At 57.6% G+C, this 56,418-nt stretch carries 59 protein-coding genes and 1 tRNA gene (2 of these 60 only partly in view); 42 read left to right on the forward strand and 18 right to left on the reverse strand.

Annotated features, from left to right (window positions below):
* The 6 genes in view from napA to ACR0BI_RS19895 are tightly spaced (at most 27 nt apart) and all read left to right on the forward strand, a layout consistent with a single transcriptional unit that may run on beyond the window.
* On the forward strand, positions 1-1,651 hold the 3' portion of the coding sequence (napA, locus tag ACR0BI_RS19870; RefSeq protein WP_480562915.1) for a nitrate reductase catalytic subunit NapA. The gene continues 842 nt to the left of window position 1, outside the view; the window shows 1,651 of its 2,493 coding nt (coding positions 843-2,493); its start codon lies off the left edge, out of view; the stop codon is at positions 1,649-1,651.
* A gap of 27 nt (positions 1,652-1,678) precedes the next feature.
* The gene (gene napG / locus ACR0BI_RS19875) at positions 1,679-2,497 is read left to right on the forward strand and encodes a ferredoxin-type protein NapG (protein ID WP_480562914.1); all 819 of its coding nucleotides are present in this window, start codon (positions 1,679-1,681) and stop codon (positions 2,495-2,497) included.
* The gene (gene napH / locus ACR0BI_RS19880) at positions 2,494-3,405 is read left to right on the forward strand and encodes a quinol dehydrogenase ferredoxin subunit NapH (protein WP_480562913.1); all 912 of its coding nucleotides are present in this window, start codon (positions 2,494-2,496) and stop codon (positions 3,403-3,405) included. Before napG ends, napH begins: the two co-directional genes overlap by 4 nt.
* A 12-nt stretch (positions 3,406-3,417) precedes the next feature.
* Positions 3,418-3,852, forward strand: a complete 435-nt coding sequence (locus ACR0BI_RS19885; RefSeq protein ID WP_170398181.1) for a nitrate reductase cytochrome c-type subunit — start codon at positions 3,418-3,420, stop codon at positions 3,850-3,852.
* 26 nt (positions 3,853-3,878) lie between these two features.
* Positions 3,879-4,583 carry a NapC/NirT family cytochrome c gene (locus ACR0BI_RS19890; protein WP_170398176.1) on the forward strand — a complete coding sequence of 235 codons (705 nt, stop codon included), beginning with the start codon at positions 3,879-3,881 and terminating at the stop codon, positions 4,581-4,583.
* A 1-nt stretch (position 4,584) separates the two neighbouring features.
* On the forward strand, positions 4,585-4,842 hold the full coding sequence (locus ACR0BI_RS19895; protein ID WP_170408114.1) for a hypothetical protein: 258 nt from the start codon (positions 4,585-4,587) through the stop codon (positions 4,840-4,842).
* A 33-nt stretch (positions 4,843-4,875) separates the two neighbouring features.
* Here the strand turns inward: ACR0BI_RS19895 and ACR0BI_RS19900 are convergent, their stop codons facing one another.
* Positions 4,876-5,577: a Crp/Fnr family transcriptional regulator gene (locus tag ACR0BI_RS19900; protein ID WP_480562912.1), complete on the reverse strand. Its 702-nt coding sequence runs from the start codon at positions 5,575-5,577 to the stop codon at positions 4,876-4,878.
* A 185-nt stretch (positions 5,578-5,762) separates the two neighbouring features.
* Between ACR0BI_RS19900 and hemA the strand changes: the two genes are divergently transcribed.
* Entirely contained in the window at positions 5,763-6,986 is a 1,224-nt protein-coding gene (gene hemA / locus ACR0BI_RS19905; RefSeq protein ID WP_170425552.1) for a 5-aminolevulinate synthase, read from the forward strand.
* Positions 6,987-7,046: 60 nt separating this feature from the next.
* On the opposite strand, the gene ACR0BI_RS19910 is transcribed toward hemA, so the two are convergent.
* The 6 genes from ACR0BI_RS19910 to ACR0BI_RS19935 are packed head-to-tail and all read right to left on the reverse strand — an operon-like array spanning position 7,047 to position 12,465.
* Positions 7,047-7,334: a cytochrome C oxidase subunit IV family protein gene (locus ACR0BI_RS19910; protein ID WP_480459885.1), complete on the reverse strand. Its 288-nt coding sequence runs from the start codon at positions 7,332-7,334 to the stop codon at positions 7,047-7,049.
* Positions 7,335-7,339: 5 nt separating this feature from the next.
* Positions 7,340-7,888 (reverse strand): cytochrome c oxidase subunit 3, encoded by a 549-nt coding sequence (locus ACR0BI_RS19915; RefSeq protein WP_170425549.1) that lies wholly within the window; start codon positions 7,886-7,888, stop codon positions 7,340-7,342.
* Entirely contained in the window at positions 7,885-9,807 is a 1,923-nt protein-coding gene (locus tag ACR0BI_RS19920) for a VWA domain-containing protein (protein ID WP_170636634.1), read from the reverse strand. Before ACR0BI_RS19920 ends, ACR0BI_RS19915 begins: the two co-directional genes overlap by 4 nt.
* Positions 9,808-9,816: 9 nt before the next feature.
* Positions 9,817-10,626: a CbbQ/NirQ/NorQ/GpvN family protein gene (locus tag ACR0BI_RS19925; RefSeq protein WP_170398158.1), complete on the reverse strand. Its 810-nt coding sequence runs from the start codon at positions 10,624-10,626 to the stop codon at positions 9,817-9,819.
* 5 nt (positions 10,627-10,631) lie between these two features.
* A complete protein-coding gene (locus ACR0BI_RS19930) occupies positions 10,632-11,999 on the reverse strand; it encodes a cbb3-type cytochrome c oxidase subunit I (RefSeq protein WP_170398155.1) in 1,368 nt (455 codons plus the stop codon).
* A gap of 16 nt (positions 12,000-12,015) precedes the next feature.
* The gene (locus ACR0BI_RS19935) at positions 12,016-12,465 is read right to left on the reverse strand and encodes a c-type cytochrome (protein WP_170398152.1); all 450 of its coding nucleotides are present in this window, start codon (positions 12,463-12,465) and stop codon (positions 12,016-12,018) included.
* A 272-nt stretch (positions 12,466-12,737) separates the two neighbouring features.
* Here ACR0BI_RS19935 and ACR0BI_RS19940 point away from each other — a divergent pair, with 272 nt between their 5' ends.
* Positions 12,738-13,850 (forward strand): Hint domain-containing protein, encoded by a 1,113-nt coding sequence (locus ACR0BI_RS19940; protein WP_480562911.1) that lies wholly within the window; start codon positions 12,738-12,740, stop codon positions 13,848-13,850.
* 15 nt (positions 13,851-13,865) lie between these two features.
* Here ACR0BI_RS19940 and ACR0BI_RS19945 read toward each other — a convergent pair whose 3' ends face one another.
* Positions 13,866-15,056, reverse strand: coding sequence for an NnrS family protein (locus tag ACR0BI_RS19945; RefSeq protein ID WP_480562910.1), 1,191 nt, complete (start codon positions 15,054-15,056; stop codon positions 13,866-13,868).
* A gap of 242 nt (positions 15,057-15,298) precedes the next feature.
* Here ACR0BI_RS19945 and ACR0BI_RS19950 point away from each other — a divergent pair, with 242 nt between their 5' ends.
* From ACR0BI_RS19950 to ACR0BI_RS20075, 26 genes are all read left to right on the forward strand, one after another.
* Complete coding sequence (locus ACR0BI_RS19950; protein ID WP_170398146.1) at positions 15,299-16,975, forward strand: cytochrome D1 domain-containing protein; 1,677 nt, start codon at positions 15,299-15,301, stop codon at positions 16,973-16,975.
* Between the two features lie 125 nt (positions 16,976-17,100).
* Complete coding sequence (locus ACR0BI_RS19955) at positions 17,101-18,885, forward strand: NapC/NirT family cytochrome c (protein ID WP_480562909.1); 1,785 nt, start codon at positions 17,101-17,103, stop codon at positions 18,883-18,885.
* 54 nt (positions 18,886-18,939) lie between these two features.
* On the forward strand, positions 18,940-19,341 hold the full coding sequence (locus ACR0BI_RS19960; RefSeq protein WP_170408094.1) for a plastocyanin/azurin family copper-binding protein: 402 nt from the start codon (positions 18,940-18,942) through the stop codon (positions 19,339-19,341).
* A 189-nt stretch (positions 19,342-19,530) separates the two neighbouring features.
* Positions 19,531-20,292 carry a uroporphyrinogen-III C-methyltransferase gene (gene cobA, locus ACR0BI_RS19965; RefSeq protein WP_170566650.1) on the forward strand — a complete coding sequence of 254 codons (762 nt, stop codon included), beginning with the start codon at positions 19,531-19,533 and terminating at the stop codon, positions 20,290-20,292.
* A complete protein-coding gene (locus tag ACR0BI_RS19970; protein WP_170566648.1) occupies positions 20,285-20,656 on the forward strand; it encodes a c-type cytochrome in 372 nt (123 codons plus the stop codon). The genes cobA and ACR0BI_RS19970 overlap by 8 nt, the downstream gene beginning before the upstream one ends.
* Positions 20,653-21,798 (forward strand): cytochrome D1 domain-containing protein, encoded by a 1,146-nt coding sequence (locus tag ACR0BI_RS19975; RefSeq protein WP_480562908.1) that lies wholly within the window; start codon positions 20,653-20,655, stop codon positions 21,796-21,798. Before ACR0BI_RS19970 ends, ACR0BI_RS19975 begins: the two co-directional genes overlap by 4 nt.
* Position 21,799: 1 nt before the next feature.
* Positions 21,800-22,789, forward strand: coding sequence for a siroheme decarboxylase subunit beta (gene ahbB, locus ACR0BI_RS19980; RefSeq protein ID WP_170398130.1), 990 nt, complete (start codon positions 21,800-21,802; stop codon positions 22,787-22,789).
* Entirely contained in the window at positions 22,786-23,235 is a 450-nt protein-coding gene (locus ACR0BI_RS19985) for an AsnC family transcriptional regulator (RefSeq protein ID WP_170648296.1), read from the forward strand. Before ahbB (ACR0BI_RS19980) ends, ACR0BI_RS19985 begins: the two co-directional genes overlap by 4 nt.
* Positions 23,232-23,714, forward strand: coding sequence for a siroheme decarboxylase subunit beta (gene ahbB / locus ACR0BI_RS19990; RefSeq protein ID WP_480562907.1), 483 nt, complete (start codon positions 23,232-23,234; stop codon positions 23,712-23,714). Before ACR0BI_RS19985 ends, ahbB (ACR0BI_RS19990) begins: the two co-directional genes overlap by 4 nt.
* Before the next feature lie 3 nt (positions 23,715-23,717).
* Positions 23,718-24,932: a heme d1 biosynthesis radical SAM protein NirJ gene (nirJ, locus tag ACR0BI_RS19995; protein WP_480562906.1), complete on the forward strand. Its 1,215-nt coding sequence runs from the start codon at positions 23,718-23,720 to the stop codon at positions 24,930-24,932.
* A complete protein-coding gene (locus ACR0BI_RS20000) occupies positions 24,907-26,460 on the forward strand; it encodes a cytochrome D1 domain-containing protein (protein WP_480562905.1) in 1,554 nt (517 codons plus the stop codon). The genes nirJ and ACR0BI_RS20000 overlap by 26 nt, the downstream gene beginning before the upstream one ends.
* Entirely contained in the window at positions 26,417-26,680 is a 264-nt protein-coding gene (locus ACR0BI_RS20005; RefSeq protein WP_170398115.1) for a hypothetical protein, read from the forward strand. Before ACR0BI_RS20000 ends, ACR0BI_RS20005 begins: the two co-directional genes overlap by 44 nt.
* Before the next feature lie 102 nt (positions 26,681-26,782).
* On the forward strand, positions 26,783-27,247 hold the full coding sequence (locus tag ACR0BI_RS20010; RefSeq protein ID WP_480562904.1) for a DUF2946 family protein: 465 nt from the start codon (positions 26,783-26,785) through the stop codon (positions 27,245-27,247).
* A 17-nt stretch (positions 27,248-27,264) separates the two neighbouring features.
* Positions 27,265-29,415 carry a 4Fe-4S binding protein gene (locus tag ACR0BI_RS20015; RefSeq protein WP_480562925.1) on the forward strand — a complete coding sequence of 717 codons (2,151 nt, stop codon included), beginning with the start codon at positions 27,265-27,267 and terminating at the stop codon, positions 29,413-29,415.
* A gap of 15 nt (positions 29,416-29,430) precedes the next feature.
* Positions 29,431-31,338 carry a TAT-dependent nitrous-oxide reductase gene (nosZ, locus tag ACR0BI_RS20020; protein ID WP_170398107.1) on the forward strand — a complete coding sequence of 636 codons (1,908 nt, stop codon included), beginning with the start codon at positions 29,431-29,433 and terminating at the stop codon, positions 31,336-31,338.
* A gap of 2 nt (positions 31,339-31,340) precedes the next feature.
* A complete protein-coding gene (locus ACR0BI_RS20025) occupies positions 31,341-32,597 on the forward strand; it encodes a nitrous oxide reductase family maturation protein NosD (RefSeq protein ID WP_480562903.1) in 1,257 nt (418 codons plus the stop codon).
* Complete coding sequence (locus tag ACR0BI_RS20030; protein ID WP_170398101.1) at positions 32,587-33,480, forward strand: ABC transporter ATP-binding protein; 894 nt, start codon at positions 32,587-32,589, stop codon at positions 33,478-33,480. The genes ACR0BI_RS20025 and ACR0BI_RS20030 overlap by 11 nt, the downstream gene beginning before the upstream one ends.
* Entirely contained in the window at positions 33,477-34,298 is an 822-nt protein-coding gene (locus tag ACR0BI_RS20035; protein ID WP_480562902.1) for an ABC transporter permease, read from the forward strand. The genes ACR0BI_RS20030 and ACR0BI_RS20035 overlap by 4 nt, the downstream gene beginning before the upstream one ends.
* Positions 34,295-34,810: a nitrous oxide reductase accessory protein NosL gene (locus ACR0BI_RS20040; protein WP_170595018.1), complete on the forward strand. Its 516-nt coding sequence runs from the start codon at positions 34,295-34,297 to the stop codon at positions 34,808-34,810. Before ACR0BI_RS20035 ends, ACR0BI_RS20040 begins: the two co-directional genes overlap by 4 nt.
* The gene (locus ACR0BI_RS20045) at positions 34,807-35,703 is read left to right on the forward strand and encodes an FAD:protein FMN transferase (protein ID WP_480562901.1); all 897 of its coding nucleotides are present in this window, start codon (positions 34,807-34,809) and stop codon (positions 35,701-35,703) included. The genes ACR0BI_RS20040 and ACR0BI_RS20045 overlap by 4 nt, the downstream gene beginning before the upstream one ends.
* A 184-nt stretch (positions 35,704-35,887) precedes the next feature.
* Positions 35,888-37,099 (forward strand): tyrosine-type recombinase/integrase, encoded by a 1,212-nt coding sequence (locus ACR0BI_RS20050; protein WP_480562900.1) that lies wholly within the window; start codon positions 35,888-35,890, stop codon positions 37,097-37,099.
* Entirely contained in the window at positions 37,092-37,574 is a 483-nt protein-coding gene (locus ACR0BI_RS20055; protein WP_480562899.1) for a hypothetical protein, read from the forward strand. The genes ACR0BI_RS20050 and ACR0BI_RS20055 overlap by 8 nt, the downstream gene beginning before the upstream one ends.
* A gap of 65 nt (positions 37,575-37,639) precedes the next feature.
* A complete protein-coding gene (locus tag ACR0BI_RS20060) occupies positions 37,640-37,813 on the forward strand; it encodes a helix-turn-helix transcriptional regulator (RefSeq protein WP_480562898.1) in 174 nt (57 codons plus the stop codon).
* A 312-nt stretch (positions 37,814-38,125) separates the two neighbouring features.
* Entirely contained in the window at positions 38,126-38,332 is a 207-nt protein-coding gene (locus tag ACR0BI_RS20065) for a transcriptional coactivator p15/PC4 family protein (protein ID WP_480562897.1), read from the forward strand.
* On the forward strand, positions 38,333-38,854 hold the full coding sequence (locus ACR0BI_RS20070; protein ID WP_480562896.1) for a hypothetical protein: 522 nt from the start codon (positions 38,333-38,335) through the stop codon (positions 38,852-38,854). It begins immediately after the preceding gene.
* Positions 38,855-39,004: 150 nt separating this feature from the next.
* A complete protein-coding gene (locus ACR0BI_RS20075; RefSeq protein ID WP_480562895.1) occupies positions 39,005-39,685 on the forward strand; it encodes a hypothetical protein in 681 nt (226 codons plus the stop codon).
* Between the two features lie 594 nt (positions 39,686-40,279).
* Here the strand turns inward: ACR0BI_RS20075 and ACR0BI_RS20080 are convergent.
* The 4 genes from ACR0BI_RS20080 to ACR0BI_RS20095 form a co-directional block, all read right to left on the reverse strand.
* A complete protein-coding gene (locus ACR0BI_RS20080; protein WP_170398067.1) occupies positions 40,280-40,594 on the reverse strand; it encodes a hypothetical protein in 315 nt (104 codons plus the stop codon).
* Positions 40,595-41,447: 853 nt separating this feature from the next.
* Entirely contained in the window at positions 41,448-43,628 is a 2,181-nt protein-coding gene (locus tag ACR0BI_RS20085; protein ID WP_480562894.1) for a xanthine dehydrogenase family protein molybdopterin-binding subunit, read from the reverse strand.
* A 5-nt stretch (positions 43,629-43,633) separates the two neighbouring features.
* On the reverse strand, positions 43,634-44,098 hold the full coding sequence (locus tag ACR0BI_RS20090) for a (2Fe-2S)-binding protein (protein ID WP_480562893.1): 465 nt from the start codon (positions 44,096-44,098) through the stop codon (positions 43,634-43,636).
* 191 nt (positions 44,099-44,289) lie between these two features.
* Entirely contained in the window at positions 44,290-45,111 is an 822-nt protein-coding gene (locus tag ACR0BI_RS20095) for an SDR family oxidoreductase (protein WP_480562892.1), read from the reverse strand.
* Positions 45,112-45,271: 160 nt separating this feature from the next.
* On the opposite strand from ACR0BI_RS20095, the gene ACR0BI_RS20100 reads away from it, so the two are divergent.
* The 3 genes from ACR0BI_RS20100 to ACR0BI_RS20110 all read left to right on the forward strand — a co-directional run bounded on the left by ACR0BI_RS20100 (position 45,272) and on the right by ACR0BI_RS20110 (position 47,348).
* The gene (locus tag ACR0BI_RS20100; protein WP_480562891.1) at positions 45,272-46,165 is read left to right on the forward strand and encodes an AraC family transcriptional regulator; all 894 of its coding nucleotides are present in this window, start codon (positions 45,272-45,274) and stop codon (positions 46,163-46,165) included.
* A gap of 158 nt (positions 46,166-46,323) precedes the next feature.
* Positions 46,324-47,016, forward strand: a complete 693-nt coding sequence (locus ACR0BI_RS20105) for an SOS response-associated peptidase (RefSeq protein ID WP_480562890.1) — start codon at positions 46,324-46,326, stop codon at positions 47,014-47,016.
* Positions 47,016-47,348, forward strand: coding sequence for a hypothetical protein (locus ACR0BI_RS20110; RefSeq protein ID WP_480562889.1), 333 nt, complete (start codon positions 47,016-47,018; stop codon positions 47,346-47,348). Before ACR0BI_RS20105 ends, ACR0BI_RS20110 begins: the two co-directional genes overlap by 1 nt.
* On the opposite strand, the gene ACR0BI_RS20115 is transcribed toward ACR0BI_RS20110, so the two are convergent.
* Positions 47,349-47,663: a hypothetical protein gene (locus ACR0BI_RS20115; protein WP_480562888.1), complete on the reverse strand. Its 315-nt coding sequence runs from the start codon at positions 47,661-47,663 to the stop codon at positions 47,349-47,351.
* A 17-nt stretch (positions 47,664-47,680) separates the two neighbouring features.
* Positions 47,681-48,055, reverse strand: coding sequence for a thermonuclease family protein (locus ACR0BI_RS20120; protein ID WP_480562887.1), 375 nt, complete (start codon positions 48,053-48,055; stop codon positions 47,681-47,683).
* Between the two features lie 159 nt (positions 48,056-48,214).
* Between ACR0BI_RS20120 and ACR0BI_RS20125 the strand changes: the two genes are divergently transcribed.
* Complete coding sequence (locus tag ACR0BI_RS20125; protein WP_480562886.1) at positions 48,215-48,868, forward strand: cysteine peptidase family C39 domain-containing protein; 654 nt, start codon at positions 48,215-48,217, stop codon at positions 48,866-48,868.
* Positions 48,869-48,921: 53 nt separating this feature from the next.
* Here the strand turns inward: ACR0BI_RS20125 and radC are convergent, their stop codons facing one another.
* From radC to ACR0BI_RS20140, 3 genes are all read right to left on the reverse strand, one after another.
* Positions 48,922-49,863, reverse strand: coding sequence for a RadC family protein (gene radC, locus ACR0BI_RS20130; RefSeq protein ID WP_480562885.1), 942 nt, complete (start codon positions 49,861-49,863; stop codon positions 48,922-48,924).
* A 95-nt stretch (positions 49,864-49,958) separates the two neighbouring features.
* On the reverse strand, positions 49,959-50,207 hold the full coding sequence (locus ACR0BI_RS20135; RefSeq protein WP_480562884.1) for a hypothetical protein: 249 nt from the start codon (positions 50,205-50,207) through the stop codon (positions 49,959-49,961).
* Positions 50,208-50,569: 362 nt separating this feature from the next.
* Positions 50,570-50,776: a hypothetical protein gene (locus ACR0BI_RS20140; protein ID WP_480562883.1), complete on the reverse strand. Its 207-nt coding sequence runs from the start codon at positions 50,774-50,776 to the stop codon at positions 50,570-50,572.
* A gap of 295 nt (positions 50,777-51,071) precedes the next feature.
* On the opposite strand from ACR0BI_RS20140, the gene ACR0BI_RS20145 reads away from it, so the two are divergent.
* Positions 51,072-52,097: a Hint domain-containing protein gene (locus ACR0BI_RS20145; RefSeq protein ID WP_480562882.1), complete on the forward strand. Its 1,026-nt coding sequence runs from the start codon at positions 51,072-51,074 to the stop codon at positions 52,095-52,097.
* A gap of 812 nt (positions 52,098-52,909) precedes the next feature.
* On the opposite strand, the gene ACR0BI_RS20150 is transcribed toward ACR0BI_RS20145, so the two are convergent.
* Positions 52,910-52,985: transfer RNA gene (locus ACR0BI_RS20150), tRNA-Thr, on the reverse strand.
* Between the two features lie 127 nt (positions 52,986-53,112).
* Here ACR0BI_RS20150 and ACR0BI_RS20155 point away from each other — a divergent pair.
* The 3 genes in view from ACR0BI_RS20155 to ACR0BI_RS20165 are tightly spaced (at most 12 nt apart) and all read left to right on the forward strand, a layout consistent with a single transcriptional unit that may run on beyond the window.
* Positions 53,113-54,339, forward strand: coding sequence for a YcaO-like family protein (locus ACR0BI_RS20155; protein WP_480879081.1), 1,227 nt, complete (start codon positions 53,113-53,115; stop codon positions 54,337-54,339).
* A complete protein-coding gene (locus ACR0BI_RS20160) occupies positions 54,336-55,673 on the forward strand; it encodes a TfuA-like protein (protein WP_480562880.1) in 1,338 nt (445 codons plus the stop codon). The genes ACR0BI_RS20155 and ACR0BI_RS20160 overlap by 4 nt, the downstream gene beginning before the upstream one ends.
* A gap of 12 nt (positions 55,674-55,685) precedes the next feature.
* Positions 55,686-56,418, forward strand: partial view of a gluzincin family metallopeptidase gene (locus ACR0BI_RS20165; RefSeq protein WP_170397993.1) — the 5' portion only. It continues 578 nt past the right edge of the window; 733 of the gene's 1,311 nt are visible here — the first part of the coding sequence; the start codon lies at positions 55,686-55,688; its stop codon lies beyond the right edge, outside the window.

Raw genomic sequence — 56,418 nt, forward strand, 5'->3', positions numbered from 1 at the left:
CGCGGTGAACAAAGAGTTCGTCAACAAACACGTCAACATCACCAAGACCGCCACCGATATTGGCTATGGACTGCGCGATAACAACCCGCTGCAGGAAGAGGCAGAGAATCCAAACTCTGGCAAGATGGAGCCGATCAGCTTCGAAGAATATGCCGAAGCGGTATCGGAATACACGCTGGAATACACATCGGAACTCTCCGGTGTTCCTGCCGCTCAGCTTGAGCGTCTGGCCCAGCAATATGCCGACCCCAACCGCAAAGTGATGAGTCTGTGGACCATGGGCTTCAACCAGCACACTCGCGGATCGTGGGTGAACTCGCTGATGTACAATGTGCACCTGCTGGTGGGTAAGATTTCCGAACCCGGAAACTCGCCCTTCTCGCTCACCGGTCAACCTTCGGCCTGTGGTACGGCACGTGAGGTCGGAACCTTCGCTCACCGTCTGCCAGCTGATATGGTTGTTGCAAACGACAAACACCGCGAGATTTGCGAGACCGCGTGGAAAATTCCTGCGGGCACCATCCCACCCAAACCCGGGTTCCACGCCGTTTTGCAGCACCGCAAGCTGAAGGACGGCGATCTGAATGCCTATTGGGTGCAGTGCACCAACAACATGCAGGCCGCGCCCAATATCAACGAAGAAGGCTATCCCGGCTATCGCAACCCGGAGAACTTCATTGCCGTCTCCGATCCTTATCCTACTGTAACAGCCCTGTCGGCTGACCTGATCCTGCCTACCGCCATGTGGGTCGAGAAGGAAGGCGCCTATGGCAACGCCGAGCGTCGCACCCAATTCTGGCGGCAACAAGTCAAAGCTCCGGGCGAAGCGAAATCCGATCTGTGGCAGTTGATGGAGTTCTCCAAACGCTTCACCGTTGAAGAGGTTTGGGGCGAGGAACTGCTGGCCACCATGCCAGAACATCGTGGTAAGACCATGTATGACGTGCTGTTCGCCAATGGCACGATCGACAAGTTCCCGCTGTCAGAGACCGCAGAAGGATTCGACAACGACGAGTCCGAGCACTTTGGCTACTACGTGCAAAAGGGCCTGTTCGAGGAATATGCCGAGTTTGGGCGCGGCCACGCGCACGATCTGGCCCCATTCGAAACCTACCACCAGGCGCGTGGCCTGCGCTGGCCAGTCGTGGATGGTAAGGAAACACTGTACCGCTTCCGAGAAGGCTATGATCCGTATGTGCCTGAAGGCGAAGACGTGAAATTCTATGGCCATAAGGACGGCAAGGCCAAGATCATCTTCGCGCCATACGAACCCGCCCCCGAGGTACCGGATGAGGAATTCAACCTGTGGCTCTGCACAGGGCGTGTGCTGGAACATTGGCATTCAGGTTCGATGACCCGCCGCGTGCCCGAACTGCACCGCTCCTATCCCGCCGCCGTTGTCTACATGCACCCGGACGATGCGCGCGACCGCGGTCTGCGCCGCGGGCAGGAGATCGTTCTTTCCACCCGCCGCGGCGAAGTTAACAGCCGGGTCGAAACCCGAGGCCGGAACAAAGTGCCGCGTGGCCTGGTGTTCATGCCATGGTTCGACGAAGGCCAGTTGACAAACAAGCTGACTTTGGACGCGACCTGCCCGCTCTCGAAAGAGACCGACTTCAAGAAATGCGCCTGTAAGGTCGAGCGCGCGTAAAAGGCTGGCAAGGCAAAGGTCGTCCCCATGTCTCGTGTTGGCACACCCCTTTCGCCGCAGCGGCGCCGGTTCCTGCAGGACTCGGCGCGCGCAGCGGGTGGTTGCGTAGCAGCCGGGTCCTTGCTGGCCTGGCTGGCGCGGGACGCACGGGCGTTGCCGGCCGAGGCGTTGCGCCCCCCCGGTGCTTTGCCGGAAAAAGACTTTCTGTCAGCCTGCATCCGCTGTGGTCTGTGCGTGCGAGAGTGTCCCTATGACACGCTGAAACTGGCCGAGCTGGGTGTCGATGCGGTGGCCACCGGCACGCCGTATTTCACCGCCCGTGATATCCCTTGCGAAATGTGTGACGACATCCCCTGTGTCGCTGCCTGCCCGACCGGGGCGCTGGACCCCGGCCTGGACAATATCGACGACGCCAAGATGGGTGTCGCCGTTCTGGTCGATCAAGAAAACTGCCTGAACTTGTTCGGCCTGCGCTGCGATGTCTGTTACCGCGTCTGCCCCGCTATCGACGAGGCCATTACGCTGGAGACCGAACACAACGCCCGCTCGGGCAGTCATGCAATCTTCATTCCAACCGTTCACGCCGATCATTGCACCGGCTGCGGCGTTTGCGAGAAAAGCTGCGTTCTGCCCGAAGCGGCGATCAAGGTGCTGCCCGCCCGATTGGCTCGGGGCAGCAGCGCCGATCACTACCGCAAGGGCTGGGAAGAGAAAGAAGCCAAAGGCGCGCCCGTCGTCGAAGGTATCATCGATTTGCCTGATCGCCTGCCGGGACCGGGCACCGATAACCTTGTCGCACCGGGCGGGTTTGAGCCCAGATTCAAATTGCCGGAGGTCACTCAATGACCGTCCGCACAAACATGCCGCTGGGGCATGAAGCTATCGCCGCCAAAGGTTGGCTGAGTGCCCATAAATACCTGCTGCTGCGCCGCGCCAGCCAAGTGTTCTTCCTGGTACTGTTCCTGTTGGGCCCGTGGTTCGGCATCTGGATCGTGCAGGGCACTCTGGCCGGGTCGCTGACCCTAGGCGTACTGCCCCTGACCGATCCGTTCGTCTTGCTGCAAAGTCTGATCGCAGGGCACTGGCCCGAGCTGACCGCCGCCATTGGTGCCGTCATCGTTCTGGCGACCTACGCGTTGGTCGGAGGCCGCGTCTATTGCTCGTGGGTCTGCCCGATCAACCCTGTAACCGACGGCGCGCACTGGCTGCACCGCAAGCTGGGCCTGCAAAAAGGCTGGCAGCCCAAACGCGGAACGCGGCTGTGGATCATGGCCACCGTGCTGGTCGTGTCCGGCCTGACCGGCGCAATTGCATGGGAACTGGTCAACCCGATCACCATGCTGCATCGCGGACTGATCTTTGGCATGGGCTTCGTCTGGACGATGGTCGCCGCGATCTTCCTGTTTGACTTGCTTGTCTCGCGCCATGGATGGTGCGGCCATGTCTGCCCCGTAGGCGCATTCTACGGACTGGTGGGCAGCAAGGCGATGCTGCGGGTCACCGCCGCCAATCGCAACGCCTGTGACGATTGCATGGACTGCTACGCGGTTTGCCCGGAAAACCATGTGATCTCTCCGGCGCTGAAAGGCAAAGACAACCCGCTGATCCTGTCGCCCGACTGCACCAATTGCGGTCGCTGCATCGATGTCTGCGCTGAAGACGTTTTCAAATTCACCCATCGGTTCGACGCCCTGACCGTCGCGCCACCGGAATCAACCGCCGCGCCCCAGCCGCGCGCCTCAAGACCTTTTTGAAGGAGTGAGAAGATGAAAAAGCCGATCCTAGTGGGCCTTGCCCTGATCCCGCCGCTGCTCCTCGGTGGCCTGGCCCTCGCGCAGTCTGCCGGAGTTAACAGCCTACGCGGTGCCGAAGTCGATGAACCCGCCGTCCTGGATCAGGTGCATCGGACAGTCGAAGGCCGTATGCAGCGTAATTATCGCCAGCAGCCGCCGCTGATCCCACATTCGATCGAACAGTACCAGATCGACCTGCGCACCAATCAGTGCCTCTCCTGCCATGACTGGACCAAGGCTGGTGAACGCAACGCTCCGACGTTGTCGATGACTCACTATCTGGACCGCGAAGGGCGAGAGTTGGATCAGATCGCCGGCACACGGTATTTCTGCAATCAGTGCCACGTACCACAGGCCGATGCGCTGCCTCTGGTCGATAACACTTTTGAACCTTCCTCCGGAAACTGAACACAGGTCGAAAAGGAGAGCGCGACATGTCCGACTCCCAAGAAAAACAAGGACTCATCCGGCGCCTCTGGACCTGGTTCTGGAGCCCGATCGCCGTCCTCAGTGTCGGCTTTACACTACTGGCCGGGTTTCTGGCAGGCATCCTGTTCTGGGGTGGGTTCCACTGGGCACTGGAATTGACCAACACGGAAGAGTTCTGCGTATCCTGCCACACGATGGAAACCAATCTGGGCGAATATCGGGAAACGGTCCATTACAATAACGATTCCGGCGTGCGGGCCATCTGTTCCGATTGCCACGTCCCGGACGAGTGGAACCACAAGATCAAGGCCAAGATCATGGCCGTGAAGGACGTCTACCACGAACTGGCAGGCACCATCAGCACGAAAGAGAAGTATGAGGACCATCGTCTTTCCATGGCGTCGGCCGTATGGAAGAAGATGAAGGAATCCGACAGCCGGGAATGCCGCAACTGCCACAACTTTGACTATATGGACTTCACCCTTCAGGAAACCCGCGCAGCCAGCGAACACCAGCGCGCAATCGACACCGGCATGACCTGCATCGATTGCCACCAGGGCATCGCACACAGTCTCCCACCCAACTATTTGGAAACGTATGAGAAGATTGCGAAAGAGGTAGATGGTGAGGTTCTGCAGGAACACGCTGCAGCATCAGGGGACGACATCCGCGCGTTCCTGAACAAAAGCTCGGAACAAGGTGGGGACTGAGATGTTAGAGATACTTGGAACCATCGGCGGTAACGTACTGGGTCTGCCCGGCATTCTGGGTCTGGCACTGGGAATGATGACGCGCCAATACTGGTTGGGTGCACTGATGGGTGGATTGGTTGGCCTAATCGCGCCTCTGCTCTTTGCCGGTTGGCAGATTTCCCACGTTGGAACGATAGCGCTGCTGATCGCAATTATCGTTGGTCTCTGCGCCGGAAGTCTGGGCACCGCCATTCGCCGCAAGGGCGCAACCGTCTGAAGTGGTTGGTCGGGCCCGGCGGCAATTCCGGGGTCACCGCCCCCAGTTTTCCGCCGGATCGCTTTCCGCATAGTCCCGCAAAAGCGCGATATCCGAGATTTCGGCGTGGTTGCGGTTGATCTTCACACCCACCGCCTTGAGCCGCGAAAACGCCCGGCTCAGGCTTTCCGGCTTCATCCCCAGACGGCCTGCGATGAGCATCTTGTCGTAGGGCAGCAAAACCTCGCATCCGCCTTTGTCGCTGTCGCAGAGATTCAACAAAAACTCGGCCACGCGTTGCGCTCCGGTCTGAGCCTTGAGTTGCTCTAGCTGCGCCACCAACGAGTGAAGATGGGTAAAGGTCGCGGCCAGAATAGAAATACCGATCTCAGGGTCCTCTCTCATCAAAGAGATCAGGATCGGACTGGGGATATGCATGACATCACAGGCCGATACGGCCTCGGCGGATACAGGATAGGGAACGTTACGCAGAGCTACGGCCTCACCAAAGCTGTCACCACGTTTGAAGACGCTCACGACGGCTTCGGCCCCGGTGGGGGTCATGCGGAACAGCTTGACCCAACCCTCAAGCACGACGTGGATGGCCTGCGCTTTTTCCTCCTGCAGGAATATTGTCTCACCACGGTCATACTGGCGCCAGATCGCGTGGCTCAGCAGTGTTTCCACATGCTGTTCCGGTAAACTGCGCAGCAGCAGCGACTGACGTGCGACCGCTTTTTGTGCTTCGTGAGACAAGAGAATACCCCTGTTAATTCCTGCCGGCGCATGGGCGCGGTCGGTCCATCCCTGTTCCACGCTATGCCAGAGCCGGCAGTTGTGCACCATAGTTTTATGTTGTCTAAACTTGACTATTGTCATGTTGCGGCTTGGTTCGCTGCCCTATTCTCGGCTCAAAGCCAGTATTCCGGGGAGCACGTAACATGGACTACGAGCGTTATTTCAGTCAAAGCCTCAGTGACCTTCGGGATGAAGGGAACTATCGTGTTTTCATAGACTTGCAACGTCGCTGTGGTTCTTTCCCGAACGCACGTCAGACGGATGGATCTGTCCAGCGAAATGTGCGGATCTGGTGTTCGAATGACTATCTTGGCATGGGTCAGCACCCATCTGTTATCGATGCAATGCATGACGCATTGGATCGCTGTGGCGCGGGGGCCGGGGGCACGCGAAACATATCAGGCACCACTCACGACCACGTGCTGCTTGAGGCCGAACTGGCCGATCTGCATGGAAAGGAAGCCGCGCTTCTGTTTACTTCCGGGTATGTTTCGAATTGGGCAGCCCTTGGCACTCTCGCCGCGAAAATCCCCGGCCTGATCGTATTCTCTGATGCACTGAACCATGCCTCGATGATCGAAGGCATCCGCCACTCGCGGGCGCAGAAGGTGATCTGGAAACACAACGATTTGGATGACCTTGAAGCCAAACTGGCCGCAGCTGATCCCGATGCGCCGAAGATGATCGCGTTCGAGTCGGTCTATTCGATGGATGGTGACATCGCCCCCATCAAAGAGATTTGCGATCTCGCCGACAAATACGGCGCGATGACCTATCTGGATGAGGTTCATGCCGTTGGCCTCTATGGGCCACGCGGCGGTGGTATCGCTGAACGCGAAGGTCTGATGGATCGCTTGACGGTGATCGAAGGCACGCTTGGTAAAGCGTTCGGTGTGGTGGGCGGGTATATTGCTGCCTCGGCTGCGCTGTGCGATTTCGTGCGCAGCTTCGCCAGCGGGTTTATTTTTACCACCGCCCTGCCACCATCGATCGCGGCCGGGGCCGCGGCCTCGATCCGGCATTTGAAACAATCGAATGCTGAACGCGACCTGCAGAAAGCCCGTGTAGCTCAGGTTCGGGCCCGTTTGGATGCGGAAGGTATTCCTCATATTCCTAACCCCAGCCACATCATCCCGGTGATGGTTGGCGATCCGGTGAAGTGCAAGTTCATCTCGGACACGCTGCTGGAAGAGTTCGGCATCTACATTCAGCCGATCAATTATCCCACCGTACCAAAAGGGACCGAGCGTCTGCGGATCACGCCGTCTCCGGTACATACGGATGAGGATATCGAGCATCTGGTTGGCGCGCTGTCCACACTCTGGCAACGCTGTCAGATTGCGCGCATGCCGATGGCAGCCCAGTAACCAAGAAGCGCCCCCTAGCGTAAAACTTCGCCGTCTCCCCGGAGGCGGCGTTTTTTTGAGTCAGATCAGGTAGAGGGCAAAGACAATGATGGCAAAGCCCGTCAGCACCATGGTGAAACCTCGCAGCCAGGCCGGGCTGTTTACGAGATCAAGATAACAAGCCAGGATAACGCGACATTTCGCCAGTGCGAGGACCAGAATACACCCCGCCAGAACGGCTGGCGGGATGGGCAGCACAGTCAGCAGTGCAGATGCAACGCTGAGCGCCAGAAGGCTGAGCCATGCGCGCGTGAGCGTATTCGGGAGCCTCCGGCGGGAGTATTTGGGAAAAGATGAAGCTGCGGGCATCCGTATTATCCCAACAGGTAGATCACGGGGAAAAGCAGGATCCAGACCAGATCGACCATGTGCCAGAACTGCGCACCTGCCTCAATGTTGCGTGGATCGTCACGCCAGGCGACCAGCAGCAGGATACCGACCCCTGCCAACACATGTGCGGCGTGAAACCCGGTCAGCAGATAATAGAACAGGAAAAATGGGTGGGTCTCATAGGTGATCCCCTGTGCGGCTTTGCCCGCGTATTCCGCACCTTTGATGATCAGGAACACGACACCCAGCACGGCGGCAGTGATCAAGGCCATTCGAGCCACGCCCCGGCGCGCGATTTTTCGCCACTGCAGCGCCTGCGCCGCCAGATAGCCCGAAGTGACCAGCACCACCGTGTTTAGCGCTGCCCCTGTCCGGTAAAGGTGCGATTGAGCCTCGGCAAATCCTGTCGGGTCGGTCAGGCGCACGCCCATAAAGGCAATCAGGCCCGCGCCGAAAACCAGCAATTCCGAGATGATCAGAACCCACATCAGCAGCTCGCCCGGAAGCTCATCGATCAAAGAGGCGTCGCTCATGCTCCAACCAGTTGGCGGTAGATCTGAGGCAGGGCCATGATCAGCCGGTGCGGGTCGGGGATGACGGCGAAGCCGCCTTGACCGAACATGCGCGGGAACCAGCTTTTGCCGGTTTTGTCGATGGTAACGCCAAAGACCGATTGCCCTGCCCTACGCGCCTCGCGCACGGCCATGCAGGTGTCTTCGATACCGTGGCGACCCTCGTAATGGTCCAGGTCGTTGGGTTTGCCGTCAGTGATGATCAATAGCAACCGGCGTTTGCGCGATTGGCTGGCCAGATCGGCGGAACAATGGCGTATTGCGGCGCCGAGGCGGGTATAGTGGCCGGGGCGCAGCGAGGCGATGCGCTGTTCCACCAAACTACCCATCGGCTCATCGAAGCGTTTACAGCGCTGCACATAAACCCGCTGGCGTTTCAGCGAGCTGAAGGCGTGGATGGCGAAATCGTCGCCGCAGGCGTTCAGACCCCAGGCGAGTGCCGCAAGAGCCTCGCGTTCAATGTCGATTACGGCGCGGCCTGTGACGGCGCTTTCGGTCGAGCGGCTGACATCCAGCAGGATAGACACCGCCAAATCGCGCGCCTCGGGGCGCGATTGCATCCAAATACGTTCGGTGCCTTCGCCATTGGCACAACGGTCTACCTGCGCCCGAACGGCTGCCTCGATATCCAATTGATCACCATCCAGATGACCGCGTGTCATCACGCGGCCCGGGCGCAGCGCCTCGAACTGGCGTTTCACGGCGCGGATGCGGCGGGCAGTGGCGGGGTCTTTGCCGAACTCGGCGGCATCTTCGCGAATCTCGGCATCCGAGGTCAGAACGTTGACATGATCGGGCAAGTATTGGCCGGTGCGTACGTCCCATTCGGGATACAGAACCCGTCCCGACAGGCGTTCGCGGTTCACGTCCTCCGGAGCGAGGTCCAGATGAAGTTTCAGTTTGGTCGGCGGCGCCTTCGAGATCTGACCCAAGCCAATCTCTTCCTGATCATCGGCGGCTTTCTTGGCGTTATCCGGATCGTCATCGTCAATGCGCCGGTTGATGTTCAGGAACTCGGCCCAACTGAGGATCGCTTCGAACTTGTGCAGGATGAAACTGTCGCTGCGGTTGGCCTGATCCGATTTGCGGCGGCGGGCACGGTGGGTTTTTTCGCCGGATTCCTCAGGCGGTCCTTCGGTTTCGGGGTTCTCCACTTCGTTATGTTCGGAGAACCCGACCGGGCGCAACTCGGGCCACAGCGGGACAGGCCGGAAATGCTGATAGGCGCGCGGGGCGGTGAGGTCGTCATCCAACGCTAGAAGATGTTCAGCCTTTGGCGACAAAGGCGCGGGGTCACCAAGCATGTGGCGGACCAGTTCTTCAACCGCTGCCTCGACGGGTGGCAGCCCGGAAATGTCGCGTTGATACAGCACGCCCTTGCACAGCTCGGTATAAAGCGGGCGCAGACCAGGGGCGTTGTGCAACGCCGCCTCGACCATCTGTCGGGCGGCGACAAGCGCATGCAGGTCGGCGCGCAACGGGTCGTCTTCGTCGCTACGAGTTCCGGCATGTGCAGCGGCGGCGGCCAGCCAGACATAAAGCGCACCGTTGGCTTCACGCGCGGGAAACACCGCTAGCCGATCCGGCAAACGCAGAACTTCGCCATCGAACGACGCACGCGGCATTAGCTCGGCCTCGGTTGCCAGACGACGACGCCACCCCAGACGGTGGCGCGAAATCTCGGGCGAGACCGGGCGCAATTCTACGCCCGGACTACCCCCAAGTCCTCGAAAGAGGACTGCCAGCCGCCCTGCGACCTCTGAGAGGTCGACCGCGGCTCCATCATGCACTTCAGGTGCATCAAGGCGACTGGCAAGGGTGTGCCACAGTTTCCCGATCGTTTCTTCGGGTTCCCATGGCTCAAAATCGATCCTGACCATCGGCCGGCCTCACCCAAAGACAGCCGTGACAAGATCGAGGAGCCCGCGTTTGATATCCTCATCATCAGTCAGAGGTTCGATCATTGCGGCGAGGATGGCGCGGTCGGTGGACATGCCCTGTGCGATCAGCGTCGCGGCATAAACGACCAGCCGGGTGGACACGCCTTCCTCAAGGTCCTGACCCTTAAGCCCGCGCAACTTACCTGCAAGGCGTACCAGCGGTTTACAGCGTTCAAGCGGCAGACCGCTTTCTTGCGCGACGACTTCGGCCTCCATCTCGGGCGAAGGAAAGTCGAATTCCAGCGAGATGAACCGCTGCCTGGTCGAGGGTTTCAGGGTTTTCAGGATATTCTGGTATCCGGGGTTGTACGAGGCCACCAGCATGAAGCCGGGCGCGGCCTCAAGCTCTTCGCCGGTGCGGTCGATCGGCAGGATGCGCCGGTCATCGGTCAGCGGGTGCAGCACAACGGTGACGTCCTTGCGGGCTTCGACCACCTCATCAAGGTAGCAGATCGCGCCTTCGCGCACCGCACGAGTCAGAGGGCCGTCAACCCAGACGGTTTCGCCGCCCTTCAACAGGTAGCGACCGATCAGGTCGGCGGCGGCGAGGTCATCGTGGCAGGCTACGGTGTAAAGCGGGCGGCCAAGCTTGGCGGCCATGTGGGCCACAAAGCGGGTCTTGCCGCAACCTGTTGGGCCTTTCAGCAAGACCGGCAGGTCGTTGTTGTAGGCGGCGGTGAACACATCGCATTCATCGCTTTGGGCGAGGTAGAAGGGGGCGTTCGCCGCCCCCTCATTCAGTTTCATGGAGCCATCCATATCCATTACTCCGCAGGGGTTTCAGAGGCACCGGGTTCAATCACCTCTTTCCGGGGCACCCAGATCGAGTAGATGAACAGCAGCGCACCAAGGACCACGACCACACCAGAGCCAAGACGCATCCAGTAGAAGATCGCAATCTGGTCCTGCACGTCCATGAAGTAGTCACCGACCACACGTTGCATGTGAGTCTGCACGGTACCACCGAAGGTCAGGACGAAGGTCATGAAGACCATGCCGCTGGTCATAAGCCAGAACGAGCCCATGTTCAGAACCTGATTGTAGGGATCACGGTTCTTCAAGATCGGCATCGCATAGCTGAAGATCGCCAGGTTGAGGCAGACATAAGCACCGTAGAAAGCCAGGTGACCGTGGGCTGCGGTGATCTGCGTGCCATGGGTATAGTAGTTCACCCCGTGCAGCGTGTGCAGGAAGCCCCAGACACCGGCACCGAAGAAGGCAAGCGTTGCACAGCCCAGTGACCACAGCAGAGCAGCCTTGTTAGGGTGGTCACGACGGCCCTTCCAGACCATGACGAAGGCAAAGGCCATCATCGCGAAGAACGGGATCACCTCGAGGCTTGAGAAGATCGAACCGATCCACTGCCAATAGCCGGGTGTACCGATCCAATAGTAGTGGTGACCTGTCCCAAGGATGCCCGAGAACAGCGCGGCGGCGACGATGACATAGAGCCATTTCTCGACCACCTCACGGTCAACGCCCGTTAGCTTCAGCATCAGGTAGGCCAGGATCGAGGCCATGATCAGCTCCCATACGCCTTCGACCCATAGGTGGACGACATACCACCAGTATTGCTTGTCGAGCGACAGGTTGCCCGGGTTGTAGAAAGCAAACAGGAACAGCAGCGCCAGACCCCAGAGGCCCAGAACAAGGATGCTCGATATTGCCGTCTTCTTGCCCTTCAGAACGGTCAGTGACACGTTGTAAAGGAACATCAGCGCGGCCACGACGATGCCCGCCTTGACCCATTTGGGTTGTTCAAGGAACTCGCGCCCCTCTTTGCCCAGCAGCCAGTTGCCTTCGAACAGGTTGAAGACATAGGTCACGACCACGCCCAGCGTGCCAACCACAAGAATGATCAACTGCAGATAGGCCAGCTTGGTCGAATGAATCTCGCGCTCGGTCTCTTCGGGGATCAGGAAGTAGGCCGCACCGAAGAAGCCCAGCAGTAGCCAGACGATCAGAGAGTTGGTGTGCAGCATCCGTACGATATTGAACGGCAGAAGCTCACTCAGGAAGTTCGGGAATACATAGATGAAACCGGCTAGCAGGCCGCCGATTACCTGTACCGCGAACAGGGCCATCGCTACTGCGAAGTAGGCGTAGGCGATTTTTTGGGATTCGTATTTCATTGCTCCGTTCCCTTTCTCAGCCTGCCTCGTTGGGCGGCCAGCCCTGCGCATCGATGTTGTCCGTCCAGATCAAGAAGTTGGTCAGATCGCGGATCTCTTCGTCGCTGAGGTTGAAATTGGGCATCTGCCGACGACCGGGAATGCCGGTCGGCTGCGCCTCCATCCAGCCCTTGAGCGCTTCAAAGGCCGATTCCGGGTCGTCCAGCACACCCCAGCGGGTCATCACATTCCCGACTTCCGGCGCGTAGTAGGCGCCCTCGCCCAGGATCGTGTGACAGTTGATGCAGGCATGTTTTTCCCAGACATGTTTGCCCCGAACCACACTGTCATCAAGCTTCGCCGAATTCTCGGAGTTGACGATGTACCAGTGCGAGTGGGCCGACAGGGCCAGGAAGATGAGGATGAAGAACAGTGACCCGCCATAGAATATGTTGCGAGCCATGCTCTTTGTCATGACTTCTCGCATTGCGCTCTCCTTTGCGCAGATTAGCTAGTCTGATGACAATGGCGGGTGGGTCGCAGGGCTGCCTTAACGAAAGTCAAGCATGCCAAAGTAAGCGCGGAATTGGACACCAGTGATCATAATTGCGCCAGTATCACTAAAATGCCCTCAGATTGCCTTGAAAAATAGTACTTAGAACAGCATGTTTCCGGACGTTCGAACAGTTGAAGCGAGCGTTCTCGATTTATTGGTGAATAGAGGTGCGTAGATGGCACCTGAAGCGTGGTGGTTAAAGAATGGCGAACTACTCATACATCGGGTACGCACCCGGCGTTATTACGGTGAATACAATTGGGCCTGATACGATCACCCTGGACGCAAGCTATGACCCCGCGACGGACCGAAGGGTATTCAATGTTGAGGACGAGGCCGGTGGTTTCATTCGAAATGGGTTTGGCCCGCCAGTTCCCGATACCGGGGATGTTTTTAACGGCGACAGATTCAACAACGAAAATGGCGACGACGATACACAGACCGGAGCGGTAACAAACCTTGATGGTTCGACAACGTTTCTGAGCGGCGACATCTATCTGGAAGAATCCTACATTCTGACGAATCCCGGCGGTGGGACAATCACTGTGTACCTTGTTGAGGTTGAAGGAACCAACGCTGGCTACATAACCTCTGAGCCCCTAGATCCCGGGGTGACGTATTCGATGAGCGTCGTCAACGTTACACCGAGCAACGCACCGGACACGACTGACCCCGGTTCCATCGTTGATGTTCCTTGTTTCTCAGCCGGAACGCTTATCGCGACACCTGATGGTGATGTCGCGATAGAAACGCTTTCCGCTGGTGACATGGTTGTCACCTTGGATCATGGGCCACAACCAATTCGCTGGATCGGCGCGCGCGCTCTGGATAGGTCTGAATTTGCGCTCAATCCCAAGCTGCGCCCGATCCGAATCACAGCGGGCAGCCTGGGAAGCAACCTGCCGCGACGTGATCTGTTGGTCTCACCGCAGCATCGCATGTTGATCCGTTCGAGTATCGCCGTTCGCATGTTCGACAGCGAAGAGGTTCTGGTCTCAGCCCATAAGCTGGTCGGCATACCCGGCATAACCGTCGACGAGACAGCTCAGGGCGTGGTGTATTTCCATATTCTGTTCGACCGGCATGAGATCGTGCTGGCGGAAGGCGCGCCGTCAGAAAGCCTATTCACAGGCAAGCAAGCCTTGAAAGGAATACAGCCCGAGGCGCTGGCCGAAATTGTTGCGCTCTTCCCAGAGTTAGCTTTGCCAGACCATCAACCAATCGCAGCCCGCCAGATTCCAAAACGCGGAAGACAAATCCATACTTTGCTGCAACGACATATTAAGAATGACAGGGCGTTGCTCCGACCTTCTTGATCTAAAAACCGTTGCTCAGGCCGCTAGACGTGGCCCGGTCAACGCGGGCCACATCGCAACCAGATACAAGACGATGGCGCAGATCCACAGCCCATCTGAGGCCAGCATCGCAACCAGATATCCCTGGTCAAACGCCGACCCGACCCAGCGTAAAACTGCGGCTGCCGCCATCAAACCGTAAGCGATCGCCATGGGCGGCGGGGCCACGAGGGCGCGGCCACTATGGCCAAGGGCGGCCCGACTCATCACGGCAAGGGTCATGCCGCCGACGCAGCCAATGCCCAGAACATGCAGCGCCCCGATCTCGCTGCCGAACCCCTGCACTGCCAGCCCCCACAGGATCAGGCCCAGCGCCAGCATGCCCAGCCCCAGATGCAACGCGATCAGGATCGGCTGCCGCAGTGCCCAGCGTGCGCGCCAACGTGCCATGCGCAGGATCTGAGCAACGCCAAGCATCAGCGCGATAGCGCCTGATACAGGTCCGATTCCAAAGACGAGCACGCTCAGCGGCAGTGAAAGTGCAAGCCCCATAGCGGCTTTATCAAACGTTCCTACCGAAATAGGCCAGTTGGATTCGGGCTCTCCCGCGCGTTTCATCGCATTTCGGGTGAAAGCTGGCGTAATGCGCCCGCCAAGTATCGCGATTAGGCTACAGAGCGTCAGCAACCCCGCCCGCAATCCGATGTCCAGCGTATCGCTGGTCACACCGATCCACTCTAAATGGGTTAACAAGTTGGCAATCCAGATCGCACTGAGCAGCAAAAGGAATACCATGTTCTGCGGTTTGGGGCGTCGGATCAGCTGAGTAGCAATCTTTGCCGCCAGAATTGGAACAAAGACCAGATCGAACACAGCGACCAGAACCGGCGGCAGCGCACCGGAGAACCACATCGCTACCCGCCCGGCCAACCAGAGACCTGCGGCCAGCATGATGAACCTGGCGCGCGCCTCTGGGGTCCCGGTCCAGTTGGGAACAGCCGTCAGAAAGAACCCGCCCAGAGCTGCTGTGGCATAGCCAAAGATCATCTCATGCGCGTGCCACATTGGGGGACTCATGGAATAGGTTGGGTCTTCGTATCCGACCAACCCGGTCTGCGTCATCAACCAAAAACCCCACGCGCCTCCCGCGAACAGACCAAAAAGTCCGGCGGACAGGAAAAAGATGCGAAACCCCTCGCCCAATACGCGCGCGATCACTGCCGACATGCCTGTTCTCCTCGGCCTCAATGGCTGTTGGAACAGGTTTAGCAAGGCCGACCAGTGATGGACTTAACCGAAATCAAGCATCCGAAAAACATGTCCCTGAAACTCAGGTTTTCCCTTTGTTTTATGGCTCATTATAGCCCGTCAATTTCCAATTTGCGCGCGCTCCGTTGACTTTCGTCAAGGATGACAAACGCGTGATGTTTCACCCTAGGACCTGCCTCACCAGCAAATGGAGAGTGATCATGTCACTTGGAATCAGCTACAACAGAACTGGCCGCGCCTTAGGGGTCGGTTTGGCAATGTTGCTGGGCAGCGTCGCTGCGCCAGTCTTTGCCGAAGAGCCAACCCTGAGCAAGGAAGCCTTTGAATCATCAAAACAACTTTACTTTGAACGCTGCGCCGGTTGTCACGGTGTGTTGCGCAAAGGGGCAACCGGCAAAAGCCTTGAGCCGCTGGTTGAAACGAAGAATGACGATGGTACCGTAACCGAGTCGGGCACCCTGAAACTGGGGCAGGAGCGGCTGGAAAAAATCATCGCATGGGGCACCGAAGGCGGGATGAACAACTTCTCGGACGTGATGTCCGAAGAAGAAATCCGCGATATGGCGACCTACATCCAGATGGAGCCACCCCAACCGCCAGAAATGTCGCTTGAGCAGATGATGGCGACCCGCAAGGTCTATGTCGAACCCGAAGACTACCCGACCGAACCTCTGCATGGCCGCAACTGGGAAAACTTCTTTGTCGTCATCGAACGTGACGTGGGCAAGGTGGCCGTGATTGATGGTGACACCAAGGAAGTGCTGGCGCATATCCCAACCGGTTATGCGGTGCACGTTCTGAAAGCCTCGGAACACCACAAATTGGAAGAACCGGAAAACCCGGGCCGCTTCTGGTACACCATGGGCCGCGACGGGAAGATGACCAAGATCGACCTGTGGCAGAACCCCGAGAACATGCTGGTTGCCGAGGTTACCATTGGTTATGACGCTCGCGACGTGGCGGTATCGGGTGACGGTAAATACGTCATCGGTGGCGCCTATTGGCCCCCTCATTTCGCCATCGTCGACGCCGAAACCATGGAGCCGAAAAAGGTTGTCTCGACCCGTGGCTACAACGTGGACGGGGATTATGTGGAAGAGGCCCGCGTGGCCGCCATCTACACCACCCCGAACGAGCCCACGTGGATCGTGGCCGTCAAGGAACTCGGTCAGCTGTGGCAGGTGGACTACTCCGATCTGGACAACCTGCGTATCGACAAGATCGACAGCGCAAAGTTCCTGCATGACGGGTTCTTTGATCCGACCGGCCGTTATTTCCAGATCGCCGCAAACGCGTCGAACAAGATGGTCGTGGTCGATACCGAGACTCACAAGCTGGAAGCTATGATCGATACCGCGCCGCTGCCGCACCCCGGCCCGGGCGCCAACTGGGATGACCCGAATTGCGGTCCTGTTGCCGGTACGACCCACTTGGGCGAAGGCACGGTTACCGTTTGGGGCAACGACCCCGAAGGCCGCCCGGACGATGCCTGGAAGGTCTGCTATGAGGTGGAAACCGACGGACCCGGTCTGTTCATCCGGACCCATCCGAACTCGGACTACATCTGGGCCGACCAGACCAAGCACCCCGAGCCTGAGATCCAGCAATCGGTGCAGGTCATCGACAAGGCAACCGGTGAGATCGTGAAAACGATCCAGATCACAGAAGAGGAAGGCAACGTCGCCGTCCACTTCGAGTTCAACCAAGACGGATCCGAGGTCTGGGTGTCCAAGTGGAACCGCTCGACCTCGAAAGAGCCAAATGGCGAGATCGTGATCTTCGACGCCAAGACGCTGGAAGAGATCGGCCGCGTGAAGGGACTGTTTGCACCCACCGGCAAGTTCAACGTCTACAACCGTTCGAACCACGTCACCTGACGGGTTTTGTACTCAGCACCGGAAAGGGCGGGCCCCTCGCCCGCCCTTTCCTCGTTTGACTCATCAGCCAAATCCACAGGCCTGACATCCAGGGCCAGAAAAAGAAGCCAAAACGGAGACCGGATATGACCTCCGAACCGGAAAAGAAAAAACCAATCTGGCGCCGGTATTTCCTGTGGGGAATGCCCGTGGCCGGGATCGCTGCGGCCTTTGCCGCCGGCATCATCTTCTGGGGCGGGTTCAACACCGCTATGGAAGCTACCAACACCAAGGAATTCTGCGTCTCGTGCCACGAGATGCGAGATTTCGTTTACGAAGAATACACCGGCACAATCCACGACGTGAACCGTTCGGGCGTAGGCGCGGTCTGTTCCGACTGTCACGTGCCCAAGGATTGGACTCACAAGATCATCCGTAAGATCAAGGCGTCCAAAGAACTGTATGGCAAGGTGGTCGGCACGATAAACACGCGCGAGAAATTCGAAGCCAAGCGCGTGCATCTGGCTATGAATGAATGGGAGCGGATGAAATCCACGGACTCGCGCGAGTGCCGCAACTGCCATGACTTCGAGTCGATGATGCCCGAGTTCCAGAAACCCCGCGCCCGTCAGCAGCACCTGAACGCGATGACCGTTGGTCAGACCTGTATTGACTGCCACAAGGGGATTGCGCATTCGGACGCCCGCGACCGGGCCGACGAAGAGTATCTGGAAAAGCTTGAAGCGCCGAACCCAGATTTCATTCGCGAAATCCCCGCCGAATATCTGGCCAGTCTCGAGCGGATCGAAGCCAAAGAAGCCGCCGATGCCGAGGCTGAGAAAGCCGCGCGTGTAGCCCAGCAAGAGGCTGTTCAGGCCCAGATCGCAGCAGCGGTTGACGCAGCCGTCGCGGAAGAGCGTGCCAAAGCTTCTGGCGAAGATGCCGCAGCCCCGGCAGGTGGCGGCAGCGATGTTGGCACAAATATCGATTGGGCCGCTGTCCCCGGTGCAGATATGAAACTGTTCTATCCCGGTCAGGCCTCGTTTGAATGGGTTCAGAACGGCAGATCCCACGGCGGAGCACGTCCTTTGACCAAGGGCGGAGACAAGTGCACCACCTGTCACGCTGCCGAACTGGACGCGATCGGCAACAAGATCGTGGCCGGTGGGGATCTGGAACCAACCCCGATCCCGGGCAAACGCGGCGTTATAGACGCCACCGTTCAAGCCGCGCATGATGATGAGACCCTGTATATCCGTCTGCAATGGCCGGATGCGGGCCACAACCCCGCCCCCTTTGTCGATGGCGGCAAGATGGACCCGGACAACCAGATCAAGGTGGCCATGATGATCACCGGCACAGGGATTGAGCTGGGCGATCAGGTCGGCTGCTGGGCCTCGTGCCATGCAGACAACAGCTACATGCCCTTTGACCCGGGTGCCGAGGCGATTGCCGCAAATGGCGATGTCTCGGGTCGGCTGAGCACGCAGGACACTGTGACCAAATACATCAGCGAAAGCCGCACCGAGGTCGAGATCAAAGGCCGCCGCGGTAAGGCGCTGGGTGGCTGGGACAAGCTGCAGGCCGCCGATCAGATCGAGCAGTATCTGGCCGATGGCACCTATCTGGACCTGATGCGCGTCTACGCAGATGGCAGCGCCACCAACGGCTATCTGCTGGAACAGCGCGTGGTCAATGACGGTGAGATCGCCGCCTCTGCCAGCCTTGATGCAGGTATGTGGACCGTGGTCTTCACCCGCCCATTGAACTCGGGCGCAGCTGGTGACGTGCCGCTGGAGGTCGGTCAGACCTATACGGTGGGCTTTGCCATCCACGATGACTTTGCCGCCGCACGGTTTCACCATGTGACGCTGGATACCAGCCTGGCATTGGACGACGACAACGCCTTCATCAACGTCGTCAAACAATAAGGAAGAGGGGCCGGGCGATCCGGCCCCTTCCGCTTAAAAGAGGAGACTTGGACAATGAAACCCCAACACCTTCTCCCTGCGCTGCTGCTTCTGGCCGCGCCTGCATGGGCAGAGGACACCGCCGCGCTGTGTGCCGAAGCCGAAGAGCGCTATGTCGAGCTGTTCGGTCAGCCCTCCTCCGCCGTTGAGGATGCCGATGTGGTGCTGATGTACAAATACACGTTCTGCCCAGCCGAGCTAACCGTGAAACCGGGCACAACCGTGCGCTGGGTGAATGTCGATAAGCGCACCAGTCACTCGGTCCTACTGAAAGACGGCAGCGAGCCCGAAAGCGATCGTTTGTTTCCTGAGGAGACGGTTGACCTGACCTTCCTCACCCCGGGTCCGCAGGACTATCTGTGTGGCCCACATTGGGAGACACAGAACATGATCGGCATGATCACCGTCGAACCCTGAGCCGAGGCAATCATACAGGCAAGCCGAAAGGAGCGCGGGGCAATTCCCGCGCTCCTTAACTTTAGTCAAGGAGGTTCCTTTCCGATTACGCCAGTCTGGCCGCATGACACGCCCGGCTCACCCAGCAACGTCCCCTGATCGCGCAGGAATTCCGGGCTCCGAAGACATTCAGACCAAGCGAGTTTGCACATGAGCGGTAAGGTTTTTCTGATTGGCGCAGGCCCCGGTGACCCCGAACTGATGACCCTGCGCGCGCTGCGGATGCTGCAAGAGGCGGACGTGGTGGTCTATGACCGTCTGGTCTCGGCCGATATCCTCAATCTGCACGCTGATGGCGCACGGCTGATCCCGGTTGGGAAGGCCCCCAAGTGTCATACCGTGCCGCAGGATCGCATCAACGAAATCCTCGTCGAGGAAGCCAGCGCCGGTCACACCGTTGCTCGCCTCAAGGGGGGTGACCCGATGATCTTCGGACGCGGCTCGGAAGAGGCCGCGCACCTGATGGCAAACGGAATCCCAGTCGAATACGCGCCAGGCATTACCGCAGCGCAGGGGGCATCCTGTTCGACAGGCGTGCCGCTGACCCATCGCGGGTTGGCGACATCGGTGCAATATGTCACCGGGCACCGACAGGCCGACAAGGTGCTGGATCTGGATTGGAAACGTCTGGCCGACCCGGACTCGACCTTAGTCGTCTATATGGGCGTCGCCAATATCGGCCAGATCGCCATGGGACTGATGACCGAGAACCTGCCCGGCTCAACTCCGGTTTTGGCGGTTGGCAAAGCGACCACACCTGATGAGCGCCGGATGGTATCCCGGCTGGATCGGCTGGCCGCTGATGTGCGCAAGGCCGGGCTAAAGGCGCCCACGCTGTTCATCATCGGCAAGGTAGTTTCACTTTACGCAGAACGGCCTTTGGCCGACCTTTTGGAGCAGGCGCATGGCTAAGTTCGGTTCCAGAAGGCCGGCACAGCAACCGGCTGTGAGAGGACGCAAAGGATGGGCGGCACGTGCTGTTCTCACTTCCGCAGTGCTTGTTGCCACCACGGCCTTCGCTGCTGACACACTTGACCCCAACGCACTGAAACGCCTTGTCCATCAGGATTGCGGCTCATGCCATGGGTTATCGCTGAAAGGCGGCCTCGGCCCTGATCTGCGGTCCAAAACACTGGAACACTACGATGCCGAGGTACTGACCGGCGTGATCCTCGACGGCATCCCCGACACCGCGATGCCCCCATGGCGGCCCTTGATCAGCGAAGAAGAGGCCGAATGGATCGCCCGCTACCTGCTGGCACAGGAGGCACAATGAAACAGCTCATCCTTACCCTCGCCGCCGCCCTTATGATGACCACCGCCCAGGCTGAACCCACGGCGACCGGCGACCTAGGACTTGTGATCGAACGCGCCAAGGGTTCGGTTCTTCTGGTGGACCAATCCGACCGCGCAGCGCTGGCGCGGATCGAAGGTCTGGGCGATCTGTCCCATGCCTCGCTGGTCTATTCACCCGATGAGCGCTTTGCCTATGTATTTGGACGAGACGGCGGCCTGACTAAGGTGGATATCGTCACCCGCCAGATCGTGAACCGGGTCGTGCAGGCGGGCAACGCCATTGGCGGTGCCATTTCGGATGACGGCGAGCTGGTCGCTGTATCGAATTATGAACCTGGCGGTGTACGCGTCTTCGATGCGGACACGCTGGAGATGGTCGCGGACATTCCTACCGACAGCAAAACCATCGGATTGGTCGATGCACCCGGCCGCCGGTTTGTTTTTACCATGTGGGACACGGGCGAGACCTGGATTGCTGATTTCTCCAACGGCGCACCCGCGATCACCAAGATCCCCGAAATGGGCAAGAACCCATATGACGCGCTGATCACCGCCAATGGCCGCACCTATATCACCGGCTTGTTTGGCGAAGATGGCCTGACCGCGCTGGACCTTTGGGCCGAGACGCCCGAACCCATCCGTGTGCTGCCCAACTATGGGCGCGGGCAAGAGGAGATGCCGGTCTACAAGATGCCTCACCTCGAAGGCTGGGCGCTGACCGGGCGCGAGTTCGTACTGCCTGCCGTCGGCCATCACGAGGTGCTGTGGATCGATGCTGAATCACTGACCGAGACCGGGCGCACCAAAACCTATGGTCAGCCAGTCTTTGCCATGGCGCGTCCTGACGGGCGGCAGGTTTGGGTGAACTTTGCCCACCCTCTGAACGACACCATTCAGGTTATTGATTCTGTGACCAAGGAGATCATTCACGAATTCAAACCCGGCCCTGCCGTACTGCATATGGAGTTCACTCCGCGAGGGCATGAGGTCTGGATCAGCGTGCGCGACGCCAACAAGGTTATGGTCTACGACACGCAAACGTTTGAAAAACTGCGCGAGATCGACGCCGACAGCCCATCCGGCATCTTCTTCACCGCTCGGGCGCACAGAATGGGGCTTTGACATGCAACACATCACCGATCCCATCGACCGCCGTTTGCTGGACGAGTTTCAGCGCGACTTTCCGATAACAGAGCGTCCGTTTCAGGTGTTGGCGTCTTTGCTAGGGCTGGACGAAGCCGAGGTGATTGATCGCCTAACTCGCATGCAGGCCACCGGGCGGATTACACGCGTGGGTGCCACCATCGCTCCGGGCGCGGTTTCGGCCAGCACCTTGGCCGCTGTTGCGGCCCCCGAACATCGGTTGGAAGAGATTGCAGCCCTGATCGACGCCGAACCGGGCGTGAACCACAACTACCAGCGGGAGGATGACTGGAACCTCTGGTTCGTCGCAACCGGCCCGGATCGCACCCATGTCGATGACACCCTTGCACGGATATCGCAGCGTTCCGGACTGCGGGTTCTGGACCTGCGCCTCGTACGTCCATTCAACGTCGATTTGGGCTTTCGTATGTCGGGAAAAACACGCAATGTTCCTGGCCTTCGTAAGGTGGATCGCTCAGCCATGCAGCCCGGAGATCGCGAGTTGCTGCAGGCGCTCAGCTCGGGCCTGACCCTGACAGAGATTCCTTATGCCGCATTGGCACAAACGCTGGGCAGAGATGATTCCGACGTAATGGGGCGTATCGAAGCGCTGCAAACAGCAGGCATAATCTCTCGTCTCGGGGTTATCGTGCGCCACCGGGCGCTCGGCTGGTCAGCCAATGCGATGGTTGTTTGGGACATGCCGCCCGAACAGGTGGACACGGCTGGACCGGCGCTGGCGGCCTATCCCGGCGTGACGCTTTGCTATGAGCGCAACCCGGTCAAGGATGTCTGGCCCTATCGCCTCTATTCCATGATCCATGCACGCTCGCGCCCCGAAGCGATGGAGGTTCTGGCCGCAGCCGCCGCTCTGCCCGAACTGGCAGGCGCACGGAACAAAGTGCTGTTTTCGACCCGTTGTTTCAAACAGACCGGCGCGTTGATCCAACCGAAAGAGGCAGCCGCATGACTATGGACGCGACCGACCGCGTAATCCTGAACCGGATGCAGGATGACCTGCCGCTGACCGCGCATCCCTTTGCCAGTGTAGCCCAGGAACTTGGGATTCCCGAAGACGAACTCCTAACCCGTCTCGCACGAATGAAAGAGCAGCGGATCATCACACGTTTCGGCCCGTTTTTCGACGCCGCTGCAATGGGTGGAGCGTTCTGCCTGTGCGCCATGGCCGTGCCAGAGGATGAATTCGACACCGTCCTGACCAAAGTCAATGCGCACGCCGAGGTTGCCCATAATTATGAGCGTACGCACCGGCTGAACATGTGGTTCGTGCTGGCTACCGAAACGCCTGAAGGGATCGAGGCCGCCGCTGATGCGATCGAACGGGAAACGGGGATCGAAGTTCTCCGTTTCCCCAAACTACAGGAATTTTTCATCGGCTTCCGGGTGGCAGCATGATCGACGTTCAGGACAGAGAAATAATCGAAGCGCTGCAAAGCGGCCTGCCGCTTGTGCCAGCGCCTTATGCAGCCGTTGCCGAAAAGCTTGGGTTGGACGAGGATGCCCTTTTGTATCGTCTGGCAGAGCTGAAATCCCATGGTGTTATCCGCCGCATCGCCGCCGCTCCGAACCACTACAAGCTGGGGATGACGGCAAACGGGATGACTGTTTGGGATGTAGACGACAGCCAGATTGCGGAATTGGGCACTCAGATCGGGGCGCTGCCCTTTGTCACCCACTGCTACGAACGTCCCCGCGCCCTGCCCGATTGGCCCTATAACCTGTTCGCCATGGTCCACGGTTCTGACCGGGACGAGGTCGAGGAAAAACGCGCCGAGATCTCCGCCATTCTGGGCGAGGCCTGCCGGGCCAAGGACATCCTCTATTCCACGCGCATCCTGAAGAAGACAGGGCTGCGGTTGAAAAAGAAAGGCTGAGACATGTTCCGCCTGACCGAATACATGCAGCAGCTCGTCAAACCGACACCGGTGCGCAGACGCCGTCCCGGCCCGGTGAAGCCGGTAGTGATCTGGAACCTGACGCGGCGCTGCAATCTGAAATGCCGCCACTGTTACACCGTTTCAGCAGATGTCGCGTTCCCCGGTGAGCTCAGTCACGAGCAAGCCATGGTAACCCTTGAGGATCTGGGCCAATTCCGCGTCCCGGCCCTGATCCTCTCGGGTGGGGAACCGCTGGACCGGTTCGATTTCTTCGACATCGCCAAACGCGCCCGCGATCTGGTGCCGATGCTGGCACTGTCGACCAACGGTACGCGGATTTACGACGAAACCGCCGACATGATCGCCGACGTGGGCTTCAACTATGTCGGCATTTCGCTGGACGGGATCGGGGCCACAAATGACTGGTTCCGGGGCGTCGAAGGCGCCTTTGCCGACGCCCTGCGCGGTGTTCGCGAATGTAAGAAGCGCGGCATCAAAGTGGGTCTGCGGTTCTGCCTGACCGAGGGCACACAGCACCACCTGCCTGACCTGCTGCAACTGTGCGACGACGAGGGTGTCGACAAGTTCTACCTGTCTCACCTCGTCTATGCCGGGCGCGGTGACAAGAACCGAGGCGAGGATGCCGAGCATTTGCGCACCCGTAAGGGTTTGGATTTGTTGTTGGAACGCGCGTGGGAAGCCGTCTCAGGCGGTCGTCCGCTGGATATCGTGACTGGCAATAACGATGCCGATGCCGGGTATTTCCTGAACTGGGTCCGGACGCATTTCGACGACGACAAAGCCGCCCATGTGCGCGAGCATCTGGCGGCGTGGGGTGGGAACTCGAGCGGGCTGGGCGTGGCCAATATCGACAACCTCGGCCGCGTGCATCCCGATACCTATTGGTCCGATTACACTGTTGGCAATGTGAAGACCAAATCGTTTTCCGAGCTGTGGACCAGCGATGACCCAATGCTCGCCATGCTGCGTACCCGTCCGCGTCCTTTGAAGGGGCGTTGCGGGGCTTGTCAGTTAAAGGATGTCTGCGGCGGCAACACCCGCATCCGTGCCTTGCAACTGACCGGCGACCCGTGGGCCGAGGACCCGGCCTGCTATCTATCAAACGAAGAAATCGGCGTGCAGGGCGCAGGCGAGCGTCTGCAGGTCACGCCGTTCCGAGGGAAAAGCCATGATCCGGCGCATCAATTCTTTTGACACCTTGAAAATCGGCACATTCTGCTCGCTGCTGCTGACCGGCGCAGCTTGGGCTGATGCACCTTCGGATTATGCCGAATTCTGTGCCTCATGCCATGGTGAAAACCGTCTGGGTGGAGTCGGTCCGGCGCTGATCCCCGAGACGTTGAAACGGATGCGTGGGCCACGCGTGGCGGCGGTGATTGCCGAAGGGCGTACGGCCACCCAGATGCCTGCGTTTTCGCACGAGTTGGACGCGTTGCAGATCGAGGAACTGGCGGGATGGTTGAAATCTCCGCTGGAGACCGATCCCGAATGGGGCGAGGCCGATATCATGGCCAGCCGGACTCTGGATGATGAGTACGTATCGGTTGACGCGCCTGTCTGGGACAGCGACCCGATGAACATCACGCTGGTGGTGGAAACAGGCGATCATCATGTCAGTGTGCTGGACGGCGATACGTTCGAGGTTCTGGATCGGTTCGAAACCCCGTTCGCCGTGCATGGTGGGCCGAAGTTCAGCCCCGATGGGCGCTATGTCTTCATCATGTCGCGCGATGGCTGGGTGCAGAAATATGATATCTGGGCGCTGAAACAGGTGGGCCGCGTGCGCGCGGGGTTAAACAGCCGCAACATCGCCATGTCGGGTGACGGCAAATGGGTGGCGGTAGCGAACTATTTACCGAACTCGCTGACCCTGCTGTCGACAGAGGACTTGTCGGTCGCGAAAGTCATTGAAGTCAAAAGCAAAAAGGGCGTTCCCAGCCGAGTTTCCGCCGTTTATCAGGCACCACCGCGCGAAAGCTTTGTTCTGGCGCTGAAGGATGTCCCCGAGATTTGGGAGGTGTTCTACGGGGCCAACCCGCCGCAATCCGGTATAGGCCACGATTTCCGCATCGAGGGGCAGTTCAAGAACCCCGACCCGTTCCCCGTGCGCAAGATCACCACGCCTGATTATCTGGACGATTTCTTTTTCGATCAAAGTTATGAATACGTTATGGGCGCCTCGCGTGATGGCAAGGGCGGGCAGGTGATTGATCTGGTGATCGGTCATAAGATCGCAGATCTGGACCTGCCGGGGATGCCTCACTTAGGTTCAGGGATCACCTGGCAGCAGGGCGACACCACCGTGATGGCGACGCCGCATCTGACCGATGGCACGGTCTCGGTGATCGACATGGGAACATGGGAAACCGTCAAGCGGATCAAAACCGAAGGGCCAGGATTTTTCATGCGCAGCCATGAGAACTCGCCTTACGTCTGGGCCGATGTGTTCTTTGGCCCGAACAAGGATGCCATGCACGTGATCGACAAGCAAAGCCTTGAAATCGTGAGAACTTTGCGCCCCGCGCAGGATAAGACCGTGGCGCATGTAGAATTCACCAAGGATGGCAGTCACGCGCTGGTTTCGATCTGGGAAGATGACGGCGCGGTGATCGTCTATGACGCGCAAACGCTGGAAGAGGTCCGCCGCCTGCCAATGCGCAAACCGTCTGGGAAGTACAATGTCTGGAACAAAATCACCTTCTCGGAAGGCACCAGCCACTGAAGGCAAATGGCCGGTCTGGAAGCTGGCCATCCTGCTTTACCCAGCCACGGCTCTGACCGTGGCCATCAACCTGTTTCTGGCTGGACTGATCCTGCACAGCGCGGGGTTTGGTGCCATTGAACCAGTACCTGCGATCTTATGGTCCATCCCCTTGGGCGTGCCCGCCTCATGGCTGGCAGGGCGCTGGGTGCGTGGCCTGATGGATGAGGCAGACGATTGATTTGAAAAGAAAATCAGAAATTTGCTTTACCTAACCTAAGTCAAGTCGCGACTCGGTAGAATCCAATACCCCAAAGGCATAGCTTTCCGAGTCGGAGACTCCATGCCTGCCCTGATCCCTCTGCACAATCTCCCTGTACGCGCAACTCGCGCGGCATGTGGGTTGGCAGGCATATTCCTTCTGTTGTTGCAGGCCTTTGGACCGATGCTGGCGAGTCCCGGTGAAAGTGTCTGGATGGAGATCTGCTCGGAAGGCGGCGCGGTCTGGGTTGAAGTTGATCTTGAGGAGGACACCGAAGACCCGACCGCGTACTGCCCAAAATGCGCCGATTGCGCGCTGTGCGCTGTCACCAGTGCAGCGCCCGCACCCGAGCTGGTGCAGATACCGCAAATCGGAAACTTCCGTGTTGTACAGCTTCAGAACAGCAAATCTTCCATGTTGTACAAGTCGCATAAGCTGTGGCCCGAAACCCGGGGACCTCCGCGCCCGACCCAAGAAACTGCTGAACGCACCCTGCGCGCGTCCATGGCGTCCACCCTAAGTATCGGAGGTGCGCCGTGGTCGTAAGTCGCGCAATCCACATAATGCTGGCCCTTGCCCTGTCCTGCCTGATGGCGATCAGTGCCCATGCCGACAGCCTCGCCAGCTTCCTGCCCGAGATTGAACCCGCCGATCTGGCCCCCGGTGCTGATGCCATTGGGCCGGTCCGCGATGACGTTCCGGTTGCACCCGTTCTGAAGGCCGGCGAGACCGTTGCCTGGGCCTTCCTAACCTCTGACTTCGTTGGCACCACCGGCTATTCCGGCAAACCGATCCATGTGGTCGCCGCCATCGATGATCAAGCGGTGCTAACCGGTGTGCAACTGGTCAAACACTCGGAGCCCATCGTTCTGATTGGCATCCCCAACGCGCGCATGGTTGAGCTGACCGAAGGCTATGCCGGTCTGGACTTGAAGGTTGAGGCTGAAACCGGCGGTGAGGGGCATGACCTCGATATCATCTCGGGGGCCACCGTCACGATCATGGTGATTGATGACAGTCTTGTGCGCGGCGGCATCAAGGTGGCGCGGGCGCTGGGGTTGGGCGGTTTGTCTCCGCTGCAGGCCGATGGGCCGAAACGCGAAGTCGATCTGGCGCAGGATGCGGTATACGACTGGACCACCCTGTCCGGCGACGGCTCGGTCCGGCGACTAACGCTGGATATCGGGCAGGTCAACGCTGCGTTCGAAGCCACCGGAGATCAGCGCGCCATCAAACGCCCTGAACCCGGCGAACCCGATGACACCTATATTGATATGCATATGGCGTTGGTATCCGTGCCGTCGATCGGCAAGTCGCTGCTGGGTGAGGCCGAATATCAAAACATGGTCGACTGGCTGGACGAAGGCGAGCAGGCCATTCTGGTGCTGGGGCGTGGGGCCTACAGCTTCAAGGGCTCGGGCTATGTCCGGGGCGGGATTTTCGACCGGATTCAGTTGATCCAAGGCGACAATTCGGTGCGATTCTTCGACAAGCAGCAGCGCCGGTTGGGCAAGGTTGCGGCACCCGATGCCCCAAGTTTCACGGAATTGGACATCTTCAAGATCCCCGCTGAGGCCGAGTTTGATCCGGCCGAGCCCTTTCGCCTGCAACTGTTGGCGCAGCGGGCTGTGGGCGCGGTTGAGAAGACCTTTCTGACCTTCGATCTGGGCTACAAACTGCCCGAGCAGTATCTGCTGCCCGTTGCGGCGCCAGTAGTTGTCGATGACGCCACCGGCGAGGCAGCAGCCAAGGCCGCGCTTTGGAAACGCATCTGGAAGGACCGCACGGTTGAGATCGGGGTGCTGGGCGTCATGCTTTTGGTGCTGACGGCGACATTCTTCTTCCAGTTCCACGCCACCATGAACGCCCGCGTCTTCTATTGGTACCGCATCGGATACCTGACCATGACGCTGTTCTTCATCGGCTGGTACGCCAATGCGCAGCTGAGCGTGGTGAACCTGATGGCGCTGGCAGGCAGCTTGCGCACCGGCTTCTCCTGGGATGCCTTCTTGCTGGACCCGTTGGTCTTCATCCAATGGTTCGCTGTCGCTGCCGCGCTGCTGTTCTGGGGTCGGGGTGCTTATTGCGGCTGGCTGTGCCCGTTTGGCGCGCTGCAGGAACTGACCAACAAGATCGCGCGGGCCTTCAAGGTGCCGCAATGGACACTGCCCTGGGGCCTGAATGAGCGGCTCTGGCCCGCGAAATACATGATCTTCCTCGTGCTGTTCGGGATCAGTTTTGTCTCGATCCCGCTGGCTGAAACCTATGCCGAGGTCGAGCCGTTCAAGACCGCGATCATTCTGAAGTTCATGCGCGACTGGCCCTTCGTGGTCTTTGCGCTGACCCTGCTGGGGATCGGGCTGTTCATCGAACGGTTCTATTGCCGCTATCTCTGCCCCTTGGGTGGTGCGCTGGCGATCCCTGCCCGTATCCGCATGTTCGACTGGCTGCGCCGCTACAAGGATTGCGGCACCCCCTGTCAGACCTGCGCCAACGAATGCCCCGTTCAGGCGATCCACCCAACCGGTGAGATCAATCCGAACGAGTGCGTCACCTGCCTGCATTGTCAGGTGCTCTACCAGTCCGAGGACAAATGTCCCGTCGTTATCCGCCAGTTGAAACGGCGGGCCAAGACAGGGTCGGTTCAACCGAAAACCCCCCTCGGACAACCACCGGCGAACCATCCGAACGCCAAACCGCAAACCGTTTCCTAAAAAGGAGGAACGATCATGTCGGAACACGATAAGAAACTGAACGTCACACGCCGAGGACTGCTGGGTGCATCTGCAACCGGCGCCGTGTTGGCCGGAACCGGTCTGGGCAGCACCCTGATGACCGCGAAAGAGGCCAGCGCCGCCGCCAATGCCGCGCTGGAGCCCGGCGAGTTGGACGAATATTACGGCTTCTGGTCCTCGGGTCAGACCGGCGAGGTGCGTATCCTCGGCGTGCCGTCGATGCGCGAGTTGATGCGCATTCCTGTATTCAACCGCTGCTCGGCCACCGGCTGGGGCCAGACCAACGAGTCGCTGAAGATCCTGACCGAAGGGCTGCTGCCCGAGACCAAGCAGTACCTGGCCGCCAATGGCAAAGTCACCTATGACAATGGCGACCTGCACCACCCGCACATGTCCTTCACCGATGGCACCTATGATGGCCGCTATTTGTTCATGAATGACAAGGCCAACACACGCGTCGCGCGCATCCGCTGCGACGTGATGAAATGCGACAAGATCATCGAAATCCCGAACGCGCATGACATCCACGGTCTGCGTCCGCAGAAATACCCGCGCACCGGCTATATCTTCGCCAATGGCGAACACGAGGCACCGCTGGTCAATGATGGCGAGATCCTCGATGATCCGTCGCAATATGTGAACATCTTCACTGCCATCGACGGTGACACGATGGAGATCGCATGGCAGGTGATGGTGTCGGGCAACCTCGACAACACTGACTGCGACTATCAGGGCAAATACGCATTCTCGACCTCGTATAACTCGGAAATGGGTATGAACCTGGCCGAGATGACCGAGAATGAGCTGGACCACGTGGTCGTGTTCAACCTGAAAGGCATCGAAGACGCGATTGCTGCTGGCAACTATCAGGAGCTGAACGGCGTCAAGGTCGTGGACGGGCGTAAAGAGGCGGGCGGCAACCTGACCCGCTATATCCCGATCCCGAACTCGCCGCACGGAGTGAACGCAGCACCCGACAAGAAACACATCATGATCAACGGCAAGCTGTCCCCGACCGTATCCGTGATCGATGTGGAAAAGGTCGATGCGCTGTTTGCCGACAATGCCGATCCACGCTCGGCCATCGTGGCGGAACCGCAGCTGGGTCTTGGCCCGCTTCACACCGCGTTTGATGGCAAAGGCAACGCCTACACCACCCTGTTCCTGGACAGCCAGGTGGTGAAGTGGGACATCGCCAAGGCCATCGAAGCCTACGGTGGTGCGGATGTTGATCCGATCCTAGACAAAGTGGATGTGCATTATCAGCCGGGCCACAATTCGACCTCGATGGGCGAAACGGCTGAGGCTGATGGCAAGTGGCTGATTTCGATGAACAAGTTCTCGAAAGACCGCTTCCTGAACGTCGGGCCACTGAAGCCGGAAAACGAGCAGTTGATCGATATCTCGGGTGATAAGATGAAGGTGGTCCATGACGGCCCGACCTTCGCGGAACCGCATGACTCGATCCTCGTGCACCGGTCCAAGGTGAACCCGGTCAATGTCTGGGATCGCAACGACCCGATGTGGGAAGATGCCCGCAAACAGGCCGAGGCTGATGGTGTCGATCTGGAAGAGGGTGCCGAGGAGCCGATCCGCGATGGCAACAAGGTGCGGGTCTACATGACCTCGACCGCGCCGGTGTTCAGCCTTGAGAAGTTCACCGTCAAACAGGGTGACGAGGTAACGTTGTATGTCACCAACCTGGATGACGTGGATGACGTGACCCACGGTTTGTGTCTGTCGAACTTCGGCATCGCGATGGAGGTTGCGCCGCAGGCCACCGCCTCGGTCACCTTCATTGCCGACCGTCCGGGCGTGCACTGGTTCTATTGCCAGTGGTTCTGCCACGCGCTGCACATGGAGATGCGCGGCCGGATGTTCGTTGAGCCGCGGAGCGCGTAACCATGCGTTGGTCCCTGCTCATACCGCTCCTGCTCGGCTCGCCCCTTTGGGCGGCGGACTGGGATGTGCCCAACCGGGCGGGGGCCATCAACGAGATACTGGCGCAGGCGGCGGATGGGGACACCCTCCGTCTGAGCCCCGGCGTTTACACAGAAACGCTGGTTCTGGACCGGCCCGTCACGATTGACGGGCTGGGACAGGCCACCATCGACGGACAAGGCGAAGGCAGCGTCATCACCGTGACCGGGCCGGGTGTAACCGTGCGCGGTCTGACGGTGATCGGATCGGGCTCGGACCATGACGGGATAGACAGCGGCATCCAGTTGACCAAGACGGCCCATGCGCCGGTGGTCGAAGACAATGTGCTGCTGGGCAATCTCTATGGCATCGACATCCACGGGGCGAAGGACAGCATCGTCCGGGGCAACCGGATCGAAGGACGGCAAGACCAGCGCATGAACGAGCGTGGCAATGGCGTCTATGTCTGGAACGCGCCGGGTGCGGTGGTTGAGGACAACGATATTCGCTATGGCCGCGACGGAATCTTTGTAAACTCGTCGAAGAAGAACACCTTCACCGGCAACCTGTTTCGCGATCTGCGTTTTGCCGTGCATTACATGTATGCCGACAATTCGGTGGTCAGCGACAACGTCTCGATCGGCAATGATCTGGGCTACGCGGTGATGTTCACGACCAATGTGACCGTGGCCAATAACGTCTCGATCGGCGACCGCGAACATGGCGTCATGCTGAACTACGCCAACAAAAGCACCATCACCGGAAACGTTGTGAAAGGTGCGAAAGAGAAATGCACCTTCCTCTATAACTCGAACAAGAACGAGTTCACTGATAACTGGTTTGAGGGGTGCGGCATCGGCATCCACTTTACCGCTGGCAGCGAGCGCAACCGCATCGTTGGCAATTCATTCATCGGAAACCGGACGCAGGTGAAATACGTCTCGACCAAATGGGTCGAGTGGTCCGAGGACGGGCGCGGCAACTACTGGTCCGATTTCGCCGCTTATGATGTGGATGGCAACGGCATTGCCGATGCCCCCTATCGCCCCAATGACAGTATGGACCATGTGCTGTGGACCCAACCCTCAGCCAAATTGTTGCTCGGCTCCCCTGCCGTGCAGCTGGTGCGCTGGTCTCAATCGGCCTTCCCGGCGCTGTTGCCGGGGGGTGTGATGGACAGCAACCCATTGATGCAAGCCCCTGAACCCCCAGCTATGAAAAAGGTGCCTCATGACGGATAAGGCCCTGTCAATCGACCATGTTCTCAAGGACCGAGGGAAAACCCGCGTTCTTGACGATATCACCCTGTCTCTTGCCCCCGGTCAGCGCGTGGCGCTGCTGGGCCATAACGGCGCGGGCAAGTCGACCCTGATCAAATCCATCCTCGGCCTGACGCCGATTCATGGCGGAGCCATCCGGATCGGAGATGCCACCCCCGGTAGCGCGCAGGCGCGTCGCGAGACGGCCTATCTGCCCGAAGCGGTGTCGTTTCATCCCGCTTTGACAGGGCGCGAGCAGTTGACCCTGTTTGCGCAGCTTTCAGGCGCAAAGGCCGACGTGCTTGGCCTGTTGGAGCGCGTTGGTCTCAGCGACGCATTGGACCGCCGGATCGGTACCTATTCCAAAGGCATGCGGCAACGTCTGGGTCTGGCGCAGGTGCTGTTGGGTCAACCGAAAGTGGCTTTGCTGGATGAGCCGACAAGCGGGCTGGACCCGATCTCGCGGCAGGACCTTTATGCCATCATCGACGAGCTGGCTGCCCAAGGCACAGCCGTTCTAATTGCCAGCCATGCGCTGACTGAGGTCGAGGCCCGTACTGATCGCATCGCCATCATGCGCAAGGGCCGGATGGTCGCTGATGACACGCTGAACAATCTGTCGGCTCTGGCCGGTCTGCCGATCCGCCTGAAGGTGCGCGCCAGTGCCAATCCTGATGTGCTGGCCGCCGAACTGGGTGGCAACCGGATCAATGGGGCATCCGTTGAATTGCTCTGCGCACCCGAAGACAAGATGGAGGCGCTGCGCCGGATCGCCGGATTGGGCGACGCTGTGGCGGATGTGGAAATGACCCCGCCCAAGCTGGAAGACCTCTATCGCCACTACGCACAGGAGGATTTGCAATGACCCGCTTCCTCGCCATCACCCGCACAGAAATGCTGATCCTGCGTCGCAACCGCTGGCTGCTGGTCGCAACACTGATCATGGTTCTGTTCGCCTTGGCGCTGACCTTTGCAGGCAGCGCACCAACGGGCACTTTAGGCGTCGACATGCTGACCGTTTCGGTGGCCTCGATGACCACGCTGTCGGTCTATCTTGCGCCGCTGCTGGCGCTGATGATCGCCTTTGACGCCATCGCCGGCGACGTGGATCGCGGCAGCCTGTCGCTGCTGCTGTCCTACCCGGCGGGGCGCGGAGAAATCCTGCTCGGCAAGTTCACCGCCCATCTGGCCGCTTTGGCCTTCGCCATGACCGTCGGTTTCGGCACCGCAGGCGCAGTGGCCGCCTTCTTTGGCGGCGCGGGTCCGGAAAGCCTGATGGCTCTGGTCCGCCTGATCCTCACATCTATCCTGCTGGGCGCTGTCTTTCTGGCGCTTGGATACTTGCTGTCCGCCCTGGCAAAGGGGGCCACGGCGGCGGCAGGTTTGTCGGCCGGGCTCTGGCTGGTTTTTGTCGTCCTCTATGATCTGGGCCTGTTGGGGGCCGTCGTCATGGACAAGGGCGGCACCTTCACCCAATCCGTCTTTCCGTGGGTGATGGTGGCCAACCCGGCCGACGCATTCCGTTTGTGGAACATCGCCGCAACCGAGGGCGTCGCGATAGCCTCGGGCATGACCGGGGCGGCGCAGGCCCTGCCGGTCTGGGCCGCGCCCGCCTCGCTGCTGATCTGGCCGGTGCTAGGCTTTGCCCTTGCGCGTCTCGCATTTCGGAGAGTTGAGCCATGAGATACCTAGCCCTGATCGCTCTGGTCGCGTTGACGGCCTGCAAAGAAGAGGTGGCCGAGGCCCCCGACCCGGTTGATCTCACCCCGGATGCGCTGAGTTATTTCTGCCAGATGAACATCGCGGAACATGGCGGGCCCAAAGGGCAGATCCATCTGGAAGGCTATCCCGCGCCTTTGTTCTTTGCGCAGGTGCGCGACATGCTGGCCTATCTGAAAAGCCCCGAACGTGACGCCAAGATCACCGCTGCCTATGTCAGTGACATGAGCGTCGCGCCCAGCTGGCGGCAACCGGGGATTTCCAACTGGATCGCAGCCGATGGTGCGACCTTTGTCGTCGGCGCCGATGTGGCCGGTGGCATGGGTGCGCGAGAAGTCGTGCCCTTTGGCGACCCCGCTGCGGCAGAGGCGTTCATTGCCGAATATGGCGGCGCCGCCCTGCCACTGTCTGATATTCCCGATGCCGAAGTGCTGGGCCCCGTCGATCTGGACCTCGCGCTGGAGACCCCCGCATGACCATTCTGACCCGCCGCCGTTTCCTGGCCATCTCAGCCGCCTGCGCCGCCGTACCCGCCGCTGCTGGCAACGTCGCCCAATGGCGCGGTATCGCGCTGGGCGCACCCGCCAGCCTGAGGCTGGAAGGCTCGACGGACGCACAGGCCGCGCCGATCTTTGCTGCGGTCGAGGCAGAGCTGAATCGGCTGGAGAATATATTCAGCCTCTACCGGACGTACTCGCAGATCAGTCAGCTTAACCGGATCGGCCACCTGGTCACCCCGGCGCCTGAGCTGCTGGAGGTGCTGAGCCTGTGTACCACGCTTCACGACGCTTCGGGCGGGGCGTTTGATCCGACGATCCAGCCGCTGTGGCTAGCACTCGCCAGTGGCGCGGCGGGGCCGCAGGTGGAACGTGCACGCCAGACGATTGGTTGGGACAAGGTTCACGTAAGCGCCGGTGAGATCCGCCTGCCGCATCCCGGACGCTCGGCGATTACCCTGAACGGGATTGCTCAAGGTGCGATCACTGACCGGATTGCCGCTTTGATGCGATCCTTCGATCTGCGCGATGTGCTGGTGGATATGGGCGAGGTCGCCGCCCTTGGCCAGCGGAGTAATGGCGAGCCGTGGCGCGTCGGGCTGGCCAAGCCCGACGGTGCTGTCGCCAAACGGATCACACTGCAGGACCGCGCCGTCGCAACCTCGGCCCCCGAAGGCACCATGCTGCAGGGCGATCAGGGGCATATCCTGAACCCAAAGGGGTTGGGTGCGCCCTATCAGGCTGTATCAATCTCAGCCTCACAGGCAGCATTGGCAGACGGGCTCTCAACCGCCCTATGCCTGACCCCACGTGCCAAAGCAAACGCGCTGATATCGCGTTTTCCGGGCGCGCGTATCGAGATGAGTATCTGAACTCGGGTAAAGCTTGTCGTAAGGGGATGGTGCCTCAAGAGGGCATCTAATCCTTGTTTCAGGGTGTTTCACCATGCCCCAGATTTTCACTGAGTGATTGTTTTTCAGTTATTTAACTGTACCACTGTGTTCCACTATACCCCAAGGTATACTATATATAGAGGGTGGATAGAGAGGTGGATGAGTGTCACGCCCGTTGAATAAGCTCAGCGCATCTACGCTAAAAGCGATTCCGCCGGGAAAGTACTCCGACGGCGGCGGGCTGTGGTTCCATCGCCGTGAGGATGGTGGAGCCCAGTGGTTCTTGCGTGTCACTGTTCATGGACGCAGGCGTGAGATGGGTTTGGGCTCCTTTCCTGAGGTGTCGCTCAAAGAAGTGCGTCAGGAAGCAGAGAACTGGCGGGCTGTTGCTCGCAAAGGAACTGACCCAATCAAGGAGCGGGAACGGCTCAAACGGGAGGAAGCAAGCAAACTACATCTTTTGAAAGATGTTGCCCTTGACGCCTTCGAAAGCCGGAAGGCGGAGTTGAAAGGCGACGGTAAAGCAGGGCGCTGGTTTTCACCTTTGGAACTTCATGTGTTGCCAAAACTTGGCAAAGTCCCTGTTGTCGAACTGGATCAAAAGGACATCCGCGACACGCTTGCTCCTATCTGGCACGACAAAGCGGACACGGCACGAAAGGCCATGAACCGACTTTCTATTGTGATGCGCCATGCGGCTGCACTCGGTTTGGATGTGGATCTACAAGCGACGGATAAAGCCAAGGCCCTATTGGGTAAGCAGCGCCACAAGGCAAAGAACATCCCTGCGATGCCGTGGAAGGAGGTTCCTGCCTTCTACCAGAGTCTGGATGGCGGAACGACGACCGAGCTTGCACTGCGTCTGCTGATACTCACCGCAGTCAGATCCTATCCGCTTCGTAACCTGCATCTGGATCAGATTGACGGCGATGTTTGGACCATCCCGGCAGCAGCGATGAAGGGTCGCAGAGATGCGACAGAGGATTTCCGAGTGCCTCTAACAACCGAAGCTCTCGCTGTAATCGAGAAGTCCAAGCCGATGGCGAGAGATGGCTTGCTGTTCCCTGGTGTTCGGCGCGGCGTGATATCGGACATGACCATGGGTTCGTTTATGAAACGGCGTGATTTGGTCGAGCGTCCACATGGGTTCAGGTCTTCGTTCCGGGATTGGGTGGCGGAAACGCAAAACGTGCCATTTGAGGTCGCGGAAACCTGCTTAGGTCACGTCGTAGGTGGTTCTGTCGAACGCTCCTACAAGCGTACGGACTTCTTAGAACAGCGGCGAGAGTTGATGGGACGATGGGCCGCCCATCTACTATCGAACATGACCCAAGGCGACCAAAACCCGGTAAAGCTTGGAGCGAGACATGACTAAAAGAAAAGTTCGCGGAATACTGGACCACGTCCAAGCAGAGCACGACGGGGTCGAATGGGAGTGGGAGCAACCTAGCGTCGACTACGTCCCTGGCATGGGGCTGGGCGCTACCAAACAAGCGACCAGATGGGCTTTCATTGGTTACTGCATGGAAATCGAGCGGTTCATAAAATCCGCTTTGACTGTGAAGAGAGGTCGCCCACCGAAAAACAAATTGGACTCCATAGACGCCCGAAGAGCGTTTCTTCTGTGGAAAATGGTCAACCAAACTTTCAGCGGCAGTCGGCTCAATTGCACTGTTAGCTCATTAATAAACATGGTGATTGCTGTAGAAGAACACTTGAAATTGCCCATGCGAGAAAGAGCTTTTCCACCAAGTGGAAGCTACGCATCTTCGATTTCTAGAGGAAAGAAAATTCTAGAAATTGACAGAGATTGGAATTCCGCGATTTGCGAAAAAATCGATGCCATTTAACCGCAAATGACTGATAGATAGCTATCCTTCAGTGTGTGTGCCATGAGCAATCATGGAGCACACATATGCACCTCCTTTCCTTCACGGACCTGCAGTCCAAGCTCGGCGGTCGTAGCCGGTCCAGCGTCTACCGCGACATTGAAATTGGTCGCCTTCCGAAACCCATCAAGTTCGGTTCTCGCCTCTATTGGAATGAGGCCGATATCGACGCCGCAATCGAGAAACAGGTTGCCGTATAGTCAAAACCCGCACCCAGGAACAGGGCGCGGGCGGCAAACAATTGCGGCTGGCGGAATAGTTGCAATTGTAACCGCTTCTCGCCCTTGGTGCAATAACTGAGGAGCAGAAAATGAGTACTGAGCAGAAACCAGACAACGGACGCCAGAAGTTCGGTATCGATTTCCTCGCCAGCAAAGTCGAGCTGATCCAAGCGAGCGAGGTGGCGGCATGAGAACCGTTGACCTGCAAGTATCTACTCTTCGCCGCAAGCACGGCCTCACTGAGGCTGCTGCTCGCATTGTCGCTGCATTGTATTTTGGGGAGGGCCGCTAATGGCCCTCATTGCACAGATACCCAAGAACAGTCGTGAGGAAATCCGTGTCAGCCGGGATAACTTTCAAGGGCATGACCTCATCAATATCCGCGTGTTCTTCGTCTCAAAAGACGGAGAGATGCTGCCGGGCAAGCAAGGTGTCGCCTTCAAGGCTGATTTGCTGCCTGAGTTCATAGACGCGCTCAATAAGGCGGAGGCTGCGTAGATGGGGCGCGATAGGCGAAATGAGAAACGCGGCGAGCACTGGACCAAGCTTGTTCGTAACATGATGGAGACGCCCGCTTGGCGGGCGCTCTCCCCTGTCGCGCAGTCTCTGTACCCATGGCTCAGGCTGGAATGGCACGGCGTAGACAACAACAACGGCAAGATTTGCTTGAGCGTCAGACAAGCCGCTGAACGTTTAGGGGTGTCGTATAACACAGCTGCCAAGGGGTTCCGCGAGTTACAGGCAAAAGGATTCATTGCCGTCACCCGCCCGCCAAAACTAGGCACCAGCGGAGTCGCATCTTCGCCGCTATTCGAACTGACCGAAATTTCATTGCCGACCGCACAAGGTGAGTCTGGCCGCAGATTGTACAAACAGTGGTCAAAAGGCTCAGATTTCCCGGTCGTAAAAGCCCCAGTTCACAACCCAACCGGCAAACGCGGAAAAACAAAACCCTGTCTCAAAAACTGCGACGAGACCGTCGTAAATTTTGCGACGAGAAAAACGGAGGCGACGCAATAAATGCGACGGGCCGTATCAATAATTGCGACGAAAACACACGATTTCGACACGTCCCCCGTCGCAATATTTAAGACATCCTTAATCTACCAGGGGTTCTGGGGGAAACGGACACCTTCTGCACCAACAATCCAACAAAACGAGGCATGAGCAATGACAACCAAGACTAATCTGAACAGCAAACCGGTAGAAGAAACGCAATTACGGGAAGATGATCCTTCGTCGAAGGCGTTGGAGGTCTCTAAACGAAATGCGACGGAAGCAGAACGGGAGGTGATTGAGGCGGTACGCGCCGACAAGCGAGCTCAAGTCAGAGCGCCGAACTTGAACTTGGATTTTGATGAAGAAACGAGAGAAGTCTTTGTCGAGCACGAGGGCTTAGACGGTATGTCGGGCGCCGCTCTGACAATGCATGAACTCGGGACTTCTGACCTTCGCTTTTATGAAGGCATCATGAAGCACATCATCCCGCTGGGGGATGGTGACAATACCGTGTCGGCCCCTGCTTCGAATTTTGTCCTGTCGGTTGTGGCAGGTGTTCAACCTAAGGACCAAATCGAAGCGATGCTAGCGGTTCAAATGGGAACGGTTCACCAAGCCACTATGGTAATGGCACGGCGTTTGAATCATTCGAAACATATTGCGCAACAAGATGCAGCCGAACGCGCTCTCAACAAACTGGCACGTACCTTCACAAGCCAAGTTGAGACGTTGAAGCGGTATCGATCCAAGGCGGATCAGACCGTTCGCGTAGAGCGTGTTGAAGTGAAAGAAGGTGGCCAAGCAATTGTCGGTGATGTCCACCACGGGGGCGCGGCTGATGAAAAAAAGTGACTCCAACCCCATGGAAAGGGCGCACGCAGCCCCGCGTTGCACGGCTAAATCTAAGCGCACCGGCCTTCCTTGCAAAAACCCGGCTGTTCGTGGCTGGACTGTGTGTCGGATGCATGGCGCTGGCGGTGGGCATGGTCCTGGAAAAGCAAACCCGGCATACAAGCACGGTTTGCGCAGCAGAGAGGCGCAAGAGATGCGAAAGGCGGTCAATGAGCAAGTGCGTCTTGCCCGTGCGTTGGAAACGCTTGTAGGACATGAGCGTTAATAGTGAGCCTACTTCGCGGCTGGCCTACCCTCAGCTCTAGTCCGATCGCGGGGAGTGGATGGGTAGGTTTTGAAATCTGATAGATCCTCCCAGCACAGCCGTTCCTCAATTTTGTACAGAAATGCAGAATGCAGACCTATCAACGTTGTTTTCGCCAACTTTCCGTACCGGTTCTGAAATTCCTCTTGCGGCTATCTCGCAAGATTCCTCGTCAATGTATGGGCCTAACTGCACTGAATGTGCGTGGCTCGCACCGTCATTGTGTACAGAAAAAACGATTAGCAGCATCCACATCGTGAACAACCTCCCAAAAAAGATTCTTACCGACTCTATTCCTCAAACGTCATGGCTTTGGTGAAAAACTCGCAGAAAACCGACTTTTCTTCGTTTGCCATGGTCGCGAAATCGCGACCGACTTCGGCATAAGTGCTAAAAAACTCGACGGCATCTTCACCTTCTCGAAAATTCTCAGCCAAAAGTTTGAATAAGAAGTCAAGATCCGGCTCATCAATGCAGTGGATTGCCGATTGAAGAAGTAGAGCGCTACCCCCTGGGCCACCGTTGTTTTTGACCGACATTTGCCCTTGCGCAGTCAGGGCAGTTGATAGAAAAAACACTGTTGCCAAAAGCGTTAGCTTTGTCATTGGAAATCCTCTACCGAACAATTGTTTGTACCATTTCGCGGCCTGGTGAGCGTAATTTCTCCACCTATCCTATTTTGATAGCAAACCAATGGCTAAAACGCAAAAAGCCCGCGAGCGCGAAGCTGATGGAATATCTTGGGGGATTTCTGCAAACTAGGCCATAATCTAAGGCCCAATGACCAACCATAATGCGGAGCCCTAAGATTACTCTAAGGTACGACGCGCCAAACTCGTACCCCCTCATAGAAATCGCTAATCCCATCACGACGCGCCGCACCTGCTTGATATCGGTGCAGCGTGTTTGAATTGTGTCTGAGATAAGAAAATAAGGGGTCTACGGGAAACCCCCAATTTCGGACAAGGCGCTAACGGGGTAGATTGGGCTCAACGGAAAAACACTACCACTCCGGATACCCCCTCAAGAGAGAGGGGCTGGCTAAGACCCCCTCATCCAGCCCCTCACCACCTTCACTCTCAATCATTTGTGAGACGGTGGGTTCTTCCCCTTCTCCCGAACCGGGAGGCCCGCACAGTATAGCACAAAAAACCCGTCATATTCAGCCCGCCATAAATGGGGGGTGTTCGGAAGACAAACTGTCGGCAAACTTTGAGTTCTGCGCCATCACACCGGTTTAGTCGGATGTCGGCTGCGAGCCCGAACAGGACGTTTATCCGGTGAGACTTTGCTGGCTTACAGCTAAAGACCGCTCAGAACGCAAACCCGAAGCGGTCCGGCACTGGCTCCAGCCGACGTTCAGCCGAAGGTCCTGGCGACACAATTGGAGAATCGCCTCTTGCGGCCACAAACGTTTACGCATCACGGATGGAACATCCGTGATGCGTTTTCTGTTGCTTAAGCGAAGGACACGCCGCGGTCTCTCATTGGCAATTCCGAGACGCGGAGATCGAGCTGTGCAACGGCATTGGCCAGAGCCGGCGCTGCAGGCGGTGTCCCAGGTTCGCCAATCCCTGTCGGAGCTTCCGCCGACGGGACGATGTGGGTCTCAATGCCCTGGATGTCGGAGATCCGCAGCGGTTCGTAGTCCGGGAAATTGAACTGTTCCACCGAGCCGCCAGCCAGCGTGATCTGCTCGCGCATCGCGTGGCCGATGCCGTATCCGATCCCGCCTTCGATTTGCGCACGAATGACGTCCGGATTGACAGCGATCCCGCAATCTACAGCTGCGGAGATCTTTTCGATCTGGATACCGTCTTCAACTGTGCCGGAGATCTCGACGAGTTCCGCCACGTAGGAGCCAAAGGATTTGTGAACGGCGATCCCCTGGACATTGCCCGCTGCGGGCTGGCCCCAATTGCCTTTCTCGGCAACCAGTTTCAGCACAGCTGCCTTACGCTCAGCGTCCTTCCCTTGGCCTTCAAGATAGGCGAGGCGGAATTCGACTGGATCGCGGCCCACGGCCTTTGCGGCCATGTCCATCATCACTTCCATCACATAGGCCGTGTGCGTGTGACCGACTGAACGCCACCACAGAACAGTTGTCGCTTTCTCGGTGTCGGTCAGACCTACGGACATGTTCGGTATGACATAGGGACTGTCCGCAAGACCTTCGACCGTGGAGTGGTCGACCCCGTCCCGCACGATCATTGCCTCGAACGCGGTGCCTTTCATAATCGACTGACCGGCGACCTGATGTTCCCAGGCTGCGATATTGCCCTCGGCATCCAGCCCCACGCGCACCTTGTGGCCCGTCGCGGGGCGGTAGTATCCGCCGCGGATGTCGTCCTCGCGATCCCAGACCAGTTTCACCGGGCGCGAACGATCCGTCATCACAAAGGCCAGGCCCGCTTCGACCTGATAGTCAGCATCAGGTGTGGCACGGCGACCGAAGGAGCCTCCGGCCAGCATGGTCTTGATATGGATTTTCTCCGGCGGCAGTTGGAAGATCTGTTGATAGGCCATATGCGGACCCGTTGGCATCTGCGCACCATCGTAGAGCACGATATCGCCCTCGGCGGTCTGCTCGATGGTGCAGTTCAGCGGTTCCATCGGAGCATGCGCGAGAAGCGGGAAGTAGAAGGTTTTCTCGACGACCGTCGCAGCTTCATCGACGGCCGAACTGACCGTAGCCTGATCTGCCTGATTGACGTTATAGACGGGCGCGGCATCCAAAGCGGCCATGACTTCGTCGCGGATTTCGGCAGACGATCGGGTCTCGGCGCCGGACATATCCCATTCCACTTCAATGGCACCGCGCGCCTGCATCGCCGCCCATGTGTTCTCGGCATAAACCGCAACGCCATGGTTCGTTGGCAGGGGCATGGCCATGATGAACCCCTTCACCTCGTTCGCCGCGCTGTCGTCGAAGCTTGCGACCACGCCACCGCGCTGTGGGGTGCGCTTGATCATGACCACCATCTGACTGGGCAGGTGCATGTCCATGGCATACTTGGCCTGACCGTTCACCTTGATCGGACTGTCCAGACGGCGCGTGTCTTCGTTGCCGATGATCTTCCAATCAGACGGGTCGCGAAGGCGTGGGTTTTCGGAAGGTGCAATCTCAGCCGCCGCGGCAACGAATTCACCCAACGGTGCGGATTTGCCGCCACCGACCACCATACCTGCCTGAATGTCCAGCGTTCCGGCATCCACGCCCCATGCGTTTGCTGCAGCCTTGATCAGCATTTCACGCGCGTTGGCGCCCGCGGTTCGGTACTGCATCCAAGAATTGGCCATGGCGGTTGAGCCGCCGGTGCCCTGGAACGGGCCAAATAGGAGGTTGTTGTAGACCTGTGGGTTTGACGGCGCAAATTCGTAACCGATCTGATCCATGGTCACGCCCAATTCTTCGGCGATCAGCGTCGACAGACCAGTGGCCGGGCCTTGCCCTTTTTCAAAATGCTTGATGATGGCGACGACGTTGCCGTCACTGTCGATTTTAACAAACGGGTTCAGCATCGCATCGGCGCTGCCGGATGCGGCGGCGGCACCATCGGAAGTTGCACCGACATACAGAACCGTGGCAGCAGCGGCGGCGCTCTTGAGGAAACCCCGGCGGGAAGTGTTTGCAGTCATATGTCTCAAGCCTCCAGAATTTCAGCGGCGCGCAGGACACCGGCGCGGATGCGTTGGTACGTGGCACAGCGGCAAGCGTTGCCATACATGTAATCATCGACGTCTTGAACGGTTGGATTGGCGTTTTCACGCAGAAGGCCAACTGCATTCATGATCTGACCAGACTGGCAATAGCCGCATTGCACAACATCCAGTTCAAGCCACGCCTGCTGCACAGCGGCGCCGACCTTGTCGTTTCCCATGTCTTCGATCGTGGTGATCTCGGAACCTTCGACATCCTCGATATACGTCTGGCAGGAGCGCACAGGCTGGCCGTCCATATGCACGGTGCATGCGCCACAAGAGGCCACGCCGCATCCGAATTTCGTTCCTGTCAGTTTCAGTTCATCACGGATCACCCACAGCAGTGGTGTTCCGGGTTCGGCCTCGACCATATGTGTCTGACCGTTCAGTTTCAGCGATATTGCCATGGTTATCCAGCTTCCCCTTTCTTCGTTGGACTGTTCGCGTTTGATATCTTCGCTGTCATTTATGCAGTTCGTTGTTGTGGCCGCACGGTGTGAAGCCCTTATTACAAGACACTTAGAGCCTCGATCGGATTGGTCACCCTTTTCTCACGTGCGTTGGACAAGCCGCTGCACGACCAGACCCTTCTATCGGCCTACAAACCCAGTTGCGCCTTCATCCCGCCGATGAATGTTTCGTCATCCAGTGCTTTCCGGTTGTTCAGAAGCTCAACCGCATCTGCTCCGGCGCGGTAGCGCAGGGTGTTGGTGCCGTCCGTTGCCGCAGTCCAGATAACCTCGGCCACAACACTTGGTGGCGACGCGCGCGAGGCCATCTCCTCGCTTCCCCAGGCCCCGAACAGAGCCTGGACAACCGGCTGGTACTCGGTCATCTGCTCATCATTAACGAAATCGAAGGACCGCCCGCCAAAGTCGGTTGCGATCATTCCGGGCTCGACGATTTTCACTTTGATTCCCGCCACTTCCAACTCGTAGTGCAGGGCTTCGGAGAGACCCTCGACCGCAAATTTCGTGCCGTGATACAAAGTTCCCAACGGGAAAGTCATCTGACCGCCAATCGAAGAGATGTTGATGATCGTGCCGGACCGATTGGCGCGCATGTGGGGCAGCAGCACCTTGGTGGTCTCCAACAGCCCGATGACATTGGTATCGAACTGACGCCGGATACGCTCCATAGGAAACGCCTCAAGCGGACCGTAGGCGCCATATCCGGCGTTGTTGAGTAGAACGTCGATCTGGCCGTATTTGCGGGTTCCGGCGGCCACGGCCGTTTCAATCGATGCGGCGTCGATCACGTCGAGCCGTGTGACAAGGATGTTGTCCCTGCCTGTCAGCTCTTCTTCCTTGTCGGGTGCGCGCATCGTTGCGATGACGTTCCATCCGCGGTCGGAAAAAAGCTTTGCCGTTTCCTTGCCGATGCCGGAAGACGCGCCGGTAATCAAAATCGTTTGGGTCATGAGAGGCCTCCTGGTCTCTTACCCTTCCAAAATAGCATCACGGCCTAGGAGCGCCGTGCCTGATCCTCCATATGATCTGCCTATTCCTCCTGTTCGGTCGTCTTTTCTGTTCCGAGAATTCGCGAGATGCATATATGTGACGTGCAAAGGAGAGATCCGGATGGTGCCAGATAATCTGATCAAAGCTGTTTTCCGTCACGTGGAAATCGCCGGGGGGCTCGGTACGGGATGTGAAACCGGCATCGATGGCCTTTATGCGATCGCAAACGTCGAAACAACAGAATGCTCGGCCGGCTTCTATGAACCAGTCATGTGTCTTGTGCTGCAGGGAGCCAAAGAAGCCTACGTGCGCGACCGAGTGGTGCGCTATGGAGCAGGCGACACATTGATTGTCAGCCATGCCGTTCCGGTAGAGGCGGCTGTCATCAAGGCCTGCCCCGAAGCACCATACACGGCGCTTGTGCTGAGGTTGGACCTCGCGCTGGTGCGCAGCCTCTATAATGAACTCGGCGAGTTTGGCGAAACGGAAGACGCCATCCATTCCTTGAATGCAGCTGCAACCGACGCCGCATTGATTGATGCAATGAACCGTCTGTTCCATCTTTCCAACGATCCGATGGAAGCGCGCACGCTTGCGCCCCTGGTGTTGAAGGAAATCTACTTTCGGCTTTTGCGCGCAAAGCACGGGGGAATGTTGCGCCAGCTATTGCACCGTGACAGCGCGGCCAGCCGAATATCGAAAACCATCGCCACCATTCGGACCAACTTCAAGTCCAACATCGCGGTAGCTGAATTAGCGTCGGAGTGCGGTATGAGCCTTTCCGCGTTCCACGAACATTTTAAGTCCGTTACGGCAACGACGCCCTTGCAGTACCAAAAAGATCTGCGCCTTTTGGAGGCCCGGAAGTTGTTGTCGTCTGACGGCCTCTCCGTTGCGGCCGCTGCATACGAAGTCGGTTACGAAAGCCCGACGCAATTCAGCCGGGAGTTTTCTAGGAAATTCGGCTTGTCTCCAAGCATGCAAAAGCTCGAAAGAAGAGCCGCTGCAGAATAGCCCGGGCCCAAGTCGATGTTCTAAGTGAACAAAGTAGCGGATACTGCAATCGGCGGTGGGTGTTGAAAGGCAGATATGTCCGTACAACTGTCATTAATCTCGTCGCCAACCATCAAAAAGTTCACCAAATGTTCCCTTGATTTCGCTATGCTCGCCGAATGTGCGGACGACTCGGCAGACCTGAAATGACATGGGCGGAACTCTATGCCCTGCAGAACTGGATCGTGAACGGCGTTCGTATCCCAACTGAGCGCGATCCAAACGCCAAAGACCTGTCAATGAGCTGGAACGTCAAGCCAACTCAGATGTTGGATTTGGCGTTCATCCATGAAGATCGACTGATTAGCTCCACGGCCCGCTGGTGGCTTGTACCGCACTGGTTCAAGGAAGACGTGAAACAGTGGAAGCCAACCACTTTCAACGCGAAGATTGAAACAGCGCATAAGCTAGGTTCATTCCGGGTCGCCTGGAAGAGCAGCAGGTGCATTATCCCGGCCAGTTTCTACTATGAATGGACAGGCCCTAAAGGGGCCAAACAGCCTTGGGTTATCAAGACAGATACCAATGACCCCTGCATGTATTTCGCAGGCCTCTACTCGCGCCTCTCGTCTGGTCTGAACACCTGCACAATTCTCACTCGCCCTGCGTTGCATCAAATCGAACACATACATGCACGGTCACCGGTAGTTCTAACGAACGAGAACCTTGTGCCGTGGATGTCAGGCGAGATTGACCACGACGAAGCGCAGAACTTGGGCACGGAATGGGATGGGCGTATGCGTTATCACAAGGTCGCACCGATTGGCCGCGATGATGACGGGCCGGAGTTAATCGACGTTATCGAGGCGTAATGGTCACGCGCAGCAGATCCCCGAAGAAAGCAGCAGATGAAAAATACTTCCCTATCAGGGTGCGTGTGCAGGTTCCTGAAGAAGGGTTCGGATATCGGCTTCATGAGATCCACAATTGGCTAGATGCCCATGCCGGTCGGGGACGTTGGGGTTGGAATGCGGATAGTGTGCTATCACGCGAATCCCGGGATGCGACGGCGTTTTATCTGCTGGACGAGCAATTGATTGCACCGTTCATTGAGGCATTCGACCTAGAGCTTGCGCAAGGTGAGGCTGACCTTTGCGGTAGTGGGTCTTTCAATCTCATGGCAGCTATGAGTCGAAAGCGATAGTCACTCGTAGTCGTTTTCCAAATTCCATTTGACTATCTTCAAGCACGCTCGGGTCTGCGCATCGAGCCAAGGTTTTTCTGGATCATGACCCGAAGCATCTAAATCAATCGGTTTGAAGCCCTCTATCGGTCCATCAGAAACAGCGCCTTCAGGAGGTGCAAACTTCTCGCATGCTTGAAAAGCCGTTATGAAATTGGCTGTTCTATCTAGGTCGCGTGCTTTGGTTTCTGAGATGTAAATTACGACAGGAACCACAGCAAGAAGTGCAGCAGTTATGACCACAATGCGTTCAATAGCTTCAAGCTTCTTTAACAATGGCTCTCTCCAGAAATTCACCTACAATACTTGGCCCGTCTGAGCCGTGATTTGGCCGCTGGTGTCTCTAAATGCCTGTAGCGACCCCCACTGTACCTACGGCAATCTAGGGCATGTCCTGCGGCGATTACAGCGGCCCCTATGTCTTCACCGTCAGCGTAACAGACACCAACATACCTATCATGGGTGCGCTCACCGTTCAGTTTGCATTCGATGGATTTGCCGCGAAGGTAGTTGACCATCCAGCGCTTGGCTTTCTTACCCGACTGTGTGCCGAGTTCGGGTGCATCAACGCCGTTCAATCGAACAGGTGTGCCATCTACTACAATGGTATCAGCATCACGGACATGCAGCCCACCTGCGATTGCTGAGGTAGCGAGCGAGATGGCCATGAATGCGAAAAATGTCCTTATCAAAATATCCGTATACCCTTGCTGCTGCAAATCACTGACTTTTCTGATAAGATGATCCAATAGAACGAGCGAATTTAGAACCTATGAACTTCCTAATACCTTTGTAGTCAAACATTTTAGTCAAGCTGGAGACATACAATGGACCGGCGATGCACAATAAAACGATTAGCAGCTTTTTCTGCATTCGGACTTTCAAATTCAATTGGAGCAAACGAGGCCCTCGCAGAGTACATTTGTGGTGACGCCTTCCCGTATAATCGAGGGATGGTGCGACAATGTAGTGTCGGGTTCCGTATCAATCGCGTTACTGCTCTACAAGAATGTGACCAGTGGTGCTGGGCTGCCTGCATCGAATCCGCGTTCGAACTTTATGGCTTTAGAGTTTCCCAAGAAGATATTGTGCAGAAGGTCTACGGACCAAACGTTCCCTGTCTTCCGAGTGTTGGCCCAAACATCGCTAGAGCTGTAGAGGGATACTGGACTGACGAGCGCGGCGATGAGTTTTACGCTGAACTTGAAACACACACCGATGTTCAGTTTGGGATCCATGACCCCTTTGCCCTTCAGCACGCCTCACGCTATCTAGCAGACGATATTCCAGTAATAATCGGTTCTCTCGGGCACGCTACACTTTTAACAAGTATGACCTGGCTTGAGGACAACTTCGGGCAACAAAGACTCACGGAGATTGTCGTTCGAGATCCTTGGCCCTACCGACAAAATAAACGACTGCTTACTGCTCAAGAGCTTTACGGCGCTACCTACCTTGCTGCAGTTTTCGTTGACTACTAGTCAGAGCATATCGCTTTCCCAATAGCGGCGTTGTCTATCATCCCCAATCCTGCTCAAGACCTAAGCAAGTAACCATTAGCACTAAAGGAATACTCTTCTTTTTTTCCGATAATAACATGGTCATGAATGACAATGCCTAGGGTATCGCAGGCGTCCTTTATCCGCTCAGTCATGACAATATCGGAGTTACTGGGCGTTGGGTCTCCTGATGGATGATTGTGAACGAGAACGAGCGAACTGGCGTTCAGTTCCAATGCCCGTTTCACGACCTCGCGTGGGTAGACCGGCACGTGGTCAACAGTACCCCTAGCCTGTTCTTCATCAGCAATCAGAACATTCTTCCGATCCATGTAGAGAACCCGGAATTGCTCAACCTCGCGATGCGCCATTGCGGTTCGGCAGTAGGTGACCAAGTCTTCCCACGAAGACACAACATCCCGTTTCATTATCTGTGCCTGCGCCATCCTGTGCCCGAAAGCTTCAACAACGCGCAGATGATAGAAAACCCAGTCGTTAGCCCCATCCACCTTAAGAATTCGATGCTTTGAGGCAGCAATGACCCCATTCAAGTCGCCAAACTCAGCCAACAGACGCTTCGCCAATGGCTTAACGTCGATCCTCGGAATTGCATTGAACAACAGCAGTTCCAGTAGCTCATATTCCGGCATTGGATCGTGACCGCCTTTGAGAAAGCGTTGCCGCAGTCGCTCTCGGTGCCCCCAATAGTGAGGCCGGTTAGCGCCGTCGTCGTCCTTAATCAGGCCACCACCAGCAGCGTTCTTTCGTGAAAGTCGGTCTCGGTAAACGTATGACGGCGGGTGTGCAGGTTCAGTTATGGCGTCAGGTGGAGGAGAACGTGCGTACAGCTCCTCCAATCCCTTCAATTCTTCCTCAGAAAAGCCACCTTGCCCATCATGCTTAACTAGCTTTCCGAACCTCTTCCTATCTCGGCCTATGACCTCTTTCAGATTGTCCAGTATCGCCGTTTTCTTCATGGCTACCACTCCATGCACCAACCCCTGGACCATGCTCAAAGGTTGGTTAACGAGTGGTAAAAAAGTCAGATGTGGTCTGACATGAAACCAAGGTCTCAAGCGCGCTGATTGAATATAAACTCATCTACCAGCATGAACGGCTTCAGTTCGAACGTCCCAGCATCCTTTACTTGATTTGCCCGCGCTTTTTTGCGCTCAATCTCATTCAGCAAATAGAAGATACCGGCAGGCTTGCCAGCGAGGTCCCTAGGAACCTCGATTGTTTTGAGCGTTGACCGTGTCTGAACGCGCTCCGTCAAAACTGCCTCCAGTACTTCGATCCTGCATTGGTTTTTGCGCAGCATCGCGTGTGAATGCTACGCAATTCCCAAAGAAAAATGCAATGCCAAGCAGTTAGTCACCAAAACCATGCGTTAATTTTGTCGCTGTTGGGGAGTTCACCCTAAGAATACCCTAAGGTGTTGACGCGGGTAGAAACGTATCAGCGCCTGTAGCCAAATTGTCATGAAACCTCGGTAATCCTGCTCTCAGATTCGAAATTTGGAGCCCGCTATGCTTGAGGTCATCGCATACCACATCGTTTCCTTTGTCGTAGGGTTCTTAATCGGATTGCCTGTTGGAAACGCTGCTTTGCGGTATTTTGAACGTAATGAAGAACGTGAGGTTGGTGGCTGAGCCGCCCTCGTGTTTTCTGTGTTGCGTGTTTTCATCTCTTTGCCGTGGAAAGAGGATCTCGTGTCTTGAGCTTGTCGGCCCAGATGTCGGCATGTTCCTGCAAAAGCACCGAGCGCGTATCGTAAAGCGCCATGAGTTGACTACCCGCCCACATTGCCATGCTCTTTTCCCTTTCGTTGACAGCCAGCTCGTACGCGTGGACAACGACTGATTGGGCGGTTGCGGGGATAAACTTCATCTGGAACTTGCCTTGCTACTCATTCACTGCACTCAACCAACTTAGTCGTTCAATCACAGTGAATTTTGTCACTCAGGAGACGTTGTTGGGGCAGAAACCTAAATTCCGCTTACGCCGTTTAGCAGGTTTAGCGGTTATAGTAGAAGTCAGGTCCAAATCTGAGTTTTTAGTTGGCCTTTCCCTACGGCACGTTCCAAAGCAACCTCGGTTCGGTAACAGAGCTTTATCTTTTCTCCATAAGGTTGCATTCTTCTAATTGAGCTATTGATTGGGTTGTATATCGAGGGATAGCGCTATGGCTTTCATTACGATTCTTGAAATTGACAATGATCCGTTAAGCTTCACAGACGTCACCGTGCTTAACTCTTATCAGGTAGAGATTATTGATGATGATGATGCGCTTGAAGATCCTGATGCAGATGGAAGCCAGCAGCTCGACGTCTCGGGGGTACCTAATTTCCTAGGTGACTCTACCAACTTTCAAACGTTTGAAACCTATAGCGGTGACATAGGTGGGCAGCCTGTAACATTCACACTAGTTCAGTTTTCCAACCCCCAGTACATCATTGTTACATCTGGTGATGTGGATGTCGGAGACACGATAGAAAACACAAACAACAGCATCGTTACTGCACCTCCTTCAGATTACGACACTTTGCCATCCTTTGTATGCTTCACACTGGGGTCGATGGTTTTGACACCTCTGGGCTCACAACCAATTGAGACCTTGCAACCCGGCGACCCGGTGACAGTTTTCGATGGAACGGCAAAGCCTGTTCGCTGGATCGGCAAGCGACGCCTCACCGTTGGCGACTTAAAGCAAAGTCCGCATCTCTGTCCGGTTCGCTTTCGTGCAGGTAGTTTCTCACACAAATGCCCGACACGGGATCTGACGGTTTCGCCACAACACCGGATTGCTGTTACCTCGCCAGACATGCAGCTGTGTTTCGGCGAAAGCTTGATGCTAGCGCCAGCCAAGGGCTTACTGGATGGTGAAATGGTTTTCCAACTCCCCCCCAACCAAGAAGTTCACTACATCCACGTTCTCTTTGACCAACATGAGTTGATTTGTGTTGAAGGCGTGTGGTCCGAGTCTTTTTTCCCCGGCGATACTTCTCTAGACGCGATGGATCGCGCAACGCTTCGCGAGGTTTTCGAGCTATTCCCCGAGCTACGTCAGAGAAGAGGACGATTGGCCGAGACCGTCCTGCCCACACTAAAACCTTATGAGGCAGTTTTGCTACGCAATGGTCTCATTTCACCCGCTGAAGTGCCTTGCACTGTTAGACCTGAGAACAGGGGTCACCAGTTTAATCTATGATTAACGGCAATCAAGTTTACTAACTAGCGTATGCTAGTTTGAGCCCTGATTGTTTAATTCCTCCGATGAAATTGGTTTATCCAACCAAGCCGGGAAGTCGTCTAAGAACTCCAAGTGTTCTTTTAATCATTCGCCTTTATTCACCAAAACCACTCCAGCCCCGTTGGCCGTATCACCTGCATCCAGGAACTGAATGCCTTGGGCTTCAGAGGTCTGAGTATTATGCTTGATAGTTGCTTCTCTGGAGCATTCTTGTTCGAGGCCATGGTAGCTCTGCAAAACCACGAAAAACTGAGTATGCTCGACGCCCTATGCTCATCTTTGCACGATGAAAAGTCTTGGGAGTTATCGTTCCTAGGTCACGGTGCCTTCACGTTCACTCATTTTCACAAAGGCAACAACTACGTTGATTCTCAAGAATTAGCGGACGCAATCGATAGGCGGGATAACCGAACAATCGCCACGTGCGTGCAAGGCCTAGTTGGCACGATGGCAGATCCAGCAGCGTTTCTGACACAAGGCAGGCAGCACTCAATCGACTGTATGAAAGGCAGCTTCATCGACGCAGGGACAAGGGGCGTGTGCGACATCACCGATTTGGATGGCACGCTTAGTGTTCAGGCCATAGTTGATGGGCTTAGCAATAGTCGGGCTAATGAAGCTGATTAGTGGCGTCTAACCCGCTGTCTTGTCCCCTATGTGTCCCCCAGCAACATTGACCATTACAAGGTGAGCAAGGTGGATTAAAAGGTGGACAAAATAACAACTTAAGTATGCAAATAGTTGATAATAATACATTTATTAGATTGGGATGGTGCCTCAAGAGGGACTCGAACCCCCGACCTTGTCCTTACGAAGGACCTGCTCTACCAGCTGAGCTATTGAGGCGATGCGGAAGCTCGTTTAACGGCAGCGCGCGGGTCATGCAAGCGTGGATTGCCGGGCCGGTGCGCGGTTGACCACTACGCATTCATCCCGCATCCTGACGCCGACATGATCCGCCCGGCGGGTTACGATGGTTTATCAGATATTTGGCAAGGTCATTTGGATGTCCGGGAATTCGCAGAAGTCTTATGTGCTAGACACCCACCGGCTGCGCGACCCGGAAGAGACCCTGGCCATCGTCAAACCATTCCTCAAGCAGATGGGCATAACCCGGATCGCCAACCTGACGGGACTGGACCGGGTTGGATTGCCGACAGTGATGGTGACGCGGCCAAACTCGCGCTCGGTCGCGGTGTCGCTGGGCAAGGGGCTGTCGCTGAGCGCAGCCCGGGCTTCGGGCGTGATGGAAGCGATTGAATCCTGGCACGCAGAGCGGATCGAACTGCCGCTACGGCTGTCCAGCTTTGCTGATCTGGCGGTGGAGTATGTGATCGATGCCGACCGTCTGCCCAGCGTCACCGGCGGGCAGTTCGACCCTCATCAGGCGATACTGTGGGTGCTGGGGCGCGATCTGCCCTCGGGCCAGCCCTGCTGGGTGCCGTATGAGATGGTGGACACCGATTATACCACCTCGCCCGTGGCTGGGCAGCGGGCGTTTCCGCGAACGACAAACGGGCTGGCGTCCGGTAACAACGTGACCGAAGCCAGTTGCCACGCGATCTGCGAGTTGATCGAGCGTGACGCCACAACGCTGTGGCACCACCGGGGCGCAACCCCGCGTGTTGATCCCCGTACAGTGGACGACCCGCGTTGCCTTCAGGCGATGGAACAGATTTCTGCGGCGGGGCTTGATTTGGGAATCTGGGACACGACCTCGGACATCGGCATCGCCAGCTTTCGCTGCGCGATATGTGAGGACGGAGGCACCACGGGCCATATCGGCATCGGCGACGGCTGCCACCTGGATCGCGCCATTGCCCTACTGCGGGCGCTGACCGAAGCGGCGCAAACACGGCTGACCTATATCTCAGGGGCGCGGGATGATCTGGACCCGGAAGAGTTCTCGGACACTGCCCGGAACTGGCGCAGCGGATACATCCGCGAACTGATCGATGGCTCGGCGCCCATCGGTGATTTCACCGAATGCCCAACCTACGTGACCGGATCTTTCACGGATGACCTGTCTTTGTTGCTGGCGCGCCTGTCCGAGGCAGGCATAGATCAGGTGGTCACTGTTGATCTGTCGCGACCCGAAATTGACATCGCAGTGGTGCGCGCGGTGATACCAGGCTTGGAAGCGCCCCATGACGATCCCGACTTTGTCGCAGGCCCCCGTGCGCGAGCGGTGACGTCATGAGCGTGGTTGTTTTTGTCGGGCCGACGCTACGGGCCGAAGCCGTGCGCGAACATCTGAACGCCACTATCCTACCCCCGGTTCAGCAGGGCGATGTGTATCGGGCAGTGCGGGAAAAGCCGCGTGCGATCGGGATTATAGACGGGTATTTCGACGGGGTGCCCTCGGTCTGGCACAAGGAAATCCTGTGGGCCTTGGAGCAAGGTATACCGGTCTTTGGCAGTGCCAGCATGGGTGCGCTGCGCGCGGCAGAGCTGGCGGATTTCGGGATGATCGGGATCGGCCAGATTTTTGAGGGTTACCTGAATGGTGCCATCGAAGATGATGACGAGGTGGCGGTGCTGCACGGCCCTGCCGAGCTTGGCTTTCCACCGCTGAGCGAGCCTATGGTCTCGATCCGCGCCACCATTGCGCAAGCCAAGACAGCGGGTGTGTTGTCGTCTGAGACGGGCGACGCGTTGCAGCAAAAGGCGAAAGACCTGCACTACCGTGACCGGGTTTGGGATCGCATCCTTGAGGGCGCTTCGGACCCGCAACCCTTTCAACGATGGTTGCCCGAGGGGCAGGTGGATGCGAAAGGGGATGACGCCCGCGCGATGCTGGCTGAGATGGCCCGCTTTCTGAATGCTGGAACGAATGTGTCAGACGCACATCGCACCGAACGGACGCTGGTCTGGCGTGACCTCTGCGCTCGTGTGGATGGGGAAGCCGCACAACAGGATAGCGAGGCGCGGGCGCTAGTGGATGAGCTGCGGCTTGATCCGGTTCTCTACGCGCATCTGCGTGATCGCGCGGCGTTAGGCTTGCTGTCCAAAGACGAAACCCGCCGGCAGGGTTTGGAGCCGGATAAAAACGCCGTGGTCAAGCAAATGACAGAGCATCGGCTGGAGGCCAGACTGCCCCGCCACGCGGATTTGCTTGAATGGCTGGAAGAAAATGACCTGACCCTTACGCAGTACGAGGCGATGCTGGCCGACAAATCCCGTGTCGATATCGCAATCCAAACGCTGGCCGAGACAATGGATGCCGCTTTGCTAGCCGAGCTTCGACGCTCGGGCGACTACAGCGCGTTGCGCGACCGGGCGCAGCGCAAAGCGGCGTTGCCGCCAGACCAAAGCAACGCTGCAACCCGGACGCGCGCCTTGATCTGGTATTTTGAAACACGTCTTGACCAGAGGGTGCCGGATGATCTTGACTCCTACGCGATCGGGCTTGGCCTTGAGGGGCGCGATGCCTTGGTTGATTTGGTTGCCGCCGAGTTCATGTTTTGCCAAGCTGGTGGCGATCTGGTTGACCAAGAGCCCGGATTGGCAGCCGGTCTGCACGCCGGCGGATAACGGGAGGGAAAATTGGCAATCTGGCCCGACTATTCAGAGAATGACCCCCCCGGCACGCGGTTCTTACTATATCCGCAATCGCCCTTTTTAGAGCCGAATTCCAAGCCCGAACTGGTCGAAATATCGGCCCCGCAAGGGACCATAGGCCCAGGCCCATCGGGCCCCCGCATGTATGCGATGTACCCGGTCGACAAAACGACCCCCTATGGCGCGATGATCGAGGGTGAAGACGGCCCCGAGATGTATCTGCCCGCATGGGACGGCTATATCCTGCCGCCGCCCGAGCCCGATGAGTTTGGCAATTTCATCCATATCGATCCCGAGGACCCGGCCTTTGAAGCCGCCCATCTGTTCGGAGCGGCCCATTTCACCATGGATGTATGGGAGGGCTATTTTAATCGCCCGATCCCCTGGCATTTCGCGCGTGATTTCGAGCGGCTTGAGCTATCGTTGCTGCCAAGTCTAGATAACGCGCATATCGGTTGGGGATTTCTGGAAACCGGTGGCACTCGCGATATCGGTGACGAATACCGCCCCTACAGCCTGAACTTCGATGTGGTCGCGCATGAGATCGGCCATGCCATCATCTACAGCGTGGTCGGCATGCCATCCGAAGAGGATGCGACCGGCGAATATTATGGGTTCCATGAATCGGCGGCCGATATGGTGGCGCTGTTGGCGTCGCTGCATTTCGGCTCGGTCGTGGATGAATTGCTGAAAAACACGCGCGGCAACCTTTATACCT

The sequence above is a fragment of the Ruegeria sp. E5 genome (assembly GCF_056534105.1).

Coding starts and splice junctions, on each gene's coding strand:
- ACR0BI_RS20145 (WP_480562882.1), top strand. CDS start 51,072: ATGGCTTTCATTACGATTCTTGAAATTGACAATGATCCGTTAAGCTTC.
- ACR0BI_RS19975 (WP_480562908.1), top strand. CDS start 20,653: ATGAAACAGCTCATCCTTACCCTCGCCGCCGCCCTTATGATGACCACC.
- ACR0BI_RS20090 (WP_480562893.1), bottom strand. CDS start 44,098: ATGGCAATATCGCTGAAACTGAACGGTCAGACACATATGGTCGAGGCC.
- ACR0BI_RS19915 (WP_170425549.1), bottom strand. CDS start 7,888: ATGAGCGACGCCTCTTTGATCGATGAGCTTCCGGGCGAGCTGCTGATG.
- ACR0BI_RS20100 (WP_480562891.1), top strand. CDS start 45,272: ATGGTGCCAGATAATCTGATCAAAGCTGTTTTCCGTCACGTGGAAATC.
- ACR0BI_RS20085 (WP_480562894.1), bottom strand. CDS start 43,628: ATGACTGCAAACACTTCCCGCCGGGGTTTCCTCAAGAGCGCCGCCGCT.
- ACR0BI_RS20045 (WP_480562901.1), top strand. CDS start 34,807: ATGACCATTCTGACCCGCCGCCGTTTCCTGGCCATCTCAGCCGCCTGC.
- ACR0BI_RS19960 (WP_170408094.1), top strand. CDS start 18,940: ATGAAACCCCAACACCTTCTCCCTGCGCTGCTGCTTCTGGCCGCGCCT.
- ACR0BI_RS20000 (WP_480562905.1), top strand. CDS start 24,907: ATGATCCGGCGCATCAATTCTTTTGACACCTTGAAAATCGGCACATTC.
- ACR0BI_RS20125 (WP_480562886.1), top strand. CDS start 48,215: ATGGACCGGCGATGCACAATAAAACGATTAGCAGCTTTTTCTGCATTC.
- hemA (WP_170425552.1), top strand. CDS start 5,763: ATGGACTACGAGCGTTATTTCAGTCAAAGCCTCAGTGACCTTCGGGAT.
- ACR0BI_RS20120 (WP_480562887.1), bottom strand. CDS start 48,055: ATGGCCATCTCGCTCGCTACCTCAGCAATCGCAGGTGGGCTGCATGTC.
- ACR0BI_RS20140 (WP_480562883.1), bottom strand. CDS start 50,776: ATGAAGTTTATCCCCGCAACCGCCCAATCAGTCGTTGTCCACGCGTAC.
- ACR0BI_RS19945 (WP_480562910.1), bottom strand. CDS start 15,056: ATGTCGGCAGTGATCGCGCGCGTATTGGGCGAGGGGTTTCGCATCTTT.
- napG (WP_480562914.1), top strand. CDS start 1,679: ATGTCTCGTGTTGGCACACCCCTTTCGCCGCAGCGGCGCCGGTTCCTG.
- ACR0BI_RS20110 (WP_480562889.1), top strand. CDS start 47,016: ATGGTCACGCGCAGCAGATCCCCGAAGAAAGCAGCAGATGAAAAATAC.
- radC (WP_480562885.1), bottom strand. CDS start 49,863: ATGAAGAAAACGGCGATACTGGACAATCTGAAAGAGGTCATAGGCCGA.
- ACR0BI_RS20155 (WP_480879081.1), top strand. CDS start 53,113: ATGGTTTATCAGATATTTGGCAAGGTCATTTGGATGTCCGGGAATTCG.
- ahbB (WP_480562907.1), top strand. CDS start 23,232: ATGATCGACGTTCAGGACAGAGAAATAATCGAAGCGCTGCAAAGCGGC.
- ACR0BI_RS20160 (WP_480562880.1), top strand. CDS start 54,336: ATGAGCGTGGTTGTTTTTGTCGGGCCGACGCTACGGGCCGAAGCCGTG.
- ACR0BI_RS19910 (WP_480459885.1), bottom strand. CDS start 7,334: ATGCCCGCAGCTTCATCTTTTCCCAAATACTCCCGCCGGAGGCTCCCG.
- ACR0BI_RS20030 (WP_170398101.1), top strand. CDS start 32,587: ATGACGGATAAGGCCCTGTCAATCGACCATGTTCTCAAGGACCGAGGG.
- ACR0BI_RS20055 (WP_480562899.1), top strand. CDS start 37,092: ATGACTAAAAGAAAAGTTCGCGGAATACTGGACCACGTCCAAGCAGAG.
- ahbB (WP_170398130.1), top strand. CDS start 21,800: ATGCAACACATCACCGATCCCATCGACCGCCGTTTGCTGGACGAGTTT.
- cobA (WP_170566650.1), top strand. CDS start 19,531: ATGAGCGGTAAGGTTTTTCTGATTGGCGCAGGCCCCGGTGACCCCGAA.
- ACR0BI_RS19935 (WP_170398152.1), bottom strand. CDS start 12,465: ATGCGAGAAGTCATGACAAAGAGCATGGCTCGCAACATATTCTATGGC.
- ACR0BI_RS20060 (WP_480562898.1), top strand. CDS start 37,640: ATGCACCTCCTTTCCTTCACGGACCTGCAGTCCAAGCTCGGCGGTCGT.
- ACR0BI_RS19940 (WP_480562911.1), top strand. CDS start 12,738: ATGGCGAACTACTCATACATCGGGTACGCACCCGGCGTTATTACGGTG.
- ACR0BI_RS19930 (WP_170398155.1), bottom strand. CDS start 11,999: ATGAAATACGAATCCCAAAAAATCGCCTACGCCTACTTCGCAGTAGCG.
- ACR0BI_RS19920 (WP_170636634.1), bottom strand. CDS start 9,807: ATGGTCAGGATCGATTTTGAGCCATGGGAACCCGAAGAAACGATCGGG.
- ACR0BI_RS20070 (WP_480562896.1), top strand. CDS start 38,333: ATGGGGCGCGATAGGCGAAATGAGAAACGCGGCGAGCACTGGACCAAG.
- ACR0BI_RS20105 (WP_480562890.1), top strand. CDS start 46,324: ATGTGCGGACGACTCGGCAGACCTGAAATGACATGGGCGGAACTCTAT.
- ACR0BI_RS20025 (WP_480562903.1), top strand. CDS start 31,341: ATGCGTTGGTCCCTGCTCATACCGCTCCTGCTCGGCTCGCCCCTTTGG.
- nosZ (WP_170398107.1), top strand. CDS start 29,431: ATGTCGGAACACGATAAGAAACTGAACGTCACACGCCGAGGACTGCTG.
- ACR0BI_RS19885 (WP_170398181.1), top strand. CDS start 3,418: ATGAAAAAGCCGATCCTAGTGGGCCTTGCCCTGATCCCGCCGCTGCTC.
- ACR0BI_RS19895 (WP_170408114.1), top strand. CDS start 4,585: ATGTTAGAGATACTTGGAACCATCGGCGGTAACGTACTGGGTCTGCCC.
- ACR0BI_RS20135 (WP_480562884.1), bottom strand. CDS start 50,207: ATGCTGCGCAAAAACCAATGCAGGATCGAAGTACTGGAGGCAGTTTTG.
- ACR0BI_RS20065 (WP_480562897.1), top strand. CDS start 38,126: ATGGCCCTCATTGCACAGATACCCAAGAACAGTCGTGAGGAAATCCGT.
- ACR0BI_RS19950 (WP_170398146.1), top strand. CDS start 15,299: ATGTCACTTGGAATCAGCTACAACAGAACTGGCCGCGCCTTAGGGGTC.
- ACR0BI_RS20080 (WP_170398067.1), bottom strand. CDS start 40,594: ATGACAAAGCTAACGCTTTTGGCAACAGTGTTTTTTCTATCAACTGCC.
- ACR0BI_RS20035 (WP_480562902.1), top strand. CDS start 33,477: ATGACCCGCTTCCTCGCCATCACCCGCACAGAAATGCTGATCCTGCGT.
- ACR0BI_RS20095 (WP_480562892.1), bottom strand. CDS start 45,111: ATGACCCAAACGATTTTGATTACCGGCGCGTCTTCCGGCATCGGCAAG.
- ACR0BI_RS19890 (WP_170398176.1), top strand. CDS start 3,879: ATGTCCGACTCCCAAGAAAAACAAGGACTCATCCGGCGCCTCTGGACC.
- ACR0BI_RS20015 (WP_480562925.1), top strand. CDS start 27,265: ATGCTGGCCCTTGCCCTGTCCTGCCTGATGGCGATCAGTGCCCATGCC.
- napH (WP_480562913.1), top strand. CDS start 2,494: ATGACCGTCCGCACAAACATGCCGCTGGGGCATGAAGCTATCGCCGCC.
- ACR0BI_RS20010 (WP_480562904.1), top strand. CDS start 26,783: ATGCCTGCCCTGATCCCTCTGCACAATCTCCCTGTACGCGCAACTCGC.
- ACR0BI_RS20075 (WP_480562895.1), top strand. CDS start 39,005: ATGACAACCAAGACTAATCTGAACAGCAAACCGGTAGAAGAAACGCAA.
- ACR0BI_RS20040 (WP_170595018.1), top strand. CDS start 34,295: ATGAGATACCTAGCCCTGATCGCTCTGGTCGCGTTGACGGCCTGCAAA.
- ACR0BI_RS19970 (WP_170566648.1), top strand. CDS start 20,285: ATGGCTAAGTTCGGTTCCAGAAGGCCGGCACAGCAACCGGCTGTGAGA.
- ACR0BI_RS19955 (WP_480562909.1), top strand. CDS start 17,101: ATGACCTCCGAACCGGAAAAGAAAAAACCAATCTGGCGCCGGTATTTC.
- ACR0BI_RS19985 (WP_170648296.1), top strand. CDS start 22,786: ATGACTATGGACGCGACCGACCGCGTAATCCTGAACCGGATGCAGGAT.
- ACR0BI_RS20005 (WP_170398115.1), top strand. CDS start 26,417: ATGTCTGGAACAAAATCACCTTCTCGGAAGGCACCAGCCACTGAAGGC.
- ACR0BI_RS19925 (WP_170398158.1), bottom strand. CDS start 10,626: ATGGATGGCTCCATGAAACTGAATGAGGGGGCGGCGAACGCCCCCTTC.
- nirJ (WP_480562906.1), top strand. CDS start 23,718: ATGTTCCGCCTGACCGAATACATGCAGCAGCTCGTCAAACCGACACCG.